50 protein-coding genes and 1 tRNA gene (1 of these 51 running past the window's edge) are annotated in these 57,671 nt (G+C 60.6%); 30 read left to right on the top strand and 21 right to left on the bottom strand.

Features of this window, described 5'->3' with window-relative positions; translation table 11 throughout:
* Positions 1-241, top strand: partial view of a YHS domain-containing (seleno)protein gene (locus tag NWI01_RS05175; protein WP_141382861.1) — the final stretch only. It extends 266 nt beyond the left edge of the window; 241 of the gene's 507 nt are visible here — the last part of the coding sequence; its start codon lies beyond the left edge, outside the window; the stop codon is at positions 239-241.
* 24 nt (positions 242-265) lie between these two features.
* On the opposite strand, the gene NWI01_RS05170 is transcribed toward NWI01_RS05175, so the two are convergent.
* Positions 266-1,081: a 3'(2'),5'-bisphosphate nucleotidase CysQ family protein gene (locus NWI01_RS05170; protein ID WP_141382860.1), complete on the bottom strand. Its 816-nt coding sequence runs from the start codon at positions 1,079-1,081 to the stop codon at positions 266-268.
* A gap of 150 nt (positions 1,082-1,231) precedes the next feature.
* On the opposite strand from NWI01_RS05170, the gene chpT reads away from it, so the two are divergent.
* The 6 genes from chpT (at position 1,232) to NWI01_RS05140 (ending at position 7,884) form a co-directional block, all read left to right on the top strand.
* Complete coding sequence (gene chpT / locus NWI01_RS05165) at positions 1,232-1,891, top strand: histidine phosphotransferase ChpT (RefSeq protein WP_141382859.1); 660 nt, start codon at positions 1,232-1,234, stop codon at positions 1,889-1,891.
* A gap of 236 nt (positions 1,892-2,127) precedes the next feature.
* Positions 2,128-4,794, top strand: coding sequence for a hybrid sensor histidine kinase/response regulator (locus NWI01_RS05160; RefSeq protein WP_141382858.1), 2,667 nt, complete (start codon positions 2,128-2,130; stop codon positions 4,792-4,794).
* 11 nt (positions 4,795-4,805) lie between these two features.
* On the top strand, positions 4,806-5,276 hold the full coding sequence (locus NWI01_RS05155) for a chemotaxis protein CheW (RefSeq protein ID WP_141382857.1): 471 nt from the start codon (positions 4,806-4,808) through the stop codon (positions 5,274-5,276).
* Positions 5,277-5,335: 59 nt separating this feature from the next.
* On the top strand, positions 5,336-5,701 hold the full coding sequence (locus tag NWI01_RS05150; protein WP_141382856.1) for a response regulator: 366 nt from the start codon (positions 5,336-5,338) through the stop codon (positions 5,699-5,701).
* Between the two features lie 48 nt (positions 5,702-5,749).
* Positions 5,750-7,021: a protein-glutamate methylesterase/protein-glutamine glutaminase gene (locus NWI01_RS05145; RefSeq protein ID WP_141382855.1), complete on the top strand. Its 1,272-nt coding sequence runs from the start codon at positions 5,750-5,752 to the stop codon at positions 7,019-7,021.
* Entirely contained in the window at positions 7,018-7,884 is an 867-nt protein-coding gene (locus tag NWI01_RS05140) for a CheR family methyltransferase (protein ID WP_141382854.1), read from the top strand. Before NWI01_RS05145 ends, NWI01_RS05140 begins: the two co-directional genes overlap by 4 nt.
* Before the next feature lie 211 nt (positions 7,885-8,095).
* On the opposite strand, the gene ctrA is transcribed toward NWI01_RS05140, so the two are convergent.
* A complete protein-coding gene (gene ctrA / locus NWI01_RS05135; protein ID WP_011313853.1) occupies positions 8,096-8,797 on the bottom strand; it encodes a response regulator transcription factor CtrA in 702 nt (233 codons plus the stop codon).
* Between the two features lie 368 nt (positions 8,798-9,165).
* On the opposite strand from ctrA, the gene fliI reads away from it, so the two are divergent.
* Both fliI and fliJ read left to right on the top strand, forming a co-directional pair.
* The gene (gene fliI / locus NWI01_RS05130; protein ID WP_141382853.1) at positions 9,166-10,491 is read left to right on the top strand and encodes a flagellar protein export ATPase FliI; all 1,326 of its coding nucleotides are present in this window, start codon (positions 9,166-9,168) and stop codon (positions 10,489-10,491) included.
* Positions 10,492-10,595: 104 nt separating this feature from the next.
* Positions 10,596-11,021 carry a flagellar export protein FliJ gene (fliJ, locus tag NWI01_RS05125; protein WP_011313855.1) on the top strand — a complete coding sequence of 142 codons (426 nt, stop codon included), beginning with the start codon at positions 10,596-10,598 and terminating at the stop codon, positions 11,019-11,021.
* A gap of 235 nt (positions 11,022-11,256) precedes the next feature.
* On the opposite strand, the gene NWI01_RS05120 is transcribed toward fliJ, so the two are convergent.
* Together NWI01_RS05120 and flhA are read right to left on the bottom strand one after the other, a co-directional pair.
* Complete coding sequence (locus NWI01_RS05120; RefSeq protein WP_141382852.1) at positions 11,257-11,457, bottom strand: hypothetical protein; 201 nt, start codon at positions 11,455-11,457, stop codon at positions 11,257-11,259.
* A 321-nt stretch (positions 11,458-11,778) separates the two neighbouring features.
* Positions 11,779-13,908: a flagellar biosynthesis protein FlhA gene (flhA, locus tag NWI01_RS05115; protein ID WP_141382851.1), complete on the bottom strand. Its 2,130-nt coding sequence runs from the start codon at positions 13,906-13,908 to the stop codon at positions 11,779-11,781.
* Between the two features lie 554 nt (positions 13,909-14,462).
* Between flhA and NWI01_RS05110 the strand changes: the two genes are divergently transcribed.
* Both NWI01_RS05110 and NWI01_RS05105 read left to right on the top strand, forming a co-directional pair.
* A tRNA-Ile gene (locus NWI01_RS05110) sits at positions 14,463-14,538 on the top strand.
* 39 nt (positions 14,539-14,577) lie between these two features.
* Entirely contained in the window at positions 14,578-14,919 is a 342-nt protein-coding gene (locus NWI01_RS05105; protein WP_141382850.1) for a hypothetical protein, read from the top strand.
* Between the two features lie 29 nt (positions 14,920-14,948).
* On the opposite strand, the gene NWI01_RS05100 is transcribed toward NWI01_RS05105, so the two are convergent.
* The gene (locus NWI01_RS05100; RefSeq protein WP_141382849.1) at positions 14,949-15,839 is read right to left on the bottom strand and encodes a hypothetical protein; all 891 of its coding nucleotides are present in this window, start codon (positions 15,837-15,839) and stop codon (positions 14,949-14,951) included.
* Positions 15,840-15,871: 32 nt separating this feature from the next.
* Between NWI01_RS05100 and NWI01_RS19290 the strand changes: the two genes are divergently transcribed.
* The 3 genes from NWI01_RS19290 (at position 15,872) to NWI01_RS18790 (ending at position 18,299) form a co-directional block, all read left to right on the top strand.
* Positions 15,872-16,144, top strand: coding sequence for a hypothetical protein (locus NWI01_RS19290; protein WP_210242940.1), 273 nt, complete (start codon positions 15,872-15,874; stop codon positions 16,142-16,144).
* Between the two features lie 250 nt (positions 16,145-16,394).
* Entirely contained in the window at positions 16,395-18,089 is a 1,695-nt protein-coding gene (locus tag NWI01_RS05095; RefSeq protein ID WP_141382848.1) for a methyl-accepting chemotaxis protein, read from the top strand.
* Positions 18,090-18,143: 54 nt separating this feature from the next.
* The gene (locus NWI01_RS18790; protein ID WP_181410371.1) at positions 18,144-18,299 is read left to right on the top strand and encodes a hypothetical protein; all 156 of its coding nucleotides are present in this window, start codon (positions 18,144-18,146) and stop codon (positions 18,297-18,299) included.
* A 206-nt stretch (positions 18,300-18,505) separates the two neighbouring features.
* On the opposite strand, the gene NWI01_RS18785 is transcribed toward NWI01_RS18790, so the two are convergent.
* Entirely contained in the window at positions 18,506-18,688 is a 183-nt protein-coding gene (locus tag NWI01_RS18785; RefSeq protein WP_181410370.1) for a hypothetical protein, read from the bottom strand.
* 166 nt (positions 18,689-18,854) lie between these two features.
* Between NWI01_RS18785 and NWI01_RS05090 the strand changes: the two genes are divergently transcribed.
* On the top strand, positions 18,855-19,250 hold the full coding sequence (locus NWI01_RS05090) for a transposase (protein WP_141382847.1): 396 nt from the start codon (positions 18,855-18,857) through the stop codon (positions 19,248-19,250).
* A 79-nt stretch (positions 19,251-19,329) separates the two neighbouring features.
* On the opposite strand, the gene NWI01_RS05085 is transcribed toward NWI01_RS05090, so the two are convergent.
* A complete protein-coding gene (locus NWI01_RS05085; protein ID WP_141382846.1) occupies positions 19,330-19,989 on the bottom strand; it encodes a ParA family protein in 660 nt (219 codons plus the stop codon).
* A gap of 461 nt (positions 19,990-20,450) precedes the next feature.
* Between NWI01_RS05085 and NWI01_RS05080 the strand changes: the two genes are divergently transcribed.
* The 7 genes from NWI01_RS05080 (at position 20,451) to NWI01_RS05050 (ending at position 31,869) form a co-directional block, all read left to right on the top strand.
* Positions 20,451-21,659 (top strand): calcium-binding protein, encoded by a 1,209-nt coding sequence (locus NWI01_RS05080; protein WP_141382845.1) that lies wholly within the window; start codon positions 20,451-20,453, stop codon positions 21,657-21,659.
* A 301-nt stretch (positions 21,660-21,960) separates the two neighbouring features.
* Positions 21,961-22,587 carry a class I SAM-dependent methyltransferase gene (locus NWI01_RS05075; RefSeq protein WP_141382883.1) on the top strand — a complete coding sequence of 209 codons (627 nt, stop codon included), beginning with the start codon at positions 21,961-21,963 and terminating at the stop codon, positions 22,585-22,587.
* Positions 22,588-22,951: 364 nt separating this feature from the next.
* Entirely contained in the window at positions 22,952-25,186 is a 2,235-nt protein-coding gene (locus tag NWI01_RS05070) for a peptidase domain-containing ABC transporter (RefSeq protein ID WP_141382844.1), read from the top strand.
* Complete coding sequence (locus NWI01_RS05065) at positions 25,176-26,522, top strand: HlyD family type I secretion periplasmic adaptor subunit (RefSeq protein ID WP_141382843.1); 1,347 nt, start codon at positions 25,176-25,178, stop codon at positions 26,520-26,522. The genes NWI01_RS05070 and NWI01_RS05065 overlap by 11 nt, the downstream gene beginning before the upstream one ends.
* Positions 26,522-28,564: a tetratricopeptide repeat protein gene (locus NWI01_RS05060; protein WP_141382882.1), complete on the top strand. Its 2,043-nt coding sequence runs from the start codon at positions 26,522-26,524 to the stop codon at positions 28,562-28,564. Before NWI01_RS05065 ends, NWI01_RS05060 begins: the two co-directional genes overlap by 1 nt.
* Positions 28,565-28,725: 161 nt before the next feature.
* Positions 28,726-30,930, top strand: a complete 2,205-nt coding sequence (locus NWI01_RS05055) for a glycoside hydrolase family 99-like domain-containing protein (RefSeq protein WP_141382842.1) — start codon at positions 28,726-28,728, stop codon at positions 30,928-30,930.
* A gap of 15 nt (positions 30,931-30,945) precedes the next feature.
* Positions 30,946-31,869 (top strand): glycosyltransferase family 2 protein, encoded by a 924-nt coding sequence (locus tag NWI01_RS05050; RefSeq protein ID WP_141382841.1) that lies wholly within the window; start codon positions 30,946-30,948, stop codon positions 31,867-31,869.
* A gap of 39 nt (positions 31,870-31,908) precedes the next feature.
* On the opposite strand, the gene NWI01_RS05045 is transcribed toward NWI01_RS05050, so the two are convergent.
* Positions 31,909-32,790 (bottom strand): hypothetical protein, encoded by an 882-nt coding sequence (locus NWI01_RS05045; protein WP_244613646.1) that lies wholly within the window; start codon positions 32,788-32,790, stop codon positions 31,909-31,911.
* A gap of 522 nt (positions 32,791-33,312) precedes the next feature.
* Here NWI01_RS05045 and NWI01_RS05040 point away from each other — a divergent pair.
* A complete protein-coding gene (locus tag NWI01_RS05040) occupies positions 33,313-34,563 on the top strand; it encodes a glycosyltransferase family 92 protein (protein ID WP_141382839.1) in 1,251 nt (416 codons plus the stop codon).
* Between the two features lie 210 nt (positions 34,564-34,773).
* On the opposite strand, the gene NWI01_RS05035 is transcribed toward NWI01_RS05040, so the two are convergent.
* From NWI01_RS05035 to rfbA, 4 genes are read right to left on the bottom strand one after another with little or no spacing between them, the layout of a single operon-like run.
* Positions 34,774-35,376 carry a hypothetical protein gene (locus tag NWI01_RS05035; protein ID WP_244613645.1) on the bottom strand — a complete coding sequence of 201 codons (603 nt, stop codon included), beginning with the start codon at positions 35,374-35,376 and terminating at the stop codon, positions 34,774-34,776.
* 25 nt (positions 35,377-35,401) lie between these two features.
* Positions 35,402-36,703 carry a UDP-glucose dehydrogenase family protein gene (locus tag NWI01_RS05030; RefSeq protein WP_141382837.1) on the bottom strand — a complete coding sequence of 434 codons (1,302 nt, stop codon included), beginning with the start codon at positions 36,701-36,703 and terminating at the stop codon, positions 35,402-35,404.
* A 58-nt stretch (positions 36,704-36,761) separates the two neighbouring features.
* Positions 36,762-37,829, bottom strand: coding sequence for a dTDP-glucose 4,6-dehydratase (rfbB, locus tag NWI01_RS05025; RefSeq protein WP_141382836.1), 1,068 nt, complete (start codon positions 37,827-37,829; stop codon positions 36,762-36,764).
* Positions 37,830-37,854: 25 nt separating this feature from the next.
* On the bottom strand, positions 37,855-38,730 hold the full coding sequence (gene rfbA / locus NWI01_RS05020; protein WP_141382835.1) for a glucose-1-phosphate thymidylyltransferase RfbA: 876 nt from the start codon (positions 38,728-38,730) through the stop codon (positions 37,855-37,857).
* A gap of 104 nt (positions 38,731-38,834) precedes the next feature.
* On the opposite strand from rfbA, the gene rfbC reads away from it, so the two are divergent.
* Together rfbC and rfbD are read left to right on the top strand one after the other, a co-directional pair.
* A complete protein-coding gene (gene rfbC, locus NWI01_RS05015) occupies positions 38,835-39,389 on the top strand; it encodes a dTDP-4-dehydrorhamnose 3,5-epimerase (protein ID WP_141382834.1) in 555 nt (184 codons plus the stop codon).
* 11 nt (positions 39,390-39,400) lie between these two features.
* On the top strand, positions 39,401-40,327 hold the full coding sequence (gene rfbD, locus NWI01_RS05010; protein WP_141382833.1) for a dTDP-4-dehydrorhamnose reductase: 927 nt from the start codon (positions 39,401-39,403) through the stop codon (positions 40,325-40,327).
* A gap of 66 nt (positions 40,328-40,393) precedes the next feature.
* Here rfbD and NWI01_RS05005 read toward each other — a convergent pair whose 3' ends face one another.
* The 4 genes from NWI01_RS05005 to NWI01_RS04990 all read right to left on the bottom strand — a co-directional run bounded on the left by NWI01_RS05005 (position 40,394) and on the right by NWI01_RS04990 (position 46,695).
* Positions 40,394-42,748, bottom strand: coding sequence for a glycosyltransferase family 2 protein (locus NWI01_RS05005; protein ID WP_141382832.1), 2,355 nt, complete (start codon positions 42,746-42,748; stop codon positions 40,394-40,396).
* 2 nt (positions 42,749-42,750) lie between these two features.
* On the bottom strand, positions 42,751-45,207 hold the full coding sequence (locus tag NWI01_RS05000; RefSeq protein ID WP_141382831.1) for a glycosyltransferase family 2 protein: 2,457 nt from the start codon (positions 45,205-45,207) through the stop codon (positions 42,751-42,753).
* 87 nt (positions 45,208-45,294) lie between these two features.
* Positions 45,295-46,170: a hypothetical protein gene (locus NWI01_RS04995; RefSeq protein WP_141382881.1), complete on the bottom strand. Its 876-nt coding sequence runs from the start codon at positions 46,168-46,170 to the stop codon at positions 45,295-45,297.
* A gap of 294 nt (positions 46,171-46,464) precedes the next feature.
* A complete protein-coding gene (locus NWI01_RS04990; RefSeq protein WP_141382830.1) occupies positions 46,465-46,695 on the bottom strand; it encodes a hypothetical protein in 231 nt (76 codons plus the stop codon).
* A 275-nt stretch (positions 46,696-46,970) separates the two neighbouring features.
* Between NWI01_RS04990 and NWI01_RS04985 the strand changes: the two genes are divergently transcribed.
* The gene (locus NWI01_RS04985) at positions 46,971-48,332 is read left to right on the top strand and encodes a glycosyltransferase (RefSeq protein WP_141382829.1); all 1,362 of its coding nucleotides are present in this window, start codon (positions 46,971-46,973) and stop codon (positions 48,330-48,332) included.
* Between the two features lie 97 nt (positions 48,333-48,429).
* Here the strand turns inward: NWI01_RS04985 and NWI01_RS04980 are convergent, their stop codons facing one another.
* The 3 genes from NWI01_RS04980 to NWI01_RS04970 all read right to left on the bottom strand — a co-directional run bounded on the left by NWI01_RS04980 (position 48,430) and on the right by NWI01_RS04970 (position 52,207).
* On the bottom strand, positions 48,430-49,173 hold the full coding sequence (locus tag NWI01_RS04980; protein ID WP_141382828.1) for an HAD-IA family hydrolase: 744 nt from the start codon (positions 49,171-49,173) through the stop codon (positions 48,430-48,432).
* A 106-nt stretch (positions 49,174-49,279) separates the two neighbouring features.
* A complete protein-coding gene (typA, locus tag NWI01_RS04975) occupies positions 49,280-51,106 on the bottom strand; it encodes a translational GTPase TypA (RefSeq protein ID WP_141382827.1) in 1,827 nt (608 codons plus the stop codon).
* 342 nt (positions 51,107-51,448) lie between these two features.
* Entirely contained in the window at positions 51,449-52,207 is a 759-nt protein-coding gene (locus NWI01_RS04970) for a Crp/Fnr family transcriptional regulator (protein ID WP_141382826.1), read from the bottom strand.
* Positions 52,208-52,348: 141 nt separating this feature from the next.
* Between NWI01_RS04970 and NWI01_RS04965 the strand changes: the two genes are divergently transcribed.
* Both NWI01_RS04965 and NWI01_RS04960 read left to right on the top strand, forming a co-directional pair.
* Positions 52,349-52,765, top strand: coding sequence for a response regulator (locus NWI01_RS04965; protein WP_244613644.1), 417 nt, complete (start codon positions 52,349-52,351; stop codon positions 52,763-52,765).
* Positions 52,766-52,873: 108 nt separating this feature from the next.
* On the top strand, positions 52,874-54,082 hold the full coding sequence (locus NWI01_RS04960; RefSeq protein WP_141382824.1) for an NnrS family protein: 1,209 nt from the start codon (positions 52,874-52,876) through the stop codon (positions 54,080-54,082).
* Between the two features lie 65 nt (positions 54,083-54,147).
* On the opposite strand, the gene NWI01_RS04955 is transcribed toward NWI01_RS04960, so the two are convergent.
* Positions 54,148-54,402, bottom strand: coding sequence for a PepSY domain-containing protein (locus tag NWI01_RS04955; protein WP_141382823.1), 255 nt, complete (start codon positions 54,400-54,402; stop codon positions 54,148-54,150).
* 132 nt (positions 54,403-54,534) lie between these two features.
* Positions 54,535-55,548 carry a sensor histidine kinase gene (locus NWI01_RS04950; RefSeq protein ID WP_141382822.1) on the bottom strand — a complete coding sequence of 338 codons (1,014 nt, stop codon included), beginning with the start codon at positions 55,546-55,548 and terminating at the stop codon, positions 54,535-54,537.
* Positions 55,549-55,818: 270 nt separating this feature from the next.
* Here NWI01_RS04950 and NWI01_RS04945 point away from each other — a divergent pair, with 270 nt between their 5' ends.
* Entirely contained in the window at positions 55,819-56,484 is a 666-nt protein-coding gene (locus NWI01_RS04945; RefSeq protein ID WP_141382821.1) for a Crp/Fnr family transcriptional regulator, read from the top strand.
* Positions 56,481-57,365: a DUF6537 domain-containing protein gene (locus tag NWI01_RS04940; protein ID WP_141382820.1), complete on the top strand. Its 885-nt coding sequence runs from the start codon at positions 56,481-56,483 to the stop codon at positions 57,363-57,365. Before NWI01_RS04945 ends, NWI01_RS04940 begins: the two co-directional genes overlap by 4 nt.
* The last annotated feature ends 306 nt before the right edge of the window (positions 57,366-57,671 follow it).

Here is a 57,671-nt window from a genome sequence, read left to right as displayed (position 1 = left end):
CCGCGCTTTTTTCCTCGCCGACCCCGATGTCTATAGTCCGCGTTTCGGCGGATACGATCCGGTGGATATTGCCCGGGGCGTGACCCGCGCCGGGACCGCGCGATTGTGGTTGATTGTCGGCGAGCGGCTTTACCTGTTCGGCCATGAGGACACCCGCGCGGCTTTCGCCGCCGATCCGGCGCGTTATCTGCGCGAGGCGACGCGTCGCTGGGCCGCGTTGAAGGAGATGCTCGCGCAATAGCGCCGGCCCGGGCCCGTGTGAACCTCAAGGCGCGGCGGAAGGGTCGCCCCAGGCGATAAACCCAGGCACCAGAAATCCCTCGCGCGCTTCACCGAACCGTAGCGGCGCACCCGATTCGTCCGTGACCTTGCCGCCGGCGGCGGTGACCAAAGCGTGGCCTGCCGCAACGTCCCATTCGCAGGTCGGGGCGAGGCGCGGGTAGATATCGGCACAGCCTTCCGCGATCCGGCAGAACTTGACGGCGGAACCGAGCGGCTTGCGCACCGCGCCGGGACGGCGGGAGATGAAGGCGTCCGACCGGCTGTCGGCGTGGGAGCGGCTGACGGCGGCGATCCATTGAGAGTTTGGTCCGGGAAACGGCCGTGTCCTGATCGGCTCGGCGACGCCGGCGCGCGAGTCGGAGACGTCCGTGAGGCGTTCGGCGCCGCGCCCGACAAGGCCGCGCCAGATCGACCCGAGCGCCGGCGCGCCGATGATGCCGAGCAGCGGCATGCCGTCCGTCACGATCGCGAGGTTCACGGTGTATTCGTTGCGGCCGGCGATGAACTCCTTGGTGCCGTCCAGCGGATCGATCACGAACAGGCTTCCGGAATAAGGCGGTGTCGCGAGATGCACCCGTTCCTCGGAGAGCACCGGAATATCGGGACAGAGCCGCGCGAGCCCTTCGGCGATCACGTTGTCAGCGGCGAGATCCGCGTCCGTGACGGGAGAGCCGTCGATCTTGCCGCCTGTCATCATGCGGTCGCGATTGACCGAGAGCACGGCGACGCCGGCTTTCGCGACCAGGTCGGTGAGCAACCCCATCAGCGTCGCGGCGGATTGAGCGTCGATCACCGGCATGTGCGAGGCTTCCTTGCGTGCCGCCGCAGGACGGCGGCCGCCTCAAGGTGGCAGCCCAGGCTCAGGCCGTGTATCAAACCCCGAAGGTCGTTTGATTCGCCGTGTCCGCGCGCAGCGGAGTTGCCGAAACAGATCCCAGGAACAGGTTTTATGTCTGGCACATCGTCTCCCGGTCCCGCTCCCGACGCGCTCGAACTCGCGGCGTTGCTCTGTTCACGCGTCTGTCACGATCTCATTAGCCCCGTGGGCGCAATCGTCAACGGACTTGAGGTGCTGGATGACGATCCAAAGCCGGACGATCGCGAATTCGCCCTTGATCTGATTCGCAAGAGCGCCAGAACCGCGTCGGCGCGGCTGCAGTTTTGCCGTCTCGCTTTTGGGGCGGCGGGCTCGCCCAGCGCGCAGATCGATCTGGGCGATGCGCAGAACATCGCGAAGGGTCATTTCGAGGACGGCAAGATCACGCTGGCCTGGAATCTGCCGCGCCTGCTGCTGCCGAAGAACAGGGTGAAACTTCTGCTCAACCTGCTGGTGATTGCGCAGCAGACGATTCCGCGCGGAGGGGTGCTGACGGTCGACCCGCTCGGTGAGGGTGAGACCATGGGCTTTCAGATCACCGCCGCCGGGCTGAATGCCCGCGTGTCGCAGCCCGTCGCCGAGCTTCTGGCGTCCGGTTCGACTGGCGCGGTCGATGCCCACGCCGTTCAACCCTATTACACCCGTCTTTTGGCCGAGGCCTGCGGCATCAGCGTCTCCCTGGTCGCCGATGGTGACAAGGTCGTGGCAACCGCCCGTCAGGGTCTCGACTGACCGGCCAGGTTAACAAATGGTTTCTTGAGCGTTTCGCGTCTGATGGGACCAGAAGCGAAGCTTGAGATTGTTATTCGGCGCGTCGCCTTCACGCGGACCAGGCATGGCGTCCGCGAAACACGCGCTTGGCGCGTTCTTTTTGATCTGCTCAACCAATATTAACGCTTTGCCTTGAAACTGGCCCGGCTGTGAAAGGCGCGATCGCGGCGTCTCGGCGTTTCGAAGGCCAGAAGGCTATGGATGATCTCCTCTGCGAATTCCTGACCGAGACCAACGAGAGTCTGGATACGGTCGACAATCAGCTCGTCCGGTTCGAGCAGGACCCGAACAATGCGAAGATATTGGATAACATCTTCCGGCTGGTCCATACCATCAAGGGCACGTGCGGTTTTCTGGGCCTGCCGAGGCTAGAGGCGCTCGCTCATGCGGCGGAGACGCTGATGGGCAAGTTTCGCGACGGCATGGCGGTGACCGGCGAGGCCGTGACGCTTATCCTGTCCACCATCGATCGCATCAAGGATATCCTGGGCCAGCTCGAAGCGAGCGGGACGGAGCCGGAGGGAGCCGACGCCGATCTGATCGACGCGCTGCATCGCATGGCCGAGCGTGATCCATCCGGGCCGGCTTCCGACATCCCCGAAGCGACGCCGGAATGTGAGATAGCGGGGACGCTCACCTACCAGATTCTCGAACGGCCCCTGCGCCCCGGCGAGGTGTCGCTTGATGATCTCGAGCGCGCGTTCCGCGAGACGGAGGTGGAGTCGATCGCGCCCGCTTCGCAGTCCGCACCCGCAGCGCCGGCTGCTTCGAAGCTGGTGGCAACGGCTGCTCCGAAGAAAGGGGAGGATATGCCGGAAGGCGACCGGGTCGCCAACCAGTCGATTCGCGTCAACGTCGATACGCTTGAGCACCTGATGACGATGGTGTCCGAACTCGTGCTGACCCGCAATCAGTTGCTTGAGATCAGCCGCCGCCACGAGGACACCGAATTCAAGGTGCCGCTGCAACGGTTGTCCAACGTCACCGCCGAACTGCAGGAAGGGGTGATGAAGACGCGGATGCAGCCGATCGGCAACGCCTGGCAGAAACTTCCGCGAATCGTGCGCGACCTTTCGAGCGAACTCGGCAAGCAGATCGAACTCGAGATGCATGGCGCCGATACCGAGCTCGACCGTCAGGTTCTCGATCTCGTCAAGGATCCGCTGACCCACATGGTGCGGAATTCCGCCGATCATGGCCTGGAAACACCGGCGGAGCGCATCAGGGCGGGAAAACCGGAGCAGGGCACGATCCGTCTTTCGGCGTATCATGAAGGCGGCCACATCATCATCTGCATCGCGGACAACGGCCGTGGGCTCGATACCGAACGCATCAAGGCCAAGGCGATCCAGAACGGTCTGGCGACCGAAGCCGAAATCGAGAAGATGACCGATGCGCAGATTCACAAGTTCATTTTCGCTCCGGGATTCTCGACCGCCGCGGCCGTGACCAGCGTCTCCGGACGCGGCGTCGGCATGGACGTGGTGCGGACCAATATCGATCAGATCGGCGGCACCATCGACATCAAGTCGGTGACCGGCGAGGGTTCGAGCGTCATCATCAAGATTCCGCTGACGCTGGCGATCGTGTCGGCGCTGATCGTCGAGGCTGCGGGCGATCGCTTTGCGATACCGCAGCTCTCGGTCGTCGAGCTGGTGCGCGCGCGCGCCAATTCGGAGCACCGTATCGAGCGGATCAGGGACACGCCGGTGCTGCGGCTGCGCAACAAGCTTTTGCCGTTGATGCACTTGAAGAGGCTTCTGAAGATCGATGATGGCGCGGACAGCGATCCCGAGAACGGCTTCATCGTGGTGACGCAGGTCGGCAACCAGACCTTCGGCATCGTCGTGGACGGCGTGTTTCATACCGAGGAAATCGTGGTCAAGCCGATGTCGACCATGCTGCGGCATATCGGCATGTTCTCGGGCAACACGATCCTGGGCGACGGCGCCGTGATCATGATCATCGATCCGAACGGGATCGCCCACGCGCTGGGCGCATCGGTCGTGACCCAGCAGGAGATCGCCGATGAGAATGCCGCGCGCGCCGGCGGCGCCGAGCAGACGTCGCTTCTGGTGTTCCGCGCCGGATCGGATCAGCCCAAGGCCGTGCCGCTCGCGCTCGTCACGCGACTTGAGGAGATCGCGGTCGCCAAGATCGAGATCTCCGACGGCCGCCATATGGTGCAGTATCGCGAGCAGCTCATGCCGTTGGTACGGATGGATGGCGTTTCGATCGGAACGGACGGGACGCAGCCGGTCCTGGTGTTCGCTGATGACGGCCGGGCGGCGGGACTCGTGGTCGATGAGATCATCGACATCGTCGAGGAGCGTCTGAACATCGAGGTGGCGAGCAGCAGGTCAGGTATCCTCGGCTCCGCCATCATCAAGGGCCGGGCGACGGATGTGATCGACATCGGTCATTTCCTGCCGATGGCTTTCTCCGACTGGTTCAGGCGCAAGGAGATGCGCGCGGCCGCCACCGCGCGATCGGTTCTGCTGGTGGATGACAGCGCCTTCTTCCGCAACATGCTCGCGCCGGTCCTCAAGGCCGCGGGCTATCAGGTCCGGCTTGCGACCAACGCACAAGAGGGTCTCGTCGCGCTGCGCTCGGGTCAGGAGTTCGACGCGATCCTCACGGATATCGAAATGCCGGACATGAACGGATTCGAGTTCGCGGAGACCGTGCGCTCCGATGATCGCTTGAGCGGCACTCCGATCATCGCGCTGTCGTCGATGATTTCTCCGGCCGCGATCGAGCGGGGCCGTCAGGCTGGCTTCCACGACTACGTCGCCAAATTCGACCGGCCTGGCCTGATTGCCGCGTTGAAGGAGCAGACCGCCGAAATTGGCCGGGCGGCATGAGGGACCGGAACATGACCACCGTCAATCAAGCCAATGAAAGCGCGCTTACCGAATACGTCACCGCGACGATCGGCGGGCAGTTGTTCGGACTGCCGATCTCACGGGTGCAGGACGTGTTCAAGCCGGAACGTCTGACCCGTGTGCCGCTGGCCTCGAACGATATCGCGGGGGTTCTGAATCTGCGCGGCCGCATCGTCACCGCGATCGATATGCGCGCCCGGCTCAAGCTTCCCAAGGGGGAAGCCGATCGCCGGCCCATGGCCGTCGGCGTCGAACTGCGCGGCGAGTCCTACGGACTTCTGATCGACTCGATCGGCGAGGTCATGAAACTCCCGGATGAAGGCCGTGAGGTCAATCCGGCCAATCTCGACCGGCGGACAGCGGAACTGTCGGCAGGCGTGTACCGGCTGGACGGGCAGTTGATGGTTGTTCTCGATGTCGATCGCGTTCTGGAAATTGCACCGGACAAGCTTGCAGCTTGACCACGGCGGCGCTGGCGCGCCGGCTGAGGAAAAAGCGCTGAGAGGGCACGGAGACCAAAATGAAAACCTGTCTGGTCGTCGATGATTCGAGTGTCATTCGCAAGGTTGCGCGACGCATCCTGGAAGGCTTCAATTTTCGCATCGTCGAGGCGGAAAATGGAGAGAAGGCCTTGGAGGCTTGCAGGCTTGAACTGCCTGACGCCGTGCTCCTGGACTGGAATATGCCGGTCATGGACGGCTACGAATTTCTTCGCAACCTGCGCCGGATGCCTGGCGGCGATCAGCCGAAGGTGGTGTTCTGCACCACGGAGAACGATGTGGCGCACATCGCCCGCGCGCTCCACGCGGGCGCCAACGAATACATCATGAAGCCGTTCGACAAGGACATCGTGACGGCGAAATTTCAGGAAATCGGCCTGATCTGAATCTCGTCGCGATCCGGCCGGATATTTTTCATCTTGCGCGCAAAAGGCATGAGTACTGCTGTGGCAAGTCCGATGGCTCTGGATTCGGGAAAGCTGGAGCCGCTACGGGTCATGGTGGTCGATGACTCCGCCGTTACCCGCGGGCTGATTTCCAGATGGATCGAGGCCGAGCCCGACATGATGGTCGCAGCCTCGCTTCGCACCGGCCGCGACGCCGTCAACCAGGTCGAGCGCGCTGATCCGGATGTCGTGGTCCTCGATATCGAAATGCCCGAACTCGACGGCATTTCCGCGCTGCCGCAACTGCTGGCCAAAAAGCGCAACCTCATCGTCATCATGGCCTCGACGCTGACCCGCCGCAACGCGGAGATCAGTTTCAAGGCGCTGTCGCTCGGCGCATCCGATTACATTCCGAAGCCCGAGAGCACGCGCGAGGTCGCCGCGGCTGATATCTTCAGGCATGACCTGATGCAGAAGATCCGGCATCTCACCGCGAAACGCCGTCGTCCGGTGACGGTCGCTTCGCCGCCGCGAGATCACGATGATTCTGGATCGAACGCATCCAGAATCATGAACGCGGTCGATTCCAATGTTTCAGAGCGGGATGCGGGCGGAAAACCGCGACGCACTTTTCCTCATCCCGCTCTGGTCCAGCGCGAACAGCAACCGCGTTCTGCTCAAGCCGTTCGCGCGATGATCCGGCCCCAGCCAACGCTGCGTTCCTTCAGCGCGCACCTCCCGCGTGCGCTGCTGATCGGTTCGTCCACGGGCGGGCCGCAGGCGCTGATGGCCCTGGTGGCCGGAATAGGACCGGTGATCGACCGCTGTCCGGTGCTGATCACCCAGCACATGCCTCCGACATTCACCACCATTCTCGCCGAGCATCTGGCGCGGGCCGCGGGGCGTCCCGCGCATGAGGGCGTGGATCAGGAGATCGTGAAGCAGGGCCATATCTATCTCGCACCCGGCGGCCGTCACATGCGGGTGGCGAGAAAAGGAGCAGACGCGGTCATCGTTCTGGATAACGGTCCGGCGGTGAATTTCTGCAAGCCGGCGGTCGATCCTTTGTTCATGTCAGCGATCGACGTCTGGCAGGGCGGTGCTCTGGCCGTGATCCTGACCGGAATGGGGTCGGACGGAATGCGTGGCGGCACGCAGATTGTCGCCGCGGGCGGCAGCGTCATCGCCCAGGACGAAGCAAGCAGCGTGGTGTGGGGAATGCCGGGCGCCGCCGTACAGGCCGGAATTTGCGCTGCCGTTCTACCGCTTCAACAAATCGCTCCGAAGCTGGTTCGACTATTCGCGGGAGACCGTTTGTGACACCGCTTGATTTTGAATACTTGCGCAAGTTGCTGAAGGAACGGTCCGGCCTCGACTTGACCGCCGAGAAGCAATATCTGGTCGAAAGTCGGCTGACTCCGCTTGCACGCAAGGCCGGCCTCTCGGGTATCGGCGACCTCGTGCAGAAAATGAAGACCGGCGCTGCGGCCCTGACGATCGACGTCGTCGAGGCGATGACCACCAACGAAACCTTCTTCTTTCGCGACAAGACGCCGTTCGAGCATCTGCGCGAGACCGTGATCCCGGCGCTGCTCCAGGCCCGCGCGGCTCGTCGGCACTTGCGGATCTGGTGCGCCGCAGGCTCGACAGGGCAGGAGCCCTATTCGATCGCGATGTGCCTGAAGGAATGCGGCCCGCCGCTCACGGGCTGGCGCACCGAGATCATCGCCACTGATCTGTCGAACGAGGTGCTCGAAAAATCGCGGGCCGGTCTCTACAGTCAGTTCGAAGTGCAGCGCGGGCTGCCCATTCAGTTGCTGATCAAGTACTTCAAGCAGGTGGGTGAACTCTGGCAGATCAACCCCGACATCCGCGCGATGGTTCAGCACCGCCAGCTCAACCTGTTGCAGGATTTTTCCCATCTTGGGGTTTTCGACGTGATCTTCTGCCGCAACGTACTGATTTATTTCGATCAGCAAACCAAAGCCGGCGTCTTCACGCGGCTCGCAAGGCAGGTGGAGGTTGATGGTTTTCTTGCGCTCGGCGCTGCCGAAACCGTGGTCGGGCTGACCGACGCGTTCAAACCTCATCCTGACAAGCGCGGGCTTTATCGGCCCAATCGGGTTTCCCCGCCTTCGCGGGCGGCGGGAATGCCGTCACCCAGGGCGGCGGCCGGCGGGTAGAGGATTCGCCCCGTTTCATCGGTGATCTGATCCGCTCTCGCCGCCAGGGTACGTTCGCTTCTGATTGAATCAGAAGTGGGGGCTTTCAGATTTGTTTGACGTGTTTTCGTCACGCGAACAGGTCATCCACTTCGCTCGAAAACGCTATAGACCAAACAAAAACCCCGCCGTTTGCGGCGGGGTCAGTCCGGGAGGAACGGAGGATCGGGTGTCAGGCCGGAATACGGACTTCGTCCTCGTGCGGTTCACGGAGAACGTAGCCGCGCCCCCAGACGGTCTCGATGAAGTTGCGGCCTTCGGAGGCATTGGCAAGTTTTTTGCGCAGCTTGCAGATGAAGACGTCGATGATCTTCAACTCGGGCTCATCCATGCCGCCATAGAGGTGGTTGAGGAACATTTCCTTGGTCAGCGTGGTGCCCTTGCGCAAGCTGAGCAGCTCGAGCATCTGATATTCCTTGCCGGTGAGATGGACGCGCTGGCCGCCCACTTCCACGGTCTTGGTGTCGAGATTGACCACGAGATCCCCGGTCTGGATCACCGACTGGGCATGGCCCTTGGAGCGCCGCACGATCGCATGGATGCGGGCCACCAGTTCATCCTTGTGAAATGGCTTCGTCATGTAGTCGTCGGCGCCGACGCCGAGACCCTTGACCTTGTCCTCGATGCCGGCGAGGCCGGAAAGGATCAGAATGGGTGTCTTGATCTTGGAGACGCGAAGCTGCTTGAGCACGTCGTAACCCGACATGTCGGGCAGGTTGAGATCGAGAAGGATAATGTCGTAGTCGTAGAGTTTGCCGAGATCGACGCCTTCTTCGCCGAGGTCCGTCGTATAGACGTTGAAACTCTCGGACTTGAGCATCAGCTCGATCGACTGCGCGACGGCGCTGTCATCCTCAATCAGCAAAACGCGCATGCCAGTCCCCTAATCGTCGCCGCGCTGGGCGTCAGGCCGGCCGCAATACTTGCGGCACTGGAAACGCCTTTAAGCAACTGATTCGAACCCTGACCGCCTATGGTTAACAAAAACTGTTTCTGTTCCGCAAGTCTCTTCGGTGCAATTTTCATCGAATCGCCCTAAGGTGTTGCATTAAAGCAGCTTTTCTTATCCCGTTACGCTCAGGATCCACATTAAAAGTCAGGCCTAACTGACTTTCGCGACTCGCCTTCCTCCTGAAGACACACGCTCTCAGTCACCAAAGACAGTGACGCAATGATTAACGATGCGGGTAAACACGAGGTTAAAGGAGTTCGGCTAATGTGCGGAAACCTAAGGATTTCACGATGAAGGGCCTGGCCGAGCGGATTGGTGAAATCGAGCGCGTCAATATTTATGGCCGCGTGGTCGGCGTACGCGGACTGATGGTCGAGATAGCGGGTCCTATCCATGCGATGTCGGTGGGAGCGCGCATCGTCATCGAGACCGGGGTCGGCCGGACCATCCCGGCGGAGGTGGTCGGTTTCAACGGCGACAATGCTGTCGTCATGCCGTTCGCCAGCCTGGATGGAGTACGACGCGGCTGCCGCGCCCTGGTCGCCAGTGCCTCCGACAAGATAAGGCCGGCCGCCGCATGGCTCGGGCGGGTTCTCAACGCCCTGGGAGAGCCGATCGACGGCAAGGGACCGCTCCCGCAGGGCTCAACGCCGGTGCCGTACCGCAATTCGCCACCGTCGGCGCATTCGCGCCAACGGGTCGGCCAGCCGCTCGATCTCAAGGTTCGCGCCCTGAACACATTCCTGACCTGCTGCCGCGGCCAGCGGCTCGGTATTTTCGCGGGCTCAGGCGTCGGCAAATCGGTGCTGCTGTCGATGTTGGCGCGAAATGCCGATGCCGACATTTCGGTGATCGGGCTGATCGGCGAACGCGGACGCGAAGTGCAGGAGTTCCTGCAGGACGATCTCGGCGCGGAGGGGCTCGCACGATCGGTTGTCGTGGTCGCGACCTCCGATGAACCCGCACTGATGCGGCGGCAGGCGGCCTATCTGACCCTGGCGATTGCGGAATTCTTTCGCGACGAGGGCAGGGACGTGATGTGCATGATGGACTCGGTGACGCGCTTTGCCATGGCGCAGCGCGAAATCGGACTGTCGACCGGCGAGCCGCCGACCACGAAGGGTTATACGCCAACCGTCTTCACCGAGTTGCCGAGGCTTTTGGAGCGCGCCGGGCCCGGAGCCGACAAGGGAACAATAACCGGCATCTTCACGGTGCTGGTCGACGGTGACGATCACAACGAGCCGGTGGCCGACGCCGTGCGCGGCATTCTCGACGGGCACATCGTGATGGAGCGCGCCATTGCCGAGCGGGGCCGCTATCCCGCGATCAACGTTTTGAAATCAGTGTCGCGCACGATGCCGAAATCGGCCGATCCGGCTTTCCTGCCGGACATTACCCGCGCGAGGCAGATGATGGCCACGTACTCCGATATGGAGGAGTTGGTCCGGCTCGGCGCCTATCGCGCCGGCTCCAACGCGGAGGTCGACGAGGCCATCAGGTTGAATCCGGTCATCGAGGATTTCCTGCGTCAGGCGAAGGACGAAGTCACCAGCATCGGGGATGGTTATCGAAGATTGCAGCAAATCGTCAACACTTTAGCAACGGAAAGCTAACTTTGTCGGGCCATCATCCGCCCGTCATAAGAGTGGTGCGGCGGGATCAGAAGGGATGTCGCCGTTGTCCCGCGTAGATTGGGACTTCTGGGGAGTACGAGTCGATGAAGTCGCGTGAAACGCTGATCCGCCTGAAGAAATTCCAGGTCGAGGAGAAGCGTCGGAGGGTGGCTCAGATCGAAAGCATGATTGCTGACTTCCAGCGCATGTCGGTCGATCTGGAGCGTGAAATCGAAATCGAGCAGGAACGTGCCGGGATCGATGATCCCACGCATTTCGCTTATCCGACCTATGCCAAGGCAGCGATCCAGCGCCGGGAAAATCTCACCCGCTCAGCAGATGAACTGCGCGTTCAGCTCGAGGAGGCCAAGATGTCGCTGGCGGAAGCGTTTGAGGATCTCAAGAAGGTCGAATTGCTCGATGAGCGCGACCAGGCGCGCGAACGTGCGGAAGAGAATGCTCGCGAGCAGGCCGATCTCGACAGTATCGGTTTGATGCGCTCGCGCATGGGGGCCGCCTCCATCGCGTGAACCCTCCAGTCTTCATTCGCTCGAATCTGAGAACCGAGGGGTGGTTCCCCGATGAGAGAAGCTCCCCTTACGCGCCCGCGAACCAGATAGTGTGCTTATCGCAAAAAAAGAAAACGCCCGTGGGGGGCGGGCGTTTTCCATCGTAGTCCACTTGGGGTTAGTGGGTCCTCTACGTACTCACGTGGCGACTTCGGGGGGCAAATCTAAAGAAGCCTCGTGAATTCTTCAAACTCCTTCAACGAACGACCATCGCATTCGAACTCGTCACCGCCATCGGCTTGCCTGCCTTGATGATGCGTGCCGTCTGCGTATAGCCGTCATCAGCGTTCATGCGCGCTGAAATGGCGAAACCTGCCACTGCGATACCTGCAACAAGAGCTACAACCACGATTTTCAGGTGGGTCGTCCGATCCGCGCTGTAAATCGAATGATTCATGGAAGCCTCCTGCCCATCCACTTCCTTGTTGAAGATTAGTCTCCGCTTCTCGCGCACAGGTTCATCGTCTCGCGCCCCTACAACGTAGGAACTGGCGTCGATGTTCCGAAGAAGCGATCACAAGGTGGTGAAAAGGTGTGAACAGCCGCGATCAGCGAACTACGCCGCCAAGCAGGAATCTTAATATTTGATAGTTATATCAATTACTTAATTAAGTAAGGAGGCTGGTCGCGTCCCCGTACCTACAGGCGAGGTTAGACACAAACCATTTGTCTGATGCAGAAATGCCGCATAACGGCCGGTGTGATTCGAGCGGGACGATCAGATGCTGCCGACCGTCTTGAGCCGGGCGCGGGGATGGATTTCGGCCTGCGATAGAACCGGGGTCTGGGCGCGGAAACGCTCGACCAGCGAGCGGACGAATGGCCGGATCGCGGCCGAGGTCACCAGCACCGGAGCCTCGCCTTCGCGAGCGGCCTGTTCGAAGCGATCGCGCACCGCCGCCATGAATTCCGATAGCTTTGACGGCTGCATCGCAAGGCTGCGTTCCTCCCCCTGACCGATGATGGATTCGGCGAAAGCCTGCTCCCATTTGGCTGATAGCGCGACCAGTGGCAGGTAGCCGTTGACCGATGTGTTCTGGGCGCAGATCTGACGTGCAAGGCGGCTGCGCACGTGCTCGACCAGTGTGGCCGGATTGCGCGAGAAGGCGAGGGCTTCCGCGATGCCTTCCAGAATCGTGGACAGATCGCGGACGGAAATGCGTTCGGCGAGGAGAAGCTGCAGCACGCGCTGGATCCCGGAGATCGAGATCTGGCCCGGCACGATGTCCTTGATCAGTTCGCCCTGTTCCTTCGGCAGGTCCTTCAGAAGCTTTTGCACTTCGCCATAGGAGAGCAGGTCCGACATGTTGACCTTGAGCAGTTCGGTGAGGTGGGTCGAAACCACGGTCGCGGAATCGACCACGGTATAACCCTTCAGCGAGGCTTCTTCCTTGAGCGAGGCGTCGACCCACGTCGCCGGCAATCCGAAGGTCGGTTCCGTGGTGTGAATGCCGGGGACTCCGACCTGACCGCCGGCCGGATCCATCACCATGTACTGGTTCGGCCAGATGCGCCCCGAGCCGGCGTCGACCTCCTTGATCTTGATGATGTAGGTGTTGGCCTCCAGTTGCACGTTGTCGAGGATCCGTACCGACGGCATCACGAATCCCATCTCGATCGCGAGCGACCGGCGGAGCGCCTTGATCTGCTCGGTGAGGCGATCCTGCCCGTCCGGCCCATTGACCAGCGGCAGCAGCGCGTAGCCGAGTTCGATCTTCAGATCGTCGATTCTGAGCGCCGCCGATATCGGCTCCTCCACATTCGTGGCTGCTGTGCCCGCGGTTTCGGACGCCGCGGCGGCCACGGCTTCGGCGGCCGCCGCGCTTTGGCGTTTTCGCGAACTCCAGGCGAGCGCGGCCGCGCCGCCGCCGAGCGCGACGAACGGCAGCATCGGAATGCCGGGCAGCAGTCCCAGCACCAGCATCACCCCGGCCGACATGCCGAGCGCCTGCGGATAGCCGGAAAGCTGTTTCATGAGGGCCTTGTCGGCGGCGCCCGTGACGGCGGCCTTCGAAACCAGAAGGCCGGCCGCGGTCGAGACGATCAAAGCGGGAATCTGCGTCACCAGCCCGTCGCCGACGGTGAGAATGGTGTAGCTGTGCGCCGCATCGGCAAAGCTCAGGTCCTGTTGCGCGATGCCGATGATCATGCCGCCGATGATGTTGATGAAGACAACGAGCAGGCCGGCGACGGCGTCTCCGCGCACGAACTTCGACGCGCCGTCCATGGCGCCGAAGAAGCCGCTTTCGTCCTCGAGCGCCTTGCGCCGTTCCTTGGCGGTTTTCTCGTCGATCAGGCCGGCGGAGAGGTCGGCATCGATCGCCATCTGCTTGCCGGGCATGGAGTCGAGCTGAAAGCGCGCCGCCACTTCCGCGATGCGTCCGGAGCCCTTGGTGATGACCACGAAATTCACGATCACCAGGATCCCGAAGACGATGATGCCGATCACGAAATTGCCGCCCATCACGAAGTTCCCGAAGGCTTCGATGACATGGCCGGCGGCGGCCGGGCCTTCATGCCCGTCCGACAGGATCAGCCTTGTGGAGGCGAGGTTCAGCGACAGTCTCAGCATGGTCGCGATCAGCAGCACGGTAGGGAAGGAAGAGAATTCCAGCGGCGACTGGATGAACAGCGCGGTCATCAGGATCAGGATCGACAGCGTGATCGAGATCGCCAGAAGGAGATCGAGAATCATCGCCGGAAGCGGCATGATGAGGACGACGAGGATCGTCAGGATACCGAAGGCGAGCGCGAGATCACCGCGCTTCAGCATGACCCCGATTTGGCTGAAGGTTGGGAAACCCGAGGCTGGTGCGGTTGCGCCTTGATCCGCGGTGATGCCCTTCATCCTCGTCGTCTCCCTCGCGCGGGACCGCTCGCACGCGCTAGAGCATGATCCCGAAAAGTGGAAACCGGTTTTCGGACAGGATCATGCTCGATCAAAAAGTTAAGGCTGGGGTCTGATTCAACGCAGTGGAACCAGACCCCGGCAGTTGTTTTGACGCGTTTTCTTCACGCGAACCCATGTTCATCCGCGGGTCACGCCCGAGGAGATGCTTTGCTCGACAACGTTAGAGGCGTCTGCGCGGCCGTCGCGGCGCCCCACCTTGAAAGTGGGACGCGCTGGCGTCCGCGAGGGGCCATTCCGTGCATCTGGCGACGCGCGGCTTCCTGGGCAAAATTTGCCCGGTGTATGGTTAGCAAAGGGTTAATATTCCGGCGGGGTGCGGCGTTTGCATCCTGATCGAGGCTTGAAGAGGATACGCGCCACCATCGGGCCGTTTCCGTCTGTCGGCCGCAAACTCCGGCCCTCAACAGTTCCGACCGCCGATTGCCGCGCGGCACATGACATTGTAAGGGATGCCTTGCGCCGACGGCGGTTGCGCACGCGACGTCCGGCCGGGGCCTGTAGCTCAATGGTTAGAGCCGGCCGCTCATAACGGTCTGGTTGGGGGTTCGAGTCCCTCCGGGCCCACCAACTTACCCCTCCGTCTTTCTCGATTCCGACTCTATTATAATGTTCTCGAGCGAAGTGGATCACGGTTCGCGTACCTTGGCGTCCCGCACCGACTGCCGGTATGTTTTCTCGGCCTTGATACCGGCCTTCTCCTTGTCACTCAGCATGATGAACTGCCTGCCTGGAACGATTGCTCAGGCTCTTCAGAGTTCACGGCTTTCGGCGAGCCGATGGCGCGCCTGGCGGCAGGGCGAGCGCGAGAACGATGCTTCCAAGAAACATCAGCAAGGCGTAACGCCCCGGCAACTACAGGGGATACAGGGCTTCTATCGCCAGCGCCGTTCTGCCTTCGAGGAGGCCACCGAGCGCCCGCGTATCGCCATGCGTTTCCATTTCGTTTGAATAGCGTTGGCCGAGCCGTTTGCCGTTGGTTACAACTTCGGCGCGACTCCGCTGGAGCGTTTGGCCAGTTCATCGATGTAGGCCGACATAAAGGCGTAGTCCGCACCCACGTTCTGTTTGGCGCGTTCGTTGTCGCTCAGAATGAAGGTCAGTTCGCGGGCATGATCCGACGATTTGCCGGGGCTGACGCGCACGGTCATGAGCACGTCACACGTGCCGGTCCGGTTGGCGAGAGGCAGGTTCTGGCTGCTGTCGATCACGTGATAGTTGTAGCAATCCGTCCACAACGTCCCCTGCGGCGGCACATAGGCCGCCCCGTCGTTGAACTGGAATCTGTATTCCGTCCCGTTGTAGACCTGCGGTTGTCCCCCGAATTTCTCCGCAAGCCGTGCGATGATCTCCGAGACGCGCGGCTCGTCGGCGGAGTCATAGGCCAGCCGTCGCTCGACCCCCAGCACCTGATGGCCGGAGGACGGCGCGCTGAGGCGGACGAGAATTTCCTCGCGGATTTTCACAGCGCCAGATCCGGGCAATTGGCGCGCCAGCCGCAGATCCCCGATATACGTCGCCTCGACCCGCGCCGAGGTGCCGGGTGAATGCATTGTGATGACCGTGGTTTCCTCGGTCAGCGGCGGGCGCATGTCCGACCCGCTGCGCTCCGCCGCGAACCGCTCGGATTCCGTCATCGGCTTTGCCGCCGCCGGAGGCGCTTCCGATAGCAGCGCCTGCAACTTGGCCTTGGCGTCCGAGTAGCCGCCGCCAACCGCAATACCGAGGACATCGGCCTTCATTCCGGCGGGCAGATTCAGGCCCACGGGCAGGTTCTGCGTTTCCCGCCAGATGACCTGTTCCTGAGCGATGGAAAGGCCGGGGGCGCACAGGCACCCCGCGACCAGCGCGGCGATTGAAGCGTGTCGCATGACTTTCTCCGAATGGCGAAGGAGGATGATGGGTGGGTACTATGTCCGTGTGCGTCCTGGCCGGGCCTTTGCCTGCGGCTGAACAAGGAACAGCGCCCCCGGCAATAGCACAAGAAGCCGCCGAGGTTGAGAATCGAGACCGCACCGACGCCACGCGCGGCGGGTTCATGATCAGTTTCGACGACGCCCAGCGCCATCAGCAGCGCCTTGCGGGTGATGATCCGGACATCCCGGCATGCCTGGGTGATGTTGGCTTCCGTCTGCTGATTGCCGGCAGGCTGGAGTACGCAGGCCCTGCCGCGTAGCCACCGTTTTTTAACTGAATTGTTCCATCCTCTCGCCATCGCGTCAGAGCCGAGTTCCGGTAAGCCACAGAAGGTGCCTCCCGATGGTTCACTTGCCCCGCTTTCATCGATCTCGGCGCGATCTCAATCCCAGGTAAGCTTTTGAGGGTTCGGTACCGATTTCCGCTGACGCGATTTCTTGCGAATCGCGTCATGACGGCACATCGGTCGTGACGCTTGCTTTCACCATAACAGATTGGCGAGTTTTCCCGTGCGCAAGAACTTTCCGGTTACCGACGAAGAGTATCCCGTTTCCGATGACACGCTGATCGTTTCCCGGACCGATCTCAAGGGGCGTCTCACCTATGTCAATGAGGACTTCATTGACGCCGCGGAATTCACCACCGAGGAACTGATAGGCAAGGCGCATAACATCGTTCGTCACCCGGACATGCCGCCGGAGGCGTTCGAGAATCTCTGGGACACCTTGAAGGCCGAGAAACCATGGGTCGGCGCCATCAAGAACCGGCGCAAGAACGGCGGCTTTTACTGGGTGCTGGCAACGGCCTCGCCGATCCGCACGGACGGGCAGGTCACCGGCTATACCTCGATCCGCACCAGGCTTGCCGCCGACCAGCGCACCCTCGCGGAAGACGTGTATGCGGCCATTCGCGAAAAGCGTCCCCATCCGTATCGGATCGACGCCGGCATTATCAGGAAGCGATCGGTCTTTGATCGTTTCGGACTGTTTACCCGCACCATGCGGGCGCGAATGACAACGCTGATCACAGTGCAGGCTGCTTTTCTGCTGGCTTGCGGCTTGCTGGGCGCAGCCGTCATCGGCGGCATATGGGGCCTCGCCCTCATCCTTCTCGCCGCCACCGGAATCGCTGTCGGGGGAATGGTGGGACGCCAGACCCTGCGTGCGTTCGAGGGGCCGATGCGTCACCTGAACGAAACGATGCTGAACCTCGTCCACGACAAATTCGACAATCGGATCGAAATCAGGCGCGACGACGAGATCGGCGAAGCCCTCCGCAACCTCCAGACCGTGCAGACGCTTATCCGGTTCAGCCGGGAGGAGGTCAACTCCACGCAACGCCGGGCCGACGCTCAGCGCAAGATCGACATGACCAAGATCGCCAATTCCTTCGAGGCGGCCATCGGCGAGATCGTTCAGGCTGTCGCGACATCGGCGACCGAACTGGAGGCTTCGGCGACGACGCTGGCCTCGAACGCCGACCATGCAAAGGATTTTGCCGCGCGCGTCGCCAACGGTTCGACCGAGGCCTCCTCGAATGTCAATTCGGTGGCCTCGGCCACGGAGGAGATGACTGCCTCGGTCCATGAAATAAGCCAGCGAGTGCAGGAATCGGCGCGCATGGCGGGCGAGGCCGTCGATCAGGTGCATTCGGCGACCGAGCGCGTCAGCGCGTTATCGAGCGCTGCGGCTCGCATCGGCGACATCGTCGAGATGATCAACAATATCGCGGGACAGACCAACCTTCTCGCCCTGAACGCCACCATCGAGGCGGCGCGCGCCGGGGAAGCCGGTCGCGGATTTTCGGTCGTCGCCTCGGAAGTCAAGGCGCTCGCCGAGCAAACCGGCAAGGCCACCGGCGAAATCGGTCAACAGATCAGCGGGATCCAGTCCGCCACCCACGAATCCGTCGCCGCGATCAATGAGATCCGGAACTCCATCGAAAAGCTTTCCGGAATCTCTTCTACGATCGCGTCAGCCATCGAAGAACAGGGGGCGACGACGCAGGAAGTCGCCCGCAACGTGCAGCATGCCGCCCAGGGTGCGCAGGAAGTGTCCTCGAATGTCGGTAATCTCCAGCGCGGGGCGGTGGATACCGGAAATGCCTCGTCCCTGGTGCTGTCTGCCGCTCAAACGCTGTCGCGCGACAGCGCCAGGCTCAAGGCGGAGGTCGACAATTTCCTGAACTCCGTCCGGGTTGCATGAAGCATTGATAGAGGACGATGTGAGAAGGGCGCAGGCGACAGCGCGCGTCGAAGCATGTCCTCAAGCTTGACCCGGAATGATGCCGACTCGCGCGAAGAAAGCGCGTCAAAGCAGCAAATCTCAAGCGTCGTCGGATTGAGGCGGCTGGCGGAGTCGATCCTGATGGGCATCCCCGCCCCGTGGATCACCGGTGTGGTGGCCGGAGCGTGACTGCCTCTCATAATGAGCTGCGAGGACGACGAGGACGATAAGAACGATCGGATCCCCGATCGTTTTTATCCTTGCGCGTATTCAGCCGCTGGTCGGAGCATATCCCTAAATGGGGATCTGCCGTAGAATGTTACCCGCACCGGCATGCCTTCGCTGCTGGCGGCGCAGTCGGCGGCCCTGTGGTAACGACGGGGGATGCGGCCGTGTTACAGGTTGTCCAGACGCGAAATATTGACCTGATAAGAAACTGAGACAATGGCGGAGGATATCGCGCGTGCTTCGAAGAAGTGATATGCGTGATCGCGGCTCGCGTGATATTTGTCATTTATGACCGGCGCGACAACCGGATCGACTGACTTCGTCACTTTACGCTGCACCGCAGCTAACATGAGAGATAAAACTCGCGCGAACTTGAGTGATGATTGATAGCGCAACGCGCGGCTTTCATACTATATTATTGTCGTGAACTTGTTCTTAAGTTGAGATTTTCATTTGATTCTGGTCATTGTTTAGGCGCTTCGTTCTCTGTCATCGAAGCCATATTCAGGTAGGAAGATGAAGAAGCATTCGCGGGAGGAAATTCTTTCGAAGCTTGCCCGGGCGGATGAACTCGCTCGCGCCGGCAGTTCCCAGGTCGACGTCTGCAAGACGCTTGGTGTGAGCGTCATGACGCTTCATCGGTGGAGGAAATTGCCTCTGCCAAGGCAGGAAGCGGATATTCCTCAGGACAATGCGGGAGAAGCGGCGGTATCCATCAAGCCTCCGGCGACGGATCAGATGCGTCACGTTCTGGAGGAACTCAAGCTCGAGAACCAGCGGCTTCGTAAGATTGTCACGGACCTCCTGCTTGAGAAAATGAGGCTCGAGGAAGCTGCTGTTTCCGCATCCCCTCCCCAGTCGGAAACGCAAGGTGTGATCCAGGCTCTGCTCGGTCCCGCCAATTCGAGATAGCCGCTCTCATGATTGCCCGGAGAGGCAGAGATCCCGGAGAGAGACAAGAAATGGTCTCGCGGCGGGTGCAGACTTTGGCCTATTCCTCCAGTTCGATCCGTTCGATCGCGTCCGCGAGTTCCTGGATTTCCTGATCGGCGGTATCTCCGGGCATGAAGCTTGCTACCGACTGACCACTGGTGAAACAACGTACGAATGCGGCGCGACTGGCGATCGGCGGGCCAACCGCTTCGCCAAATGTGCTCAGCTCATCAAGCAATTGTCTTCCTTCAAGCGTGCGGCGGTCGAGTCTGTTCGGCACCAGGATCACCTTGATTCGATCCCGGCGGCGCTCGCGTGCGGCGTCAATGATCGCAAGCGTCTGAAGCGTCGCGTCGAGGTCGAGGCCGGACGGGGTGCAGGGTACCAGGATCAGGTTAGCCACGGCGATCGAGGCTCCCATTTCCCTTGCGTTGGGGGCGGTGTCGATAATGACAATTCCGGCTTCAATACTGCGCACTTCCTGGGCCCAGGCAGGGACCGACGTCTGCTCCAGAGCCATTTCATAGACGGGGAATTCGAGATTGCCAGGCTCCGCCCACTGCGAGGCGGAACGCTGGGGATCGCTGTCGACAAGCGCAACCTCGTGTCCGCGGCGCGCGAGCGCGGCGGCGACACAGATAGCGATCGTGGTTTTGCCGACACCGCCTTTGCGCTGAGTAACGGTGATGATTCTCCGTCTCAGACGGGGAGAACTCATGCGGGCGCCACGATAACACATCCTCACATTTTCTGGTAAAAGCATCCGCGAACGTTACCATCGATTGGCCGGTCGTCACAATTGGATGTGAGGTAAGGTTTTCAGCGGTCTTCCTTACGTTTTTTGCATGTCTGCCCCACGATTTCGGCGGGAATGGGGTGAAATCGGCCCGAAATCCCAGCGGCGAAGCACGCATGGCGGCCAGGGATGCGACCCCCCTAAATGTTAAATGAAGGGAGCGTAACTTGACGCTTGACTTCGGTGCTGCGGTGCCACTAACATGTACTTAACAATCTAGGGCTTGCATAACATTTATATGTTATATGCGAGGCTCGGATTTGGCACAAAGTCTAGCACCTTCGAATTGCAGCATGCGGTGTCGATTGGCGTCGACCGTCATCTCTGCTTTCGCATGACTCTTGAAGAATTCAGTCTCTTAAAGAATCCAGCTAGAGGGCGCCATGGCCGTTTCCTACCTGACGAAGACCGAGCTAGGCGAGTTTTTCCATAGTAACGGAAACATCGAGGCGGGCGTGCGATCGGCGTTGATCGATTCGCTCGAGCAAAGCGGTGTGTTCAACGATGACGACAATAGTGCGAGGGGATGGCTCCAGTCCGGGCCGTTTCCAGGCGGAGAGGTTCCGCCTGTCGTCCAGATTCTGGGGGTATCCAACTCGACGAATGTCGAGACGAACCCCAACCTGAAAGCGATCGTGCTGGATGATCACAGCGCCAGGCTTGACGTGACCGGAGGGGATAACGACGTCTTTGTCGCCGCAGGCAAAGGGCATGATACGATCAACCTGCATGATAGCGGCAACGATACGGTCTACGGCGGCAGCGGCAACGATGTGATCCGGGCGAGCGAAGGCGATAACCTGCTGTTCGGCGGGGCCGGCAATGACAGCATTTACGGCGGTACCGGCAACGATACGCTGGACGGAGGTGCTGGTAATGACCTCCTGGTGTCCGGTGGTGCGCGGGCCGCGGGCAGTGGCGGCGACGCGCGCATTGCCAGTGCGGACGACAGCGCCTTCGGCGCCGCTGGCCGTGGGCATGATCATGGCGGCGGTCGTGGAGATGACCGTGGTTGGGGCCGCGGAGATGATCACGGTGGCGGTCGTGGAGATGACCGTGGATGGGGCCGCGGAGATGATCATGGCGGCGGTCGTGGAGATGGCCGTGGATGGGGTCGCGGAGATGATCACGGTGGCGGTCGCGGCGGTGACCGTGGATGGGATCATGGTGGCGGAGGTAGCGGCGACCATGGCGGTGGCGGCGATACGGGAGGATACAACACGCTTATAGGCGGCGCTGGGAACGACACGCTGGTAGGCGTGCAGGGCGATGTGCTGCAGGGCGGTGCTGGCAATGATCAGTTTACGCTGCTGTCCGGTGATGGGAGTGCCAACTCCACGCTGTACGGCGGCGGCGGCGATGACACCTTCCGGATCGAGGCGCGCAGTGGCAGCGATACGATCTTCGGCGGCAGCGGTAACGACACGGCTGAATTCGCTGGCCGGTCGTTCTTCGATGTCGCCAAGATCGATGTCGATGCGAGCACCTCGACCTACACACTGCACTTCAGCGATCAACAGACCGTCGCGGTTAATGGCGTTGAGGAACTGCATTTCAGCGACCAGATCGTCACCCTGCCGAAGCTCTCGTAGTCCGAGCCAGGAGGACAGGATTGTTAAAGCCCCGCCTCGGCGGGGCTTTTGCTTGTGTGATACTTCTTCGTTTCTGTGATGCAATGACAGGCCTCTATAGTGTTTTCGAGCGAAGCATGTCCTCGGACCTGAGCCGGGTATGGAATCCGGTTCGCGTGAAGAAGACGCGTCAAAACATGAAGACCCCAAGGCCGTTCGTGCCTTTGTGAGGCCACATCGATACGGTCATGGTTGGCGGTCGCCGGAGCGGTATGGTTCGATCTTGTTCTCCGATAGCTCCGGCGGGAACCAGGAGCCGATATTGAACCCAGCTATCAAGCGCTTGCTCAATGCGGGCTCCGGCCCCGGATCCGCCAGACGAATCGCTCGGCTGGTTCAGGAGCGAGGACTGGAGGAATTGCGCTTTGATATCGACCCGAAGGTCAAACCTCACGTCGTAGGTTCCATCCTCGAACTGGAAACGTCGTTCGCGCCGCAATCGTTTGATGTGATATGGTCATCGCACGTTCTTGAGCATCTCTATGCCCACGAGATTTTCCCCACCCTGCGCCAGTTCCATCGGGTCCTGAAACCGGACGGCTTCGCCCTGATCATGAGCCCTGATGTTACGGCGGTGGCTCGCTTTATCGTCGAGCAAGGCATTGCGGCCGTCGCCTATCACTCGCCGGCCGGTCCGATCCGGCCGCTCGACATGCTCTATGGTCATTCCCGGGCGATCGAGGAAGGGCATGTTCATATGGCTCACCGCACCGGGTTTACCGCCGAGAGGCTCGGCAATCTGTTATTGACGGCCGGCTTTCCCGCCGTGTCGGTGGCGATGCAGAATTTCGAGGTCTGCGCGCTGGCTTTGATGCCCGAGGCTGATGATGCAGCCATCAAGAAAACCTTGTTGGTAAGCGGGTTCAACTTCCAGGAACTGGCGGGTTAGAACCCCTCCGCTTCTGATGAACCAAAAACGGGGTTCTCAGATCTGATCTGACGCGCTTCATTCGCGCGCACCGGTATGCCCATCCCGCGGTCGAGCCTTGAGAGCATGCTTTCGCTCGAAAACGCCATGCCTCGACCGATGCGTGCGGGACACAATGTTAAGCCCAGGCTTCCTGCTGCTTGATCCGGGCTCCGTAGCGCGATGAATGCGGTCGATTACCGCCCGAACGTCGCCGCCTTATCACTTTAAGATGTTCGTGTTTCCGTCACTTTCATTGTATGTAATGTTATTATTGAGTGGTCATTATCAATCTATTGATAGCAAAGATGACCTATCATGAATTGCAACAGACAGAGCGAGATTCATGGTCGCGCCAGCCGTCGCCGAGGATGCCGATATCGATCCCATGCCGCCGTCCGGCCTCGAATGCCTGGTCATCATCGCCCGGCAGCATGGACTCGATCTCACGTCGACCCAGCTCACCAAGGATAATCTTCTTGCCGAAAGCGAGGTGTCTCCCGGCCAGCTGGTCCGCTGCGCCGAGAACGCCGGCATGCGGTCGAAGCACGTCAATCTGGATTGGGACGGGCTGTCCCATCTGAAAAAGGCGCTTCCGGCCATTGTCGGCCTCCGCAACGGAAGCTTCATGGTGCTGCTGGCCGTGGAGGGAGACGCCAACAATACCCGCATCGCTCTGAGGGATCCGAACGCCGCGGAAGACGCCCTGCTGGTGATCGACAGGCTTCGCTTTGAAGACATCTGGTCCGGGGATGTCATTCTGGCAAAGCGCAACTACGAAATCTCCGACGAGTCGCAACCCTTTAGTTTCGGTCTCGTCGCGGCGCTGCTGTTTCGCGAGCGTCGTATCGTTCGGGATGTCGCCATCGCCGCGCTGGTGCTGGGCTTCCTCGGCCTCGCGCCCATCATGTTCTGGCGCCTGCTGTCGGACAAGGTGATCTTCTATCACGCGTTCAACACCTTCTATGTGCTTTGTCTGGCGATGCTGGTCATCATCGCATTCGAGGCCGTCTTCGCCTTCCTCCGGCAAGTCCTTGTCCATCGGCTGACGACCAGGCTTGACGTCAAGCTGTCCACCTACGTGTTTGAGAAGGTCCTCAATCTTCCGATCGATTATTTCGAGCAGACCGCCGTCGGCCTCGTGGCGCGCGACATCCATGAAGTCTATCGGATCCGCTCGTTCCTGATGGGGCAGCTGTTCGGCACGATACTGGATTCGACGACGCTGATCTTCTTCCTGCCTGTCATGTTCTTCTTCAGCCCGATCATGACGCTGATTGTTCTGACGATATCGGCGATGATCGTCGGGTGGCTCATGCTGATGCTGCCGACCTACCGTAAGATATCAAATGCCGTTCTGGTCGCCGAAGGCGCTCAAGGCGCGTTTCTGGTTCAAACGCTCAACGGTATCCGAACGGTGAAGTCGCTCGCGCTCGACGCGCGGCAGCGACATATGTGGGATGTGCTGGTTGCGCGCGTGGCCAAGGCGCGGCTTGCGGAGGGGATGACCGGAAACGCGATCCAGGCGGTGGTGCGCCCCTTGGAGCGGCTGGCGGTGAGCGGCTCTTATGCGGTCGGCGTTTATCTCGCACTTGTAAACAGTGATCCCGTCTATATCGGCGCGCTGTTCGCCTTCCTGATGCTGTCGCAGCGCGTGTCGGGCCCGCTGATGCAGATCGCGCAGCTGATCAATCAGTACGACGAAGCGCGGAGTGCGGTCGCTACGGTCAGCAAGCTGGTGAACCAGCCGGCCGAGGAGGGCCGCTCCGGCCACGGCGTTCGCTCGCCGATTGAAGGCAAGGTTGAGTTCTCTGACGTTACCTTCCGGTACAAGGGGGCGGTTTCGCCATCGCTGAACGGTATTTCCTTTGAAGCGACGCCCGGAGCCACGCTCGGTGTGATGGGCAAGAGCGGTTCGGGGAAGACCACGATCACGCGACTCCTGCAACGGTTGCATTCCGACTATGACGGACTGATCAAGATCGACGGCATCGATGTTCGCGAATACGACATCGATCACCTGCGCCGGAATGTCGGCATCGTGCTGCAGGAGAACTTTCTTTTCAGCGGCACGATCCGGGAGAATATCTGCGCGGCCACTCCTGACGCCACTTTTGACGATATCGTCAAGGCGGCGCGGCTGGCTGGCGCGGAGGAGTTCATCGACAAGCTACCGCGCGGCTACGAAACCTATGTCTACGAAGGATCGCCCAATCTTTCAGGAGGGCAGCGGCAACGGCTCGCGATTGCGCGCGCGCTGATCGTCGATCCGCCGATTCTGATCCTCGACGAGGCCACGAGCGCGCTCGACGCCGACAGCGAAGCCATCGTGAATGCCAACATCGCGCGGATAGCGAGCGGCCGGACTCTGATCGTCATTTCGCACCGTCTGTCGTCGCTGACGACCGCCGATGCCATCCTCGTGCTCGATCGTGGCGTGGTCAACGATATCGGGCGGCATGAGGAACTGCTGGCGCGGAACGATATCTACAGTTCGCTCTGGTACCAGCAGAATACGCACCTCGCGCCCGCGGTCCGCAGCGATAAGCCGAAACTCCGGAGTCCAACCCTTGTCTCCTAGCCAGGCCTCGCTCGCGACCGTTCGCCAGTTTCAGTCGGAGACCGACGCAATCCGGGAGGCGGCGGAGCCGCTGGTCGCGCGCGTCACCCTGTTCGTGCTGTCCGCATTCCTGGTTTCGATCGTCGCAATTCTGTGTCTTACGCAGGTCGATCGCGTCATCACCAGCTTGAGCGGAAACATCGTCCCTGTCGGTCACGTCAATGTCCTGCAGGCGCTCGATCCATCGATCATCAAGACGATCGACGTGCGCGAGGGCGAGCAGGTGAAGACCGGGCAGCTACTCGCGACGCTCGATGCCACTTTCACCTCGGCGGATCTGACGCAGGCGAAGCTGCAGATCGCGAGCCTGGAGGCGCAGGCGGGGCGCGATGAGGCCGAGTTGAAACAGCAGCCACTGGTGTTTCCTGATAATCCGGATTCCGACTTCCAGAAGTACGCCGCTTTGCAGAAGGCGCTCTATGAACAGCGCGTGGCTCAGTATCAGGCCCAGCTCAACAGCTTCGAATCAAAGATCAGGGAAACCAAGGCGACGATCGAGAAACTTCGCGCCGATGATACCCGCTATCGGCAGCGCGAAGAGATCATGGCGAAGATCGAGCAGATGCGCACGACGCTCGCCGAGCGCGGCACCGGATCCCAGCTCAACATGTACATCTCCCAGGACGCCAGGCTGGAGTTGCTGCGGACGCTGGAGAATGCCCACAACGGCCTGATCGAGGCGCAGAATACACTGGGATCTATCACCGCCGATCGCGACGCGTTCAAGCAGCAATGGTTTGCGCAACTGAGCCAGGACCTGGTGACGACGCGCAACAAGCTGGATGAAGCGCGGGCAACCTATGAAAAAGCTTTCAAGCACCAGGATCTCGTGCGCTGGACAGCTGCCGAACCATCCGTGGTCCTGACGATGGCCAAGCTTTCGGTCGGATCAGTGCTCAAGCCAGGCGATCCCTTCATTACGCTCATGCCGATCGATACCAAGCTGGAAGCGGAAATCAGGATCTCCGCGCGAGATGTGGGGTTCATCCGGGCAGGCGACCCCTGCGTGATGAAAATCGACGCTTTCAATGCGGCGGAGCATGGCACGGCGCATGGCAAGGTGCGCTGGATCAGCGAAGGCACATTCACGACCGACGATGACGGCAAACCGGTCGATGCCTATTACAAGGCAAGATGCTCGGTGGACGCGTCCGCCTTCAAGGGCGTGCCGAGTAATTTTCGTCTCATTCCCGGCATGACCCTGCAAGGAGACATCAACGTCGGGACCCGTTCTGTGGCGATGTATCTGCTCGGCGGAATGTTGAAAGGCATGAGCGAGGCCATGCGGGAGCCATGATGCTTTCATCCAGATCGCTTCTCCAATGGGTTCGTCGTCCGGTTCTTGGGTCTTCTCGCGGTGGCCCCTTCGAGCATGGAATGGGCGCGTATGAGCGTGGCGAGTATCTTGAAGCGATCAGGTGCTGGAAGCTGGCGTTGGAGGCGGGCGAGGCCGAGGCGGCCTATCGAATAGGAAAGCTTTATGTGAAAGGCGAAGGGGTTGTCAGGAGCGTGCCCGATGCCGCGATCTGGTATGAGCGCGCGGCGCGGCTGGGCCATGTCGAAGCGCAATTTCAACTCGGCCTGATCTTTCTGCAGGGGGAGAAGCCGCTGCTGGGCCTGCATCGCCACGAAACATGGCGTCAGTCCTCGGCCATACGTCTGGGCGACAAGGCGTCGAACATACACCAGCTTGTGTTTCCGCATGGAACGAGCGTTGAGCGGAATGTTGACGCGGCGTTTCACTGGATATCGGCCGCGGCGGACAAAGGCAAAGCCGAAGCGCAGACGGTCCTCGGCAATATGTACAGTGAAGGACTCGGCTGCGAGAAGAATCTCCAGATCGCGCTCGCATGGTATGGGGTTGCGGCTGAGCAGAACTGCGCTGCGGCGGAATTCGCTCTCGGCGATATCCATTTCCAGGGCAAAGGGGTTCCCGTCGATTTCGAGCAGGCCGCGGCCTGGTATCGCAAGGCGGCCGAGCAGGATCATGTCAGGGCGCAGGTCGCGCTCGCGTTCATGAACCTGAAGGGAACGGGAATGCCGGAGAATCCCGCGGAAGCGGCCCGTCTGTTCCAGGGCGCTGCGAGGCATGACGATATCATCGCGCTGTACAACATCGGCCTGTTGCGCCTGAAAGGCCATGGTGTCGCGAAGGATGTCGACAAGGCTGAAACCGCGCTGCGCAAGGCGGCGCGCAGGGACTACTTTCCCGCGATTCAGGCGCTGGCGGAGTTTTACTCCCACGGCGGAGGATTCGCTCCGGATCTGCGGGAGGCCGCGGTCTGGTACGAGAAGGCCGCCGAGCGGGACGACGTACAGGCGCAGTTTTTCATGGGCCGGTTCTATGCGACGGGCACCGGCGTCGGTCCGAACATTCGTCAGGCTGCAAAATGGTTCGAGCGTGCGGCCCGCAACGGTCACGCGACGGCCGCGTTCAACATCGCCGTGTTCTATCTCAATGGATCCGGCGTCGAGCGCGATGTAGACCGCGCGATCGAATGGTTCGAACGCGCGTCCGAAGGCGGCATCCCCGCCGCGCAGTTGCAACTCGGAAAACTTTACTCGGCAGGCAATGGGGTTCCGCGCGATCCCAAGCTGGCGGGAGAATGGCTCTGTAAGGCAGCTATGGGCGGAGACCCGGACGCCAGGACAGCCTATGCGCTTTTCCTGCTTCACCAGGAGGGTTCGGCGGAACAGCTTGAGCAGGCAAGGGCGCTGCTGATCGAGGCGGCCGAGGCGGATCACGCGCCGGCCGCGTTCCAGCTTGGCGTGGTGCATATGGGCAAGTTCGGGGGGGAAGCAGACATCGCGGCCGCGGTTGCATGGTTCGCCCGCGCCGCCGGCGCGGGTCATGTCGATGCTCAATATACCCTGGCGCTGCTTCATCTCGATCCGGGCAGCGGCATCAGTGATGCGGAGACCGCCGCGTCCTGGATGACGAAGGCCGCGCATGCGGGCCATGCCGGCGCGCAGTTTCAGTTCGCCGTGCTGTATTGCACCGGCTCCGGCCTGGCCCAGGATCTTGCGCAGGGAGTGAAGTGGTACGAGGCCGCCGCGCAACAGGGACACAGGGTCGCGCAGTTCAACCTCGCGGTGATGCTTGGAAAAGGACAGGGATGCGAGGCCGACGCCGGGAAGGCGGTTGAATGGTTGGAGAAGGCGGCCCGGCAGGATGTGGCGGAAGCGCAGATCGCGCTCGGCGACGCGTTGATGTCGGGAAGCGGCGTGACGAAGGATCAGGACGCGGCGGTGCAGTGGTATCGCCGGGCGGCCGGTCACAATCATGAAGGCGCCCGGCGCCGCCTGAATGCGATCGGCGTAACGACGGTTGATGGCTGAGCGCCGTTCGCGATCAGGTTCGATCTTGAGGAATGAATGCGGGGCTATCCTTCTTCACGCAAGGTCTCGCCGACGGGATGGCAGGTGCCTGCCTTGGGCCGCTCGTGTGATGCGAGGTCATGTGTCTACCAGTTTCAGGGCTGTGAGGAGATTCGGGTGCGATGAACAAGATTGCGGAACGCGATGTGAGAAGTGCAAAGGGGACGCAACCCGTCGCCAGTCCCATTTCACATGAGGAAAATCTTCAAAGCTCGTTCCTGGATCCGGATCTCGACGATCTGGAGTCGGGTGCGCGCCTTCGCGGAGCGATACTGGAGCAGTCCGGCCGGGAAATCTCCGGTTGGATTGTCGATACCAGGTCGTTGACGGAATCTGTTTCTCTTTCGCTCTTTGTCGGGTCTCACGCCATCGAGGAGACGAGAACGGATCGCGCAGCTCCTGCGGGAGTCGGGTCTGGAACGGCAATCGGCCGTCCCGGATTCCGGATCGATCTGGCAAACCCTGTCGCGCGCCGCCGCCTGGCGCGTGCGCTCAGAAACACTTTGGCGGATCCGGGCCAGACCCACATCTATCTTCGCGTGCGGCTGGATGATGGAGAGTTTTTCGAGATCCCGCTCTTTGACGCCATCGCCCCCGATGAGCTGGTCGTTGCGCTCGGATTCTCACCCTCCGATTACACGGACCTGCTGATCCCGAATAACAACAGGCTTATCACGCCTGATCCGGATCCGGCCGGCAAACAGGTGCGTCATGTCTGTTTCTATCTCCCTCAGTTCCATTCGTTCGAGGAGAACGACCGATGGTGGGGACCCGGCTTTACCGAATGGACCAATATCTCGCGTATGCGTCCTCAGTTTCCCGCGCATCAATCTCCCTGGCTGCCGGCGGACCTCGGTTTTTATGACGTGAGATTGACGGAGACCCGCCGGCAACAGGCCGAGCTGGCCCGGCGCTACGGTATTCATGGCTTCTGCTACTACGTCTATTGGTTTCAGGGCCGCAGGCTTCTCGAAAGACCATTGGAGCTTCTTCTGGAGGATGGAGAGCCGGACCTGCCGTTCTGCATCTGCTGGGCGAACGAGAACTGGTCGCGTCGCTGGGACGGTTCGGATGCCGAGCTTCTGCTCGGACAGAATCACGCGCTGGAGGATGACGTTCGCTTTATCGACGATATGGCGCAGCTGCTGCTCGATGAGCGCTATATCAAGGTCGATGGCCGCAAGATCATTCTGGTCTATCGCCCCTCCCTGTTGCCGGACAGGCAGAGCCTGTTCGATACATGGCGCGCAAGAGCAAAACAGTTGGGCATCGGCGAAATTCTGATCTGCAACGCCATGACATTCGGAGAATTCGATCCGCGTGACCTGAGCTGCGATGCGGCCGTGGAGTTTCCTCCGCATACCGTCTCGACGAGGGAGCAGCCGCTGTCCGAGCTGGGCGCGCCGGAGAGCTTCACCGGAAAAGTTTACGACTATGTCGATGCCGTGCGTTCGTCCTTGGGCAAGACCTATGATTTTCCCTATTTTCCTGCCGTCATGCCGCGTTGGGATAACACGCCTCGCAAAGGCTCACGGGGGCATGTCTTCAACAGATCGAGTCCGGAGGCGTTTGAGGTCTGGCTGCGGGACGCCGCGGGGCGGGCAAGACGCGGTCCGTTTGCGGAGCCGATCGTCTTCATCAACTCCTGGAACGAATGGGCCGAGGGGGCTCACCTGGAGCCGGACTCGCGATACGGCCGGGCATTCCTGGAAGCGGTGAGAAGGGTGGCGTCGTCCGAGCCGATTTCGGCTCAGGTCCGCTCGAATCCGGATTTGCTGGACTGCCTGAGCCGGCAGGAGCTCGAGCAGGCGATGAAGGAGGCATCGACTCACGTTCAGCTTCTTGCGAACATTCATCGGTCGGAGATGGTCTATTCCGGCCTGCAGCATACGCGCGCCGGGATGCCCGTCGAGGCGGAAGGCGCACCGGAAAATCCGGCTGAATCGCTGCTGGTTATCGAGAACATCAACTCGCAAACGAACGAACGGGTGGTGGTGGACCCGCGATCCGTCGTGCTCGTGCGGGGATGGGTCTGTGCGGGCGATGCCTTCGAGGCAAACAAGCAGAGGATAGCTTTCCTCATCCTCCTCTCCACGGATTCCAGAAAGCAGGATCAAAATGGCTACTGCCTGGTCGTGGACTGGCATGAGCGATTTGATGTCAAAGAGTATATGAGGACCAAGAGCAGTGATTGCTATTTTGGCTTCCAGCTCTCCTTTCTTGTGCATGACCTTCCTGAAGGAGAGTACCAGATTGCGGTTCTGGAGGTGGGTGAGGGGAGCCGCGCGCTCATCAGATCGAATCATTCGATCGTTATTCGACGTTGAGTTGAGAGAATTCGCATGTTGGCCAGCGTCGTCATCGCTTGTTACAAGCATGAAGCGTACATCGAAGAATGCTTGGAGACGATCTATCGGCAAACCTTCTCCGACGTCGAGCTCATTATCGTCGACGATCACTCGCCTGACAGGAGCTTCGAGATCGCGCAGAAAATGCTCAGACAAAGATCATTTGCCAAGCGGTTCGCATCCTGCTCGCTTCTGAAGAATCCTCTCAACCTCGGAGCACCCTGCACCTGGAACAGGGCGCTGTCGCTCGCCAAGGGAGAAATGATCTTCTTCCTGAACTCGGACGATAAATTTTCGAAGGATCGTATCCGGATATTTGCGAATCAGTATGAGAGAGAGAAGCTGTTCTTTGGCTTTTCGGCGGTCGAGCCGATCGATGAAAGCGGCAAGCCCGTCACGACTCACCAGTTTCCGACGAGGCTTCGATACGCCATCGATCGCAGCCGGATAACGGGCTCTCCGCTATCCTGGATATTCCTGGATTCACAGGTCGCCGCCTCAAGCGGAAACTTCGTCCTGAGCAGAGATCTGCTCAGGAAAATCGGGTTGCTATCCGACCTGAAATACTGCCACGACTGGGAGTTTGCGCTGCGCGCCGTAACGGTGGTCGAGCCAAAATACGTTGAATCGGATCGCTATATGTATCGGCTCCATTCGACGAACAGTTTTCGCAGCCTGAGCAACGTAGCCGAACGCGAAACGAAGGCCTGCATGTCGTCATACTGCGTCAACGCGATAGCTCAACGGCCGATCAACAGGGTTTGCCTCAGCCCCCTAAATTTCGGAGACGCCTTCTACAACCTTATCAAGCTTCATCCGAACTTTTGTTATTGGGTGAAGCAGTTGTATGCTCCTTACCATCCCGACCATCGGACCGTGGACTGGAACGAGTGGACGATGCCGCTCAGGTGGCGATAGTCCTGGATCTGATCCAGCCAGACCGGCGTGCGTTGTGATCTAGCAGAGTTCTGGCTTACGACTGGGGGCGGCTGTCTTCTTCAGAACCTCACGCAGTGCGTCAAGGCGGTCTGTCTGGCAAGGCAACGTCGGCATCAGCCAGCCGCCCTCATCGTTCTCGTTCCAGGCGTAGATCAGCACGACTGGAGCCTGCTCACCTTGCGGCCGGGCCGCCACCCAACCGAGCGCATGCGCCAAATGATCTGCGAGTTCTTTCTTGGTCGGCGCTGCGAAGAAATTCTCCATGCCTTCCCCCGGACGTTGTTTTTTCTCCCATGGGACAGGATTCTCAATGCGGGGACGTCGATCCCATCCTGTCATCACAGTCGGCACGACAGGCAGATGACCATTGCTGAGTTCATCCCAGCCTCGCTCCGCAATTCGCGCAAGATCGGCGAAAGATCCTCGACCGTTGCCGACCGTAAGCGCGTATGATCCGGTCGCATCGCCGCCGATATTCCTGGCTTCGCGCATCAGGAAATTCCGGTCCCCGGCGAGCACGATGTAGGGATCAGCCAATCCCGATCCGGCAGCTATTTTTCTGAACTTTTCAATCTGCTCCCTCAGGCCCGCGACTCCTTTCCAGTTTCGTTCGATCGAGGCAGGTGCGATGAAACCCAGAAAATACAGAGGCCGGTCGCCGACGACTCGCAGGTAGTTCCTGTCCGCCATGAGACCGATATGCTCCTGAGGTAAGGTTGTCGGCTTGTTGCTCGATCCCCACCGGTCGAGTTCGGTAAACAGGCAGTATCTGAGGTTGTCCTTCTCCGCGCTCGCTCTGAACTGATAGAGCGCCTTCGACATCGGATGATGTGATCCGTAAGCAACGAAGGCCCAGTAATCGAGACCGGCAAAGACGGCTTGACGTATCTCCTTGTCCATTTCCTCCGGAGTGACAGGAGGGAACGAAAGTGACGCTGAGTCACGTGCGGGGCCTCTCGCAAAGAATGGCGCTCGCCAGCGATATTTCTCAGGCGATAGCGAATTCTCGACGGCCTCAGTCGGCGCTGAGCCCGGCGAATACCAGGCGTCCCAGCGGATTGCTCCCACCAACGGCCGGGGCTTCACCGTCGCGGCGAAGCTCCTTCGGCCGAAAATAGGCGGAACCAGATTTACCGCCAGCGAAGCTACAACCGCGCGCCGGGTCAACATGCGAGAACGCCTTCCGTCTGTTTCGCCCGCCCGGTATGGGTTTGCTCAGATCGTTAACATTTGGTGGCCGCCTTTGTTAACTAATCTGTTGATTTTCCGGGGGAGGACCTTACAACAATCAAAAACAGGTTTCACACATATAAGCCGGAACACTGCTCTGATAAGACTGTATAACAATTCGGCGGATCAAGTTACGTCGTCGGGACTGAGAACCGATGTCCGGTTTTTTGAACAAGCCTGGAGCATGACGGGGTGGAAACGGAAACTGCGGCACTGACAAAGCTCGGTCTGGATCGGGGCGTTGAGGCGCTCACGGCCAACGACATAGAGCCGAGATTGAAAGAGTTCTTTTCGGGACGGATTGCCAATCCGAATCCTGAAGAGTTGATGCGGTCGGTCAAGGAGCTGGAAGAGCAATTTAGCGGATACAGCGAGTATCAATTCGCGAGAGCCGCGGTGTTGATGCAGGCGTGCGATTTTACGCGAGCGCGGGAGATTCTAATGCGCCTCGCGAAAGAATCGCCGCCCGATCCCCGTATCCTGCATCGACTTGCCGTGACCCATTTGAACATGGGCTCGGCGCAGGCGGCGCAAGACACCTACCTCGCCGCCTTGGCTGTCGCTCCGGCGAGCGAGAATCTCCGGCGGGAGTTCGCCGGCCTCCTGCGGGTGATGGAGGCCGGAAAGCTCTATGCCGGCGTGAGCCGCAAGAAGCACAGATTATCCGTGGTTTGCGCGATCAAGAACGAGGCGGATGATCTGCTTGAGTGGCTGCACTTTCACAAGCTGGCCGGCGTTGATCATTTCTATTTGTATGACAATGAAAGCACCGACGAAACACGTGCGATAATCGAATCCTTTCCCTGGCCGGATATGATCACGTACCACTATGTGAAGGGTGAGTTCGGACAGATACGCGCCTTTCATCACGCGATCGATAGCTACCGGAACAGCTCCGAGTGGTGCGCGTTCATCGACGCCGATGAGTTTCTCTATCCCGTCGAGGGCAGCAGCATCAGGGATGTTCTGGACGGAATTCCTTCGGCACCGGCGGTCGCGGTTCAATGGCTGAATTTCGGCTCCAATGGTCTCGATGCAAAGCCAGACGGCCTTTGCATCGAGTCATTCACGCGAAGGGCTCCTGATGATTTCCCCGATCATTATGTGATGAAATCGATCGTGCGCCCAGACGCGATCGTGGCCTATCTTCACCCCCACCAGTCTCTGGTGCTCGGATGTTACGTTCAGGAGGATGGCACTCCCGTTTTTCCGATCGGCGGCCGATGCTCGGTTCCCAAGCGCAGGAAGCTGGCCATCAATCATTACTATACGAAATCTCGACAGCAGCTTTTGAAGAAACGGGAGCGAGGAAGGCCCTTGGCGGCAGGCGATCCGGAGCGCATTCGGGCGATGGAGTTCTTTACGCTTCGCGACCGTAACGACGTCGAGGATCGGACGATCCTGAAGTTTCTGCCTGAGCTCAAGACGCTGATTCATCGCTAAGGGTTGCGATGAGAATGCTGCACAGAACAGGATAGCAGCTGTACGCCGGACCATCTTCCATGCGCCAGCCGATTGCGGCGGGGACACCGAAACTGTTACAGCATGATCCGATCAAGTCTGAATCAGATCATGCCATGGAAATATGCGTCAGATCAGGATTACGGAGATTTCGCTTCTGATCCCGTCAAAAGCGAAGTCGGTCTCAAATTCTCAAGAGGGCTCGGAAAAAAATGATTGCAGGATCGCCTCCGCAATTTTCTTTTCCGGTAAGGGACGGAAAAATGAGATATCGCCGGCTGTTGCAATCTCGCGCGCGATCTCCCTGACGCAATGATACTTCGGACGTGACGTGAAGTCGTGAATGCCGATAATCGCATTCGGATTACAGTGCAACACGATCTGCGCGAAGCACGCGACCCTGAAGCGGCCGTCGACGAAATAGAGGTCCGCGGCGGAACTTTGCGGCATTTTCCAGATAGCCGAGTGATAGTCCGGCCAGCGCTTTTTTGTGGAGGCATCGGTGGGAAATCCCCATTCTCCGATCGGGCCGATATCGACAAAAATCAGCTCCGGCTTTGTCTGATTTGGAGCGCATGCGGTCCTGACCTGGTCGAGCCACTCCCGGGACGAGTCGACGGAAAGGATCGAACTCTGGACGTGTCTCGATGCGACGACAGTGCTTCCGCCGGTTCCGAACTCGACATAGATGCGGCTGTTCCTGACGAATGACAGGAACAGGGCTGCTTCGTCCGACGACATTCTCGGCAGCAATTGTTGTGTCCTGTCGATGGTGGCCATGGAAGGGGCCAGCAAGGCGTCGTTTCCTGAAGTGTTCGTTTTATGCTCGACCGATGCTCTCATATTTAAACCCCGCCGACCGCACGTCTTCCGGCCTGTAGATGTTTCGCAGATCCACGATAACAGGCGTGGCCATGTCTGTTCTGATCCGCTCGAGGTCCAGCGCGCGGAACTGTCGCCACTCGGTCACGATCACCAGCGCGTCGGCGCCCCGGGCGCAGGTGTAGGGATCGTCGCAATACTCAATGTCGGAGAGTTCCTTCTTCGCCTGCTCCATGCCGATGGGATCGTGCGCTCTTACCTTGGCGCCGAAATCAAGCAGGCCGGCAATCAGCGCGATCGACGGCGCTTCGCGCATGTCATCGGTGTCGGGCTTGAAGGTCAGGCCGAGCACGGCGATGGTCTTGCCGCGAATGTCGTGGTCGAGCGCGCCGGCGACCTTTCGCGACATGGTGCGCTTGCGGATCTCGTTCACGGTCAGGGTCGCCTCGACGACACGGAGCTGCACGCCATAATCGAGCGCGGTCTTCGACAGCGCGCGGGTGTCCTTTGGAAAGCAGGAGCCGCCATAGCCTGGACCGGCATGCAGAAATTTGGCGCCGATACGATTGTCGAGTCCGATGCCGCGCGCGACATCCTGCACGTTGGCGCCGACACGTTCCGCAAGATCCGCGATCTCGTTGATGAAGGTGATCTTGGTCGCGAGAAAAGCGTTGGCCGCGTACTTGATCAGTTCGGCGGTGCGTCGGCTGGTATAGAGGATGGGGGCCTGGTTGAGATAGAGAGGACGGTAGATCTGGCCCATCACCTTCTTCGCGCGTTCGTCATTGGTCCCGACCACGATGCGATCCGGATGCTGAAAGTCCCTGATCGCTGCGCCCTCCCGCAGGAACTCGGGGTTTGCAACGACGGCGAAGTCGGCTTCCGGATTTGTCTCCTGAATGATCCGCTCCACCTCGTCGCCGGTTCCGACGGGCACCGTCGATTTGGTGACGATGAGGGTGAAGCCCTCCAGCAAACCAGCGATTTCGCGAGCCGCGGCATGCACGTAGCTCAGATCGGCGTGACCGTCGCCGCGGCGTGACGGCGTTCCGACCGCGATGAATACGGCGTCCGCGTCGCTGATGTCGGAGAGATCGACCCCGAATCTCAGCCGACCCGAATTGACGCCGGACTCGACGAGTTTGTCGAGATCGGGTTCGAAAATCGGGATCCGGTACTGGTTGAGCGCCGCGATCTTCTCGGAATCCTTGTCGACGCACGTCACGTCATGGCCGAAATCGGCGAAGCAGGCTGCCGACACCAGGCCGACATAGCCGGCGCCGATCATCACGATGCGCATGTATTACAGATCCTGGTTTCCGATCACGGGATAAACTCTCGAGCGATGGATCGACAGGCTATTGCCTCAGTCCCACGCGCTTGGCCGCGTAGCCTCGCGCCAGGATCGCCTGCCACCACGGCCGCTCGTCGACATACCACCGGACGGTTTTCTCAATGCCGCTCTCGAAATCCTCCTTCGCCCGCCAGCCCAGTTCGCGTTCGAGCTTCGATGCGTCGATGGCGTAGCGTCGATCGTGACCGGGACGGTCGGCGACGAAGGTGATGAGGTCGCGATGCCGGTTGGTCGTGTTCGGAGCGATCTCGTCGAGCAGATCACAGATGCTCTCGACCACATGCAGGTTGGTTCGCTCGTTACGCCCGCCGACATTGTAGGTGTGGCCGACAGCGCCGTGTTCCAGAACGAGCGAGAGCGCCCTCGCGTGATCATCGACATAGAGCCAGTCTCGAATATTCCTGCCGTCGCCATAGACAGGCAGCGGCTCGCCCGCGAGGCCCTTGATGATCATGTGGGGGATTAGCTTCTCCGGAAAGTGATAGGGTCCGTAATTGTTCGAGCAATTGGTGATCAGCGTGGGTAGCTCATAAGTTTCGCGCCAGGCGCGCACCAGATGATCGGAGGACGCCTTGCTGGCCGAATAGGGCGAGTTCGGCGCATAGGCGGTGGTCTCGGTGAAAGAGCCGCTATCGCCGAGCGAGCCGAAGACCTCGTCGGTCGAGACGTGCAGAAAGCGGAATTTCTCCCGCTTCTCGGGCGAGAGCGAGCGCCAGTGACGCAAGGTTTCCTGCAGCAGAGTGAAGGTGCCGACAATGTTGGTCTGGATAAATTCACCGGGGCCATCGATCGAGCGGTCGACATGACTCTCGGCGGCGAGATTCATGACGGCATCCGGCCGATATTTCTCGAACAGATGACGCAGCCCTACGCTGTCGCAGATGCACTGCTTTTCGAAGGCATAGTTCAGATTCTCGTTCGTGCCGGGTAACGAATCGAGGTTAGCCGCGTAGGTACACTTGTCGATGTTGACCACGCGAGCGTGAGTATCGTGCAAAAGGTGGCGAACCACCGCCGAACCGATGAATCCCGCGCCGCCTGTGACAAAAATGGTCGAAGCCTTGAAGCGCATAGCAGGTCGCCTCCGCGATTTGAAATTAACACTGGTATGAAATGGCAACGGATCTCAGATACTCGCCGTAGCTGCTTTTCCCGTTCTTCTCGGCGGCTTTCTCAAAGGCCTGAAGCGAGATGTAGCCTTGCCGCAGCGCGATTTCCTCGGGGCAGGCGATGCGCAAGCCCTGGCGCTGCTCCAGGATCTGGACGAAGTGGCTGGCCTCGACCAGCGAGGAATGCGTTCCGGTGTCGAGCCAGGCGAAGCCGCGCCCGAGCACTTCGACATAGAGGTCGCCGCGCTCAAGATAGGCGTTGTTGACGTCCGTGATCTCGATCTCGCCGCGTGCCGAAGGCTTGACGCCCGCCGCGATCTCGACGACGTCGTTGTCGTAAAAATACAGCCCGGTCACGGCTATGTTGGATTTTGGTTGCCTCGGCTTCTCTTCGATCGAGCGCGCTCGCCCGGTATCGTCGAGTTCAACGACCCCGTATTGCTCAGGGGTGTTCACGACATAGCCGAACACGGTGGCTCCCTTGTTGCGGGAGGATGCGGCTGATAACAGTTGAGGTAACCCGTGACCGTAGAAAATGTTATCGCCCAATACGAGGGCGACGGCGTCGGAGCCGATAAAGTCGCGGCCGACGATGAAGGCGTCCGCCAGCCCGCGCGGGGATTCCTGCGTCGCATAGGCAAAGCGCATGCCGATTTCACTGCCATCGCCGAGCAGCCGATGAAACAGCGGCTCGTCCTGCGGTGTCGAAATGATCATGATTTCCCGGATGCCGCCCAGCATCAGCGTCGACAGCGGATAATAGATCATCGGCTTGTCGAAGACGGGCAGGAGCTGCTTGGAAACGACTGTCGTCACCGGGTAAAGGCGCGAACCCGTCCCCCCGGCAAGAATGATGCCCTTCATGGCCCCTCTCATTTATCTCGCACAACATAACATATAGTGTTAAGCGCGCAAGTTTGTTATCAATGAGAAGGCATCGTGAGTTAACAAATATAAAGTAACTGAAAATGAATGTTGTTCGAACCGAAGTTCCTGAGGCCATCATCTTCGAACCCCGGCTGTTCGGAGACCAGCGTGGCTTTTTTCTCGAGACGTATCAGTTTCCCCGTTACGTCGAGCACGGCGTCACGCGGCCGTTCGTCCAGGACAACCTGTCACGCTCCGCGCGGGGCGTGCTGCGCGGGTTGCACCTGCAAAACCCATCTCCCCAGGGGAAACTGGTGACGGTGCTGCGCGGCAAGGTTCTGGATGTCGCGGTCGACGTGCGCGTCGGCAGTCCGAATTTCGGCCGTCACGTCGCTGTGGAGTTGAACGAAGATAACAGGCGGCAGCTCTGGGTCCCCCGCGGCTTCGCGCACGGCTTTATCGTTCTGTCCGAGACGGCCGATTTCTTCTACAAATGCGACGATCTCTATAGTCCGAAGGACGAGCTTTCGATTCGCTGGAATGATCCTGCCATCGGCATCGACTGGGGTGTGGAGGCGCCGTCTTTGTCCGCCAAGGACGCGGAGGCGCCGCTGCTGGCGGATGTAAAGAACCTTCCAATCTATGGGCAGGTGTGATGGCAAGTCTGATGCGGATACTGTTGACGGGTAGCAGCGGTCAGGTCGGCGGGGCGCTGCGTCCGCTGCTGAAGGAAGGCGGCATGGTCATCGCGCCGTCGCGCAGCGCGTTCGACCTATCGAAGCCCGAAACGCTCGCCGAGGCGCTCGACCGATTTAAACCCGATCTCATCATCAATCCCGCGGCCTATACCGCGGTGGATCGCGCGGAGGACGAGCGCGAACTCGCTCTCCTCGTCAACGCCAAAGCGCCCGCTGCGATTGCGGAATGGTCGGCGCGGCATCGCGTGCCGTTGATTCATTTTTCTACCGACTATGTCTTCGATGGCTCTGGCGACAGACCGTGGCGCGAGGCCAGTCCAACGGGTCCGCTCTCGGTCTACGGTGCGAGCAAGCTCGCCGGTGATCTCGCCATCCAGGCGGCCGACGGACCGCATCTGATCGCGCGCACCTCCTGGGTCTATTCTGCGGGCGGGGCAAGTTTCCTGCGCACGATCGTGCGGCTGGCCGGCGAACGAAAAGAGTTGCGCATTGTCGCTGATCAGACAGGCGCCCCGACCACGGCAAACACGATCGCGGATGCCGTGTCTCGCATCGTGCTCTCGAACGCATCGGACCTGAGCGCGTTGTTCGCGCGCCACGGCGGCGTGGTCAATCTCGCCTGCGCGGGCGAAACCAGTTGGCACGGCTTTGCCACCGCCATTGTCGGCGGATTGAAGTCGCGCGGTGTGAGGCTTGCTGTGGAGACGGTCACGCCAATCGCGACGGCGGATTTTCCGACCAAGGCGAGACGGCCCGGCAATTCCAGGCTCGACCTGTCGCAACTCCGAGAGCGTTTCGGATTGACCCTACCAATCTGGCAGGACGCGCTGTCGACGGAGCTCGACAGCCTCGTCACCCGGCAAGGCGAACAGGCGGTGCCGGCCATGCGGGCATGATCCCGACGCGACGCGGCTCTTAGCTTTTGGGGCGAAGCGGATACTGGTTCGCGTGAAGAAAACGCGTCAAAATCCCAACGGCAAATCGTGCGCGACCGGCGGATGGTTGTATCGGGGAGTTCGTCGTCCGGGGGGCCACGCCAGGCCGCTATAGGGCACACCGTCGCGTGACAATTGCGGATTGTAAGCCGGATCGTCATTCAGAAATTCGCCCCAGCGCGCGCGCAGCAGATTGAGTTCGTGTTCGAACCGGCCTCGCCGGTCGGCACGGTTGTCGCGCCCCCGGCTGGCGGACTCGGCGTGGATCAGTTTCGCGTGCGGCGTCAGGACGATGCGCTTGCCGGCCTCGCGAAGGCGCAGGCAATAGTCGACATCATTGAGCGCCACCGCGAATCGAGCCTCGTCCATTCCGCCGACGGCGAGATAGTCGCTTCGCCTTGTCGCAAGGCATGCCGCGGTCACCGCGCTGCATTCGTGCGCCACGAGGAGTTGATCGAGAGAACCCGGATCATCGCTGAGTCGGTCCGTGAAGGCGTGCGCGACCGAAAAGTTCATGCCCAACACCACGCCGCCGTGCTGCACGACGCCGCCGGGCCAGGTCAGCAGCGCGCCGACCGCGCCGACGTCCGGCTCGCCCAGACGCGTCAGCATCTCTTCTAGCCAGTCGTCGGAGCTTGCTTCGATGTCGTTGTTGAGCAGGCACAGGGTGTCGCTGTCGAGCGTTGCGGCGGCCTGGTTGTTGAGCCTTGCGAAATTGAATGGCCCTTCGATTCGCAAGGTCCGGATGCCGCGTCGCGGCAGGTCGGAAAGAAAGTCGATCGTCTGCGGATGCGCGCTGTCGTTGTCGACAACGAGGATATCGGCGTGACAGCGTTCAACGGCAGGTGTGATGGTCTCCAGGCATCGTTGCAGAAGCGAAACGCGGTCGCGCGTCGGGATGATCACCGTCACGCGCTGCCGCGAAACCGGCCTCTTGATTCGAATCGCGGGAAAAAAATTGCCGGTCTGCCGGGTCACGCTTGCATGGATTCCGCGCGCCAGCAGGTGCGACTGGCTGGCCGCGGACAGCAGCGCGCCGGCTGTCGTTCGATCGAGCTTCGGCATGGTCGCCAACGCGCCCGGCAGGTGCAGGATGTCTGCCCGCCGAGGGCCGATCTGATCCAGCAGGCTGTTGAAAAGGCGGTAGAGGCTGTCCGGTCGTGCCGCCTCGATGGCCGCAAGCAATGCCTCACGCCGGACCGCGAACAGATGGACGCAATATCCCTGTTCCAGCAGTCGCTCGTAATCGAACGCGGGAAAAGCCAGCGGCCAGATGCGACCGTCGTCAGCGAGAAAGTCGAGGTCGCCGTACATGGCCAGCGCATCAGGATGTGAGTCGAACGCAGCCGCAATGCGCGCAAGAGCGGTTCGTTCGAGCGACATGCCCGCCATCGTCACCACGGTGTGGTCCGCATCGGATGCGGCGCGTTCAAGAAACTCCAGCAGGGCGTCGGCGTCGATCGACAGCGGCTCGCCGTCGATTGCGCCGGCGGTCCAGTTCTCGTGGCTTTGCGCCTCAAGGCTGGCGAGCGTCTGTTGGGTACCGGAGCTTCCAGCGATCACCACGGCCAGCCGAAGCGGACTTGGCTGAGGCTCCGGCATCGGAAATCGTTCGCGCCAGCCGGCATAGTCATGCAGCGGTAGCGAGGCCGGAATAAGCCTGTCGTAAAGCTCACCGCGCAACCGCTCGGCAGCATAGCCGCCGATGACATCCATCATTCCGGCGAGGCCGTCGGGAAACGCCACGAAAGTGGCTGCCGCCGGAAGCCGGTCGCCGTCCTCTTTCCGCAGCAGGATTCGATGGACTCGTCCGTCGGCGAGACGCTGCGGGACGTGGAAATCAAAGGCGCGGACGTTGCGGGAGACCCCTCCCTCGGCATCGCCACCGATGTGGGTCCAGGCCGTGGCGCGGACCTGCGCGACGGATTCCCCGTCGACGATCGCTTCCAGCGTGACGATGGCCTCGCTGTCGATCCACCCGTGAAAGTGCAGGCCGCCCAGCCAGCGCAGCTTGCAGGTCGGGCGAAGATCGGTGCGAGACGTTGTGTCATTCTCAAGGTCTATGGACTGGCCGACGGGAGTTTCGAGATTGGCGAGGCGCGCGGAAAGATGGCGCGCGGCATCGAGCAGATCGGTGTCAACGCTCACGGCAAAGCCGCAAGTGTTGCTTCGGCCCGGCTCAGCGCATTCCGGCGCGAACGCATCGGCGTGGACGGTCTTCAGGACCAGGCCGTCAAGCAGGATGTCGATCGTGAAGCGCTGTTCCGGCGCCTCCGGATCGAAGGCGAAACCGGACACGGTGCCATCGTCGCCAAGCGCGAGCCGGCTCACCAGCTTCGGCTGGGCGATCATTGTCTTGCGGGACCGGATGACACGCGTCATGTTCAGGTCAGTCCGGCCCACGCGATAACGGCATCGACAAAATCTTCCTGGCCCGTGTCTGGCGGGATGGCAAGATCGGCCTTTCGCGGTTTGGCCGACCCGGCTGACCAATCGCGGTATGCGACGGGTATCGAGGCTCTTCTCGCAGCCTCGATCAGGGGATGGCCGAATGCCGGCTCGTCGAAATCCGTCAGCAGCCAGCCAGGGTTATGCGGCGCCAGCACATCGCCGATCTCGCCGGCCACAACCTTGCCGGTCACGAAAACATTCGCACAGGACATCAGACGGTCATCGTCACAGGTCACGCCGGCAACAATGACCGATCTGGATGGCGCGCGCCGCCGCAAGCCATCCGCCAGACGTCGCATCATGCGGAAGGATGCAGGCGATGGCGCGGATGGTATGATGGCGAGCGATCGCCGCGCGCCATGGACCGGCTTCAGGGTCAGCGGACGGATCGGCCAATTTTGAAGGACGATTTTGCGTTCGGGCCAGTGGGCCTTTGCAAAGGCCTGGGCGATCCTGCCGGGAGCAAGAAGCGGGGTCTCGTCGGGAAGCGAAGTGATCGCTTCGCTCAAAGTCCCGGCCGTGAGCCACGGATGGACCGGAAGACCAAGTTGCCGGATCAGATCGATCAACCGAGGTAATGGGCTCGGGTCGAAAATCTCAACGCGCTCGGGGTGCAGCCGTGTGATGATGTCCGCCGCTTCAGCGGCGCCGGTCTCGGTGTCCAGGCTCAACTGAACGGCTTGGGGGTTGCTCCCGTCCGCGGCCCGGACATGAACGACATCCCGCTCGCGCGACAGGAGAATCGCACGCTCGCCGCGTTGGCGAAGTTGGCGAGCCCGCTCCTCGGCAACGGCGAACTTCCGCCGATGGCCGAGAATCAGCACCGAAGGCTGGCGAGGCCAAGTCAGCGCCCGGTCGAGCCTCGCGCGCGCCGGCCGCAGCGGATCAGCGATCTCGAACGCGCGGCATTCCCGCCGGTAGTCGGGAAATCGCTGGTCCAGCACTTCAAGATTGCGAAGCACCAAACGTCGCTTCTCGTGCTGGAATGATTTCGAGCCGTGATGCCCGACATAGACCGACGGTGCGCAGACGTTACGAAAACCCTTGTCGCGCGCGCGCAGGCACAGATCGACGTCCTCCAGATAGCCTCGTTCGAAATTCTCCGATAACGCGCCAATGGCCTTAAGACAGTCGCGGGTGACATAGAGGCAGAAGCCGATGCCGCTGGGCACGTCAGTGACATTCCCGGCATTGGCGATACTCGCGATCCCGTCGATTTCGAGAACACCGTCATAGCTCTGCATCGGATTGAGCCCGTTCGGCACGGGAAACGAAAACATGTCGCCGTTGTTCGACAGGGGAGTGACTGTGCCGATATCCGGCGCGGAATGCGCCACGTCCGCCAGTCTTTCAACGAAGCCTGGCGGCACGATGGTGTCCGAATTGAGCAGCACGACGTCGCCCGCCGGCACGTTCTCCAGCGCACGATTGATCGCGCCGACGAAGCCGAGATTGGTCTCATTCGCGAGGAGATCGATTGCGCCACGGGCCGCAAGCTCGCTGAGATGGCGCCGCAGCTCAGGCTCAGGGCTGGCATCGTTGATGGCCATGATGCGAAAGGAATGTTTGCCGGCGGCATGCGACGCGCGCGCCTTGATGAGACTGTCAAAGCAGTCCAGCGTTGCCGGCACGTCCCGGTATACCGGAACGATAACAGTGGGTGGCAAGGTGTCGGGCTGTGGCGCGGTTGAGCGGCGCGACAGGTTTGACGAAGCAGGTGGAGACGATAGGTTGGGAGCCAGCCGCCGGACCCGGAAGACCTCGCCGTCGCATGTCAGCGTGAGCGTCTGGGGCGCTCGCGACGCCGGTCGCCGAGCCAGGAAGGCTGCCGCCTGAACGTCGATGCTGGCCAAAGGGTGAAACGGATCGGGCTCGAGCCGGCTGATCAGTGCGCTGTTCTCAACTCCAACGCTCACTTCGACGGAGTTCGCCAGGGTCCATGCGACCCAGCCCGTCACGTGATTGTCAAACACCGAATAGGCGGCCCAATGCCGATGCCCCGCACGTCGGAGTTCCTCAATGGCAAGGCGCAGGACTGCAGGACTGTTGTCGCGACCGATCAGATTGATGGCCGCGTTACGCCGTCGATCGCCGGTGGCGGACCAGGCGAGCATTCTGCGATTTGCGGCAAGATCGGATGGGTCGACGAGAAGCGCCTGGGCCAGATCAGCCATGGCCGCTTCCATGCGTTCGAGCTTCCAGTTCGCTTCCGCGCGGAGGACAAAACAATGGGCAGCCGATGACGGATCGATCCGGCAATGCCGGTCCGCATATTTAAACGCCGCGAGATAGTCCCTGGAGTTCAGCGCTTGCGCCGCCATGCGCTCAAGCATGACATGGGCGGAACGTTCAGCGCGTTCCTGATTGTCGGTGACGGGGCCGAAAACCATCTGCTGGCGTCCTGACCCGTGACGGCTGGCCGGGCTTCAAATCTGCCGTTGTCTTCAGGTGGTAACCCGAAAAGCGGTCACGGACTTTTATCGGGCGGCGCCGATCTGGCGCTGCTGGCTACGGAAGACCCGCACCCGTGGTGAGCCACCGGCAGGCTTGCGCGACGGTGGTGGTGCAGGCGTCGCAGTTACCTCCGCAGTCGCGTTACGCTCGATGCCGATGCGAATGCCGACCAGCGGCTCGCGGTTGGTCGGGCCCGATAAAACCACGCGCCTGCCGACTGCGCGCAGGGTCGGTGCGTTCAAAAAACCTGCCTCGGCGACGAACCGCAGTTCATCCGTGCCGCTCATTTCGAGAACCACGCCGGTCAGGGGCAGGGCGCGGCCGCGGGTGCCGGCATAGGCGCCAAGCGGCACCATCCGGCCGCTGCCGGTCTGGCCGTTGGCGAGCTGGACCGCGTAACGGATATCGACGCTCGAGGGCTTGTCTGGCCATTCCAGCGCCACGCCTTCCACGCGAGACGGTGCGTCCGGGCCCGCGATCCACGCATTGGGACCGACGACAATGTCGCCGCGGCCTGCGACGTGACCGAGCACCTTCAGGCCTTCCGTTGCGGCATGCGGCCCCATGCCGCTGGCTGAATCCATCGCGGCGGGAATTCGGCCAGCCTGGATCTGTTCGACGCGCACGATGGCGGAGCGCGATCCGCCAGGTCTCGTTGGCTGGACCTGAACCTGCAAAGTCGCGGGCGTGTTAACCCGCACCACCAGCCCGGAGTTGGGCTTGTACAACGTCGGCTCGGTCGCATCCGGATGCAGGATGATCTCCATTCGGCGCTCATGCCCGTGGGCCGGCGCGACGATCACGCACGGCGGCGAGACGGAGTCTTCGGCGCTCTTGTAATTGATGAAGAAAAGTCCACGGTCGAGACTCAGCGCTTTCTGCTGCTCAGCCTCGTTCATCCCCCGAAACAGATCCACCAGCCGCCTCCCTCAGTCGTGCCAATTCATCATGCGTCGTCTATCCCGCGCCGTCGCCTGCCTTTAACGATCCGCTATCCTGAAGCAGCGGACGGAGAGTCAAAAACCCGACACAATCCATACTCAAGTTGCCGGTCCTGTTATTGCCGCCTCGACTTAAGAAAACAAAAGCGGCGGGTGACATCAAATATTCTCGTGGGCATCGATGCGGCCTGCTCTCATGTCAGCCATGGCGAAACACATGGCTCCGGAAACAACACATGGCTCCGGTAAAGATCAGACCAACAGGATGGTCGATTTCGCAGGCGAAAGAGATCGTCGGATGTCTTCAGCCTCCACGCTCAGCGAGGCGGCCATCTTGCGCAATCGATCGTTCTCGTCTTTCAGCAGCGTGATGGAATCCGCAATGCTGTCGACGGAATCCGGAGCATCCTCGATGTCGCTTAAATCCGCGTACCGGATCTGCGGAAGATAATCGGAAGGATGCTGTGTAAATTTGAGCCTCATCGCGAACGCCCCGCGCTAGCCATTCCTAGCCATACCTATGAGTAAGTCGGCGACTTCGGAATTCATGTCCACCTGGTATCGACTATTCGACGACTTTTAGGGCAGGAAGATGTCAGACGGAAGCGAAAGCTGAATGAACAAGCGTCGAGTTATTTGGAACCTGTCAACGCGCGGACATTTAGACGAGATTGTCTTTGAATGTATCGGCGAGGAAAGCTTTTACTAAATTAAGACACGCGTGCTTTCAGCGCGATCAATCAGAGGTCGTTACGCCGATGAAGATTTTATTCGTTCATAATAATTTCCCGGCGCAGTATCGTCATCTCGCGGTCGCATTGGCGAATGAGCCAGGCTTTGAACTCGCCGCGATCGGTGCGTCGCATGCGCATCCGATGCCTTCGGTCAAGTTGATTAAATACGCTCTGCCTGACACTGATGTTTCCGGGACGCACCCGTTCGCCAGACGCTTCGACAGTGAATGTCGTCGCGCCGAGCAGGTGCTCTACAGTCTTTCAACGCTGGCGACATCGGGATTCGCGCCGGATGTCATCCTCGCCCATCCTGGATGGGGTGAAACACTGCCGCTGCGCACCATGTTTCCCAAGGCGCGACAATTGGTCTATTGCGAATTTTTCTACGGCGCCGAAGGCCGCGACATCGGCTTCGATCCGGAATTTCCGATCTCGGGCCTCGACGGCCATATCGGGTTGCAGCTCAAGAACGCGACGACGTTGCTTGCTTTAGCTGATTGTGATGTCGGAATTTCGCCGACAAATTGGCAGCGGTCGACTTTTCCAAGGCACTATCAAAGCAAGATCGAGGTCATTCATGAAGGAGTTGACACATCGCGCGTGCGGCCCGACACGCACGCGCGTCTAAAGCTTCCGAATGGCCGCGAGGTCAGCCGTTCGGATGAAGTTGTGACATTTGTCGTACGCAATCTCGAACCGCTTAGGGGCTACCACATCTTCATGCGCGCGCTCCCGGAAATATTGAGGCGACGGCCCAACGCGCAGATCGTCATTATCGGCAGGGATGGATTGTCCTATGGCATTCCGCCGCCGCCGGGCAGCACCTGGAAGTCAATCTTCCTGCAGGAGGTGCGCGACCGGCTGGACATGTCACGCGTTCACTTCTTGGGCGGCGTTCCCTACAACACCTTTCTTGCCGCACTTCAGGTGTCATCGGCGCATGTCTATCTGACGTATCCCTTCGTGCTGTCCTGGTCTGCGCTGGAGGCGATGAGCGCCGGCTGTCTGGTGATAGGATCGGACACGCCGCCGGTGCGTGAAGTCATCAACTCCGGAGACAACGGTCTTCTGGTTCCTTTTTTCGCTGTCGATGAACTGGCCGAGCGGGTCGTTGAAGCGCTTCAGGAGCCGGACCGGTTTTACGCCATCAGGGAGGCCGCGCGGCAGTTCGTCATCGAGCATTTCGACACGAAACGAGTGTGCCTGCCGCGAATGCGTCAGCTTCTGGATTTCAAGCCATCTCCGCCATCAGCCGCCGCCCGACGCAAGGTCTGGAGTGGACGCTCGGCGTCGGAATGGCCTCAAGCGACGCGCCGTTCCCGCAAAGTCATGTCGTCGCCAGAGATGGAGGCGTCAGGCGAGGGCGGCTCCGGCCGGACCTGCTGAGATGATGAAATGATTGAAAGAAGCGTCTTTTGAGGGGGGCGTTCTGGCGATGCGGCATTCTTACTCAAGACCGGATCGATGAGACGTCTCCTCTCGATTACGCGTCCACTTTGTGGTCAGGCTCGTCTGAAATGAGCGTGAAATCATCGATCGTGAATGCCGCGCCAGAGAAGTCATCGTCGCTGAAGTAAGCGCTGCGTGAAATCAGGACGGGAATTCCGGCTGCCGATGCCGAAGCGAGACCGTTGCCGGAATCTTCAATGGCGAGACACTGCGATCCCGGCAGGTTCAGTTCGGAGAGAACCTTGAGGTAGACGTCCGGCGCAGGCTTCTTGTTTCGCACCTCGTCCCCGGCGACAACGGCAACAAACCACTGTGCCCAGTCCTTGCCCAACGCCACCGTAAGCAGCGCATCGATGTTGCCGCGCGAGGTGGTGGTCGCGATCGCCAGAGGCTGCGCGCGCTTTCGTGCCGCAGCTAACACGGCCTGAACGCCCGGCCGAAGCGAACAGCCGCCATTGGTGATCAATTCGGCGTATAACTTGGTTTTGGCCCGATGCAGTTCGGCGATCTCGGAATCCGACAGTTGCGGTGATGCGCCATTTCGCGAAACATCGAATGCGCGGATGCGCTCCTTTCCGCCGGTCACTCGCAGCAATTCCTTGTAGAGAGCGCGGTCCCAGCGCCAATCAAGGCCAGCTTCGGCGAATGCGGCATTGAAGGCCTCACGATGAGCCTCTTCGGTTTCGGCGAGCGTTCCGTCGACATCGAAGATCAAGGCGCGTGCCTGAACGATCGAGGCTCTTACGTCATCCAGCGATTTGGCAGATGCTTCGCTCATTTCAGTTCATCGGCGGGCAGATCGCGAGAAAGGATGCGATCGATATGTTATGCCCGCGACCATCACCGCGGACTCGTGCAGGCAGCGAAACATCGGCGCCTGATGCTTACGCCACCATCTCCCTGGTCTTCTCGGCGCGTTTGCGCTCGTTGGGGTCGAGATGCTTCTTGCGCAGGCGTATCGACTTCGGCGTGACTTCGACCAGTTCGTCGTCCTCGATATAGGCCAGCGCCTTTTCCAGCGTCATCTTGATCGGTGGCGTCAGCCGCACCGCCTCGTCTTTCGATGTCGTGCGGATGTTGGTGAGCTGCTTGCCCTTCAGCACGTTGATTTCGAGGTCGTTATCGCGCGTGTGTTCGCCGACGATCATGCCGCGATAGACCCTCCAGCCTGGCTCGATCATCATCGGGCCGCGATCCTCCAGCTTGAACATTGCGTAGGCCACGGCTTCGCCCTGTTCATTGGAGATCAGCACCCCGTTGCGCCGGCCTTGAATATCGCCCTTGTAGGGCGCGTAGCCGTGGAACAGGCGGTTCATGATCGCGGTCCCGCGGGTGTCGGTCAGAAGCTCGCCCTGATAGCCGATCAGGCCGCGCGTCGGCGCGTGGAAAACCAGCCGCAGCCGGTTGCCGCCCGATGGCTTCATTTCCATCATCTCGGCCTTGCGTTCGCTCATCTTCTGCACGACGACGCCGGAGTGCTCCTCGTCGACGTCGATCATGACCTCCTCGATCGGCTCCTGCCATTCGCCGCTCGTCTCGTCCTTTTTCAGCACCACGCGCGGCCGCGATACCGACAGTTCGAATCCCTCGCGTCGCATGGTCTCGATCAGGATCGCGAGCTGCAATTCGCCGCGGCCCGATACCTCCATCGAATCCTTGTCCGTAGCCTCCGTCACGCGTAGCGCGACATTGCCTTCAGCCTCGCGCAGCAATCGGTCCCGGATCATGCGGCTGGTCACCTTGCTGCCCTCGGTGCCGGCCAGCGGCGAATTATTGACCATGAAGGTCATGGAGACCGTCGGCGGATCAATCGGCTGCGCCGGAAGCGGCTCTTCCACAGCGGGATCGCAGAAGGTGTCGGCGACCGTCCCCTTGGTCAATCCCGCGATGGCGACGATGTCGCCGGCCGTCGCCTCCTCAAGCGGCGTGCGCTCAAGACCGCGGAAGGCGAGAATTTTGGAGATTCGGCCCTGCTCGATCAGCTTTCCGTCCCGCGCCAGAACCTTGACGCTTTGGTTCGGCTTGATCATGCCGGAGGAGATTCGGCCGGTGATGACGCGGCCCAGATACGGGTTGGCCTCGATGATCGTTCCGATCATGCGGAACGGTCCGTCTTCCACCTGCGGCGGCGGAACATGCCGGACGATCAGGTCGAACAGCGGCTGCATTCCGGCATCCTGGGAGCCTTCCGGGCTATCCGCCATCCAGCCCTGCTTGGCCGAACCGTAGAGGATGGGAAAGTCGAGCTGTTCGTCGCTGGCGTCGAGCGCCGCGAACAGGTCGAACACCTCGTTGATGACCTCGGTCGGACGAGCGTCCGGGCGATCCACCTTGTTGATGACGACGATCGGCTTCAACCCGACTTTCAGAGCCTTGGAGACCACGAACTTGGTCTGCGGCAGCGGACCTTCGGCGGCATCCACCAGCACCAGGGCGCCATCCACCATGTTGAGGATGCGCTCGACTTCACCGCCGAAATCCGCGTGGCCGGGGGTATCGACGATGTTGATGCGGATGTCGTTCCATTGCACCGATGCGGCCTTGGCGAGAATGGTGATGCCGCGCTCGCGTTCCAGGTCGTTGGAATCCATGGCGCGCTCGACCACGCGCTGATTGTCACGGTAGGTTCCGGACTGCTGCAGCAGGCGATCCACCAGGGTGGTCTTGCCATGGTCGACGTGGGCGATGATCGCGACGTTACGGAGGTTCATGGGTTGATCTTCTTCATCGAAAAAACGCGCATGGCCCGGGTTTCGGGCGGCGGTCTTGAATTAACGGGGATTTTCAAGGTTACGAGAAGGGCGCGGCGTGATCGATGCACGCGGCAAAAGCGGTCAGGGATTCTTCGCTTCCGGCCAGGTCATTGCCACTTCTTGATCTGAGATGTCACTTCTTGTCTGAAGTGTCACTATCTTGTCTGAAATGCCGAATCAGGTGCGAACAGCCATAATGCGGCTCCGGCGTTTTCGCTGCGACGCTATATAGCTGGAAATCGTCAAAAAACAATGCGTCGATTGCCGTTTGGCGAACTCATTTTCAGCAAATGGCGGGAACTACTTTGCGAGTTGCGTGGCGTCGGCCGGGTAAACGCCACGCAGAACCTCTTCGAAATGGCCTCTCACCGCCTCGTTGCAGAGGCAGGCGCGACGGGCCAGGGCTTCCCGGTCGCATACCACGATGGCGCCTCGGCGGGTCGCCAGAACGCCTTCGGCCTTGAAGGTCTGGATCACGCGGCTGGCGTAGCTGCGCCCGACACCCAGCATGGTCGACAACTGCTCGTGGGTCAGTGGCACGAGTTCGCTGCCGGTACGCTCCATCGCCGAGAGGATCCACTTGGCCGTGCGTTGTTCGATCGAATGGATGGCGTTGCAGGCAGTGGATTGAAACACCTGTGCCAGCATGCAATCGGCATAACGCGCGAAAAGATCCTGCAGCGTGGATGATTTTGTTTTCGCGGATTCTAGCTTCGCGATCCGCAACCGCACGAACGGCCCGCCGACCTTGACCGTAATGCGCGTATACGCGGGCAGATGGCCATGGCTGACGATGCCGCCGACCGCCCCCTCCCGTCCAACCAGAATGGTTTCGACATCGCGGCCGTCCTCGTTGGGGACGAGATAGGACACCAGGCTGGGTCCGCAGGGAAAGTGGACGGTTTCGACATCGTCCCCTGGATTGTAAAGCAGGTCGTCGCCTTCATTACGGGCGACTTCAAGGCTGGATTTGATCAGCGCGAAATCCGCGTCGCTAAGCCGACGCAGAAGGTTGTTGTACGGTCGGTTCTGACGGTTCGTGTCCTGCTGGATGGCCATGCTGCGTCCCCTATCAGAGTTCCATAGCGCATACGCCAGATATTTTATGTGCAGAAGTGAACAGACAGAGCTTCGTCGTCGTGGTTGGTTCCATGCTTGAAACCGGATCGTGTCCAGGGCTGCCGCCCACGGACGATGCCTATGGAAGTCATGCATCCCCTTGTCCCCGATGGTCCGGCTTCGGCGTCAGCCGGCGTCCCTCGCGACGTGCTGATCGTTGAGGATGACGTCATTATCGCGATCGATATCGAGCAGACTGTGGCGGAGTTTGGCGTCGCCTCCGCCAGGACCGCCTCGAATGTCGCGCAGGCGCTGGCCATGATCGCAGAGCGCGCTCCAGATTTCGCGCTTCTTGACGTCGCTCTTTCGGAGGAGAAAAGTTTTGCAATCGCCAGGCTGCTGGCGACGTTGAAAATCCCGTTTGTTTTCGTGACCGGCTACAGTGGCGACAAGGTCTTCCCGGCGGAATATTCGGATCGGCCCAGACTTTCGAAACCGTTTTCGCGCGATGAACTGTTCGCGATCTTGTCGAACTGGCGAAGCGGCGGCGCAAGATAAGTTGCGCCCGCGCAACCTAAAGCGCAGGCATCAAGGATACACATCCCTGGCCGCGCAATCACCCCGCATTTGCTGATAGGGTCGCGCGGAACGGTGAGGGGATGGCGCATGGCCATGTCGGACGTGGGGAATGCGAAAGCGGAGCCGCTGGCGATCTGGACGATCGGCTTCAGACCGTTTTTTCTGATGGCCGGCATCTGGTCGGTGGTGGCGCTCGCCGGATGGATCGCCATGCTCACAATGGGGCTTACGCTACCAAGCCGCTTCGATCCGCTCACATGGCATATCCATGAAATGCTGTTCGGGTTCGTCCTGGCGGCGATTGCCGGTTTTCTGCTGACCGCGATTCCGAACTGGACCGGTCGTCCACCGATCAGCGGCCGGCCGCTCGCCGCGCTGGTGATGTTGTGGTTCGCGGGTCGCGTGACGTGTCTCGTTTCAGCGTGGTTCCCGCTCGGGCTGGCGGCGGTGATCGACCTTTCCTTCCCGTTCGTGCTTTGCGGAGTTGTCGCTCGCGAAATCATGGCGGGCCGTAACTGGCGCAACATGATCATGCCGATCCCTGTCGCCGTGCTCGGCGTCGCCGACCTTCTGATGTATCTGGAGCTTTCCGGTTCGTCCGTACCCGTGGGCCTGGGATGGCGTCTCGGACTGGCTGCGATCATTGTTCTCATCTCGGTCGTCGGCGGCCGGATCATCCCGAGTTTCACGCGCAACTGGCTCATCAAGCAGAATGCGTCCCGCCTTCCGCCCGCGCACGGACACGTCGATAGCCTCGCGCTTGTGTCTCTCCTTGCCGGGATGGTCGGGTGGGCGCTCTTTCCCGCAAGCTGGCCTTTCGGCTGGTTGCTGCTTGTCGCCGCCGCGCTGAATTTTTGGCGGCTCGGGCGCTGGCGGGGCGCGGCTGCCGGCGCTGAACCGCTGTTGAGCGTTCTTCACGCCGGATACCTGTGGGTCATCATCGGTGCGGCATTACTGGGCGCTTCGATGCTGGCTGATCACGTGCCTCAGGCTGCGGCGATCCACGCGCTGACCGCCGGCGCCATCGGCACGATGACGCTCGGTGTCATGACCCGCGTTTCGCTCGGCCACACCGGACGCGCCCTCACGGCGGATCGGATCACGGCCCTGATCTATCTGCTGGTGATCCTCGCCGCCATCGCGCGGGTTGCTGCCTGGGATGGCGGTTCGTCGGCGATGTTGATCGAGATGTCAGCCGTCCTGTGGATCGGCAGCTTCGGCCTGTTCGTGTTGCGGTACGGGCCGATCCTGCTGGCGCCCCGCGTGATGTCTGAGGACGTTCAGCGTCGCCAATAGCAATGCATTCCCGCGCCGCGAGTGCCCGCGCGGCGCACGCAACTCCGGATGCCCATAATCAATGATTATCGGCTGATATTCAGTACCGTGCCCGTCGTGGCATCGACGTCGACTTCCATGTACCGGCCGGCGGCGTCGCGTCCGTCGATCTGCCACTCATAGCCGGCGAACTCCGCGTCTGAAACCGAGATCAGTCCGGCGTTGAACGCAACGTCAAGCGCGTCGTGCATCGAGAGAAGGCTGCCGGAGTCATAGGCAATCGCCGGAGCGGCCGCGCCGAGGGAAATCGCGGCAGCCAGGGCCAGAATGTACTTTCGCATGTGGAAACTCCTTGTCGAATCATCGAGCCGTTGCGCGTTCGCAGCGCAACATTGACTAGAACCGGCGGCTTTCCGTTGCGTTCCCATTCCCGCGCGGCAAGTTTGCGGATGCTGGTGGCTTCGTTGCAAGAACTACGGTTCGGATAGAGTTCCTGCTTTCTTGTCGGCCGTTGGCGGATCGATCCGGCATTGCATGATGCAGTGCAGCCCGGTGCGGAGGAATGCGATTTCCGCCTTCCCGTCGAATCCCCTCAGGCCGGCGTTCAGGAGTTGCGTTCCAAACCCCGGCTTGCCCTGCGCCGTGATCATCGGTCCGCCTGATTCGTCCCAGACGATTGAGAGCGTGCCGTTCGTTACGGTCCAGGATACATTGAGCAGGCCATGGGGGGTTGAGAACGCGCCGTATTTGGCGGCGTTGGTGGCGAGTTCGTGAAACATCAACGCCAGACTCACCGCGAGCTTCGCCGGCAGGAAGAGGGAATCGCCGTTCAGCGTGAACCGGACATGGCCATAGGGGCCAAGCTCTGACCGCAGCAGTTCGATGATGTCACAGCCGCGGTCGTCGGTACGCGCGATCAGGTCATCGATTGTCGCGAGTGCATTGATGCAGCCGTCAATCTTGGTCCGGGCCTCCGGATAATTGTGAAGCGCCTGTTTGATCACGGCGTGGACGGTGGCGAGTTTGTTCTTGAGACGGTGGCGAAGCTCCTCCACCACGAGTTCGCGATAATGCTGCTCCTTTTCGAGTTCGGTCGTAAGTTCGCGGTGATGCACGACCAGCGAACGATGGCGCCGCACCCCAAGGATGATGAGGGCGGCGACGGCGAAATAGACCGACATGAGTATTGCCGCGGCCACGGCTTGCGGCGCGTCGCCGAAATTCAGCATCAGGCCGAGAGCCGCGCCGCCAAACGCGGCGGCGATCCCAGCCCGCCCTCCGCCAAACGCAGCTGCGGCAAATACGCCGGGAAGATATGCGCCGTAGGGCACGTCCGCGTGCAGCAGCGAGATGCCGAACCGGAACGCGGTGGCGAGCACCAGACAGACCGCCGCGAGGCCAAAACCCAAAGCCGCCGGAGGCTCGGAGGCACCCTGCCATCCGCGCCGGAATTCCTCGATCCACTTGGCCTCGATCCGCCTGGCCATCCGCCTCCACTGCATGTCACGCCAGCGCCGCTCATTCGGCGGAAGCAGATATCTGCCGGCAGCCGAGCTTAAACGCACGGCCCGGTCGCGTACAAGTTTTCTTCCCTGCTGATGGACCACTCGTCCCTATAGCGTTTTCGATACGCAGGGTGGCTGTCTCGGCGGTCGGCGTTTTTTGCCGGGATATTGGATAGAATTCAGTATAACTTCCGCTGTCTTCCCTATAGATCGCTACGCCTCTCATCACGTCAGGAAATTGGCTGGATCGCCATGGACATATCACATTTAGCTGAGCATCTCGGGACCGTCGGCGGCGTGGCCGCTTCGTTCTTCGTGGTCGCCACCTGTACCATGCGGACCATGATCCCGCTGCGTGTCTTCGGCATGCTGGCCAATCTCATGCTGATGATCACGGCGCTTCCGCTTCACAATTTCCTGCAGTTCGGGCTTCATGCAGGATTGTTCTTCCTCAACGGATATCGCCTGCACCAGATGCTCCTGCTCGTGCGCGAAGTGAAGAAGTCCGTCAACGGCGATCTCTCGATGGACTGGCTGAAGCCCTTCATGACCAAGCGCAAGTGCGAGGCCGGCGAGATGCTGTTCTACAAGAACGAGAAGGCGGAGACGATGTTCTACATCGTCAGCGGCCGCTATCGTCTGGTCGAGTCCGGAATCGAACTGCCGATCGGGGCTCTCGTCGGTGAACTGGGCATGCTGTCGCCAAGCAACGAGCGTACCCAATCGCTGGAGTGCATCGAAAACGGCACGGTGCTCAGCGTGAGCTATCGGCAGGTCGAGGAGCTTTACGTCCAGAATCCGGAGTTCGGCTTCTATTTCCTGCGACTGGCCAGCGCTCGGCTGTTTCAGAACATCGGCAAGCTCGAAGAGCGGTTGGCTGAAACTGCGGCGCCCGTCATGAGTCCCAGGCGCGCATGAACCTCGGCAGAAGCAAAGCCGCGGACGTTCTTCCCGCCATCCGCTCGATGTTCGCGAATGTTTCGGGCGAGAACGGCAATCTGATTCCGACGCTGCCGGCGGACATGCCTGAAACCGCAAGACTTGCGGCGGTCGATGGCGTGAAACACCTGATCGATTATCAGGGACCGGGTTACGCGCAGCTCTATGTCGGCCGGCTTCGGCGCTTCGTCGGTCGGCGCAATATCGATGATAAAGTGTTTGCCGACATCGCGCGGTTGATGGCCACGCGTATGGCTTACGACGACCCCATCCGCATGGCGCAGCTCAAGCTTGCTGAAACCCGGAAAGGTCCGCATGTTTCGTCGATTGATGTTCGTAAACTACATCTCGACGAGCTGATGTCGTTGCTGCCGAAAAGGGGAGCTGACCCGGTGATCCGCGTGCTGGATTATCTGGGTTGGCGGCGTCTGCCGGTCAGCATGCGGTTCAGCGCCGCGAGCGGATTCCGGCTGCGCTGTCTCAGGATACTGGCCTCGCTCAGGCGATGGCGGCTGTCGTCTCTCCGATACGCCAATGAGCGTGTCTGGGTCGAGCGCTGGCTGCACATGATCGATCGCAGCCTGTCAAAGCAGCCTGCCGCGGTCGCCGCGGTGGTTGCGACAGCCGGGATGGTGCAGGGATACGGTGCTGCTTATGCTCAGAATTTGCGGGACTGGAATCTAATTATCGACCGTCTTGTCAAACCGACCTTCGACGGCGCGATACGCTGTCCTGATCTCAGCGCCGCAATCGCCGAGGCGCGCGCGGCCGTGGAGCATGATCCGCGGCAGGAATCGTTGAAGCGTGTCATCGCTGGATTTAGGGAGCGCACCGAGGCTGACGACCGGAGGGCTGATTGAGTGTCGCGCTCTCTGGCATGTCTGGGCTGACATGTCCGGGCTGGGGCTGAGCTGAGGGCGCAGCATCCTCGTTGCGTTCGGACGAATAGGTTTATCCGCTTCAGGAGGTGTCATAAAAGAGGTGGGTGAATCGATCTCGTGAGCAGGAACGCTCGTGCGGTTTTCCTATAGCGTTTTCGAGCGAAGAAAGTCCTCGGGCTTGACCGAGGATGGAGTCCGGCTCGCGTGAAGAAAACGTGTCAAAACAGTATCATAAAGCCTCGCTTCTGATTCTGTCGGAAACGAACGGCTCTCATTTAGAGCGGC

Source organism: Nitrobacter winogradskyi (assembly GCF_006539545.1).
GTDB lineage: Bacteria > Pseudomonadota > Alphaproteobacteria > Rhizobiales > Xanthobacteraceae > Nitrobacter > Nitrobacter winogradskyi_A.
This window is presented reverse-complemented; position numbering and strand designations above follow the sequence as displayed.

Excerpts from the sequence above, each read along its gene's own strand:
- NWI01_RS05170 (WP_141382860.1), bottom strand. The coding sequence starts at position 1,081 with ATGCCGGTGATCGACGCTCAATCCGCCGCGACGCTGATGGGGTTGCTC.
- chpT (WP_141382859.1), top strand. The coding sequence starts at position 1,232 with ATGTCTGGCACATCGTCTCCCGGTCCCGCTCCCGACGCGCTCGAACTC.
- NWI01_RS05160 (WP_141382858.1), top strand. The coding sequence starts at position 2,128 with ATGGATGATCTCCTCTGCGAATTCCTGACCGAGACCAACGAGAGTCTG.
- NWI01_RS05155 (WP_141382857.1), top strand. The coding sequence starts at position 4,806 with ATGACCACCGTCAATCAAGCCAATGAAAGCGCGCTTACCGAATACGTC.
- NWI01_RS05150 (WP_141382856.1), top strand. The coding sequence starts at position 5,336 with ATGAAAACCTGTCTGGTCGTCGATGATTCGAGTGTCATTCGCAAGGTT.
- NWI01_RS05145 (WP_141382855.1), top strand. The coding sequence starts at position 5,750 with ATGAGTACTGCTGTGGCAAGTCCGATGGCTCTGGATTCGGGAAAGCTG.
- ctrA (WP_011313853.1), bottom strand. The coding sequence starts at position 8,797 with ATGCGCGTTTTGCTGATTGAGGATGACAGCGCCGTCGCGCAGTCGATC.
- fliI (WP_141382853.1), top strand. The coding sequence starts at position 9,166 with ATGAAGGGCCTGGCCGAGCGGATTGGTGAAATCGAGCGCGTCAATATT.
- fliJ (WP_011313855.1), top strand. The coding sequence starts at position 10,596 with ATGAAGTCGCGTGAAACGCTGATCCGCCTGAAGAAATTCCAGGTCGAG.
- NWI01_RS05120 (WP_141382852.1), bottom strand. The coding sequence starts at position 11,457 with ATGAATCATTCGATTTACAGCGCGGATCGGACGACCCACCTGAAAATC.
- flhA (WP_141382851.1), bottom strand. The coding sequence starts at position 13,908 with ATGAAGGGCATCACCGCGGATCAAGGCGCAACCGCACCAGCCTCGGGT.
- NWI01_RS05105 (WP_141382850.1), top strand. The coding sequence starts at position 14,578 with ATGTTCTCGAGCGAAGTGGATCACGGTTCGCGTACCTTGGCGTCCCGC.
- NWI01_RS05100 (WP_141382849.1), bottom strand. The coding sequence starts at position 15,839 with ATGCGACACGCTTCAATCGCCGCGCTGGTCGCGGGGTGCCTGTGCGCC.
- NWI01_RS18790 (WP_181410371.1), top strand. The coding sequence starts at position 18,144 with ATGTCCTCAAGCTTGACCCGGAATGATGCCGACTCGCGCGAAGAAAGC.
- NWI01_RS18785 (WP_181410370.1), bottom strand. The coding sequence starts at position 18,688 with ATGTTAGCTGCGGTGCAGCGTAAAGTGACGAAGTCAGTCGATCCGGTT.
- NWI01_RS05090 (WP_141382847.1), top strand. The coding sequence starts at position 18,855 with ATGAAGAAGCATTCGCGGGAGGAAATTCTTTCGAAGCTTGCCCGGGCG.
- NWI01_RS05085 (WP_141382846.1), bottom strand. The coding sequence starts at position 19,989 with ATGAGTTCTCCCCGTCTGAGACGGAGAATCATCACCGTTACTCAGCGC.
- NWI01_RS05080 (WP_141382845.1), top strand. The coding sequence starts at position 20,451 with ATGGCCGTTTCCTACCTGACGAAGACCGAGCTAGGCGAGTTTTTCCAT.
- NWI01_RS05070 (WP_141382844.1), top strand. The coding sequence starts at position 22,952 with ATGGTCGCGCCAGCCGTCGCCGAGGATGCCGATATCGATCCCATGCCG.
- NWI01_RS05060 (WP_141382882.1), top strand. The coding sequence starts at position 26,522 with ATGCTTTCATCCAGATCGCTTCTCCAATGGGTTCGTCGTCCGGTTCTT.
- NWI01_RS05055 (WP_141382842.1), top strand. The coding sequence starts at position 28,726 with ATGAACAAGATTGCGGAACGCGATGTGAGAAGTGCAAAGGGGACGCAA.
- NWI01_RS05050 (WP_141382841.1), top strand. The coding sequence starts at position 30,946 with ATGTTGGCCAGCGTCGTCATCGCTTGTTACAAGCATGAAGCGTACATC.
- NWI01_RS05045 (WP_244613646.1), bottom strand. The coding sequence starts at position 32,790 with ATGGACAAGGAGATACGTCAAGCCGTCTTTGCCGGTCTCGATTACTGG.
- NWI01_RS05030 (WP_141382837.1), bottom strand. The coding sequence starts at position 36,703 with ATGCGCATCGTGATGATCGGCGCCGGCTATGTCGGCCTGGTGTCGGCA.
- rfbB (WP_141382836.1), bottom strand. The coding sequence starts at position 37,829 with ATGCGCTTCAAGGCTTCGACCATTTTTGTCACAGGCGGCGCGGGATTC.
- rfbA (WP_141382835.1), bottom strand. The coding sequence starts at position 38,730 with ATGAAGGGCATCATTCTTGCCGGGGGGACGGGTTCGCGCCTTTACCCG.
- rfbC (WP_141382834.1), top strand. The coding sequence starts at position 38,835 with ATGAATGTTGTTCGAACCGAAGTTCCTGAGGCCATCATCTTCGAACCC.
- rfbD (WP_141382833.1), top strand. The coding sequence starts at position 39,401 with ATGCGGATACTGTTGACGGGTAGCAGCGGTCAGGTCGGCGGGGCGCTG.
- NWI01_RS05005 (WP_141382832.1), bottom strand. The coding sequence starts at position 42,748 with ATGACGCGTGTCATCCGGTCCCGCAAGACAATGATCGCCCAGCCGAAG.
- NWI01_RS05000 (WP_141382831.1), bottom strand. The coding sequence starts at position 45,207 with ATGGTTTTCGGCCCCGTCACCGACAATCAGGAACGCGCTGAACGTTCC.
- NWI01_RS04995 (WP_141382881.1), bottom strand. The coding sequence starts at position 46,170 with ATGAACGAGGCTGAGCAGCAGAAAGCGCTGAGTCTCGACCGTGGACTT.
- NWI01_RS04990 (WP_141382830.1), bottom strand. The coding sequence starts at position 46,695 with ATGAGGCTCAAATTTACACAGCATCCTTCCGATTATCTTCCGCAGATC.
- NWI01_RS04985 (WP_141382829.1), top strand. The coding sequence starts at position 46,971 with ATGAAGATTTTATTCGTTCATAATAATTTCCCGGCGCAGTATCGTCAT.
- NWI01_RS04980 (WP_141382828.1), bottom strand. The coding sequence starts at position 49,173 with ATGAGCGAAGCATCTGCCAAATCGCTGGATGACGTAAGAGCCTCGATC.
- typA (WP_141382827.1), bottom strand. The coding sequence starts at position 51,106 with ATGAACCTCCGTAACGTCGCGATCATCGCCCACGTCGACCATGGCAAG.
- NWI01_RS04970 (WP_141382826.1), bottom strand. The coding sequence starts at position 52,207 with ATGGCCATCCAGCAGGACACGAACCGTCAGAACCGACCGTACAACAAC.
- NWI01_RS04965 (WP_244613644.1), top strand. The coding sequence starts at position 52,349 with ATGGAAGTCATGCATCCCCTTGTCCCCGATGGTCCGGCTTCGGCGTCA.
- NWI01_RS04960 (WP_141382824.1), top strand. The coding sequence starts at position 52,874 with ATGGCCATGTCGGACGTGGGGAATGCGAAAGCGGAGCCGCTGGCGATC.
- NWI01_RS04955 (WP_141382823.1), bottom strand. The coding sequence starts at position 54,402 with ATGCGAAAGTACATTCTGGCCCTGGCTGCCGCGATTTCCCTCGGCGCG.
- NWI01_RS04950 (WP_141382822.1), bottom strand. The coding sequence starts at position 55,548 with ATGGCCAGGCGGATCGAGGCCAAGTGGATCGAGGAATTCCGGCGCGGA.
- NWI01_RS04945 (WP_141382821.1), top strand. The coding sequence starts at position 55,819 with ATGGACATATCACATTTAGCTGAGCATCTCGGGACCGTCGGCGGCGTG.
- NWI01_RS04940 (WP_141382820.1), top strand. The coding sequence starts at position 56,481 with ATGAACCTCGGCAGAAGCAAAGCCGCGGACGTTCTTCCCGCCATCCGC.